At 38.8% G+C, this 57,671-nt stretch carries 48 protein-coding genes and 2 pseudogenes (2 of these 50 cut by a window edge); 14 read left to right on the plus strand and 36 right to left on the minus strand.

Annotated elements, in window-relative coordinates; all coding sequences use genetic code 11:
* Together ACJJVX_RS01240 and ACJJVX_RS01245 are read right to left on the minus strand one after the other, a co-directional pair.
* A protein-coding gene (locus ACJJVX_RS01240) for an efflux RND transporter permease subunit (RefSeq protein WP_405629670.1) crosses the window boundary here: on the minus strand, positions 1 to 2,622 show its 5' portion. It extends 537 nt beyond the left edge of the window; the window shows 2,622 of its 3,159 coding nt (coding positions 1–2,622); its start codon is at positions 2,620 to 2,622; its stop codon lies off the left edge, out of view.
* Positions 2,623 to 2,630: 8 nt separating this feature from the next.
* Positions 2,631 to 3,800 carry an efflux RND transporter periplasmic adaptor subunit gene (locus tag ACJJVX_RS01245; protein WP_054204966.1) on the minus strand — a complete coding sequence of 390 codons (1,170 nt, stop codon included), beginning with the start codon at positions 3,798 to 3,800 and terminating at the stop codon, positions 2,631 to 2,633.
* Positions 3,801 to 3,918: 118 nt separating this feature from the next.
* Here ACJJVX_RS01245 and ACJJVX_RS01250 point away from each other — a divergent pair, with 118 nt between their 5' ends.
* The gene (locus tag ACJJVX_RS01250; protein WP_054205064.1) at positions 3,919 to 4,866 is read left to right on the plus strand and encodes a LysR family transcriptional regulator; all 948 of its coding nucleotides are present in this window, start codon (positions 3,919 to 3,921) and stop codon (positions 4,864 to 4,866) included.
* Positions 4,867 to 4,878: 12 nt separating this feature from the next.
* On the opposite strand, the gene ACJJVX_RS01255 is transcribed toward ACJJVX_RS01250, so the two are convergent.
* The 3 genes from ACJJVX_RS01255 to ACJJVX_RS01265 form a co-directional block, all read right to left on the minus strand.
* Positions 4,879 to 5,919, minus strand: a complete 1,041-nt coding sequence (locus tag ACJJVX_RS01255; RefSeq protein WP_064435621.1) for a GGDEF domain-containing protein — start codon at positions 5,917 to 5,919, stop codon at positions 4,879 to 4,881.
* Positions 5,920 to 6,042: 123 nt separating this feature from the next.
* Positions 6,043 to 6,447 (minus strand): GNAT family N-acetyltransferase, encoded by a 405-nt coding sequence (locus ACJJVX_RS01260; protein WP_054204968.1) that lies wholly within the window; start codon positions 6,445 to 6,447, stop codon positions 6,043 to 6,045.
* Positions 6,448 to 6,468: 21 nt separating this feature from the next.
* Complete coding sequence (locus ACJJVX_RS01265) at positions 6,469 to 7,281, minus strand: DUF6279 family lipoprotein (RefSeq protein ID WP_405629675.1); 813 nt, start codon at positions 7,279 to 7,281, stop codon at positions 6,469 to 6,471.
* A 580-nt stretch (positions 7,282 to 7,861) separates the two neighbouring features.
* On the opposite strand from ACJJVX_RS01265, the gene ACJJVX_RS01270 reads away from it, so the two are divergent.
* On the plus strand, positions 7,862 to 8,587 hold the full coding sequence (locus tag ACJJVX_RS01270; RefSeq protein ID WP_054204970.1) for a tetratricopeptide repeat protein: 726 nt from the start codon (positions 7,862 to 7,864) through the stop codon (positions 8,585 to 8,587).
* Positions 8,588 to 9,048: 461 nt separating this feature from the next.
* On the opposite strand, the gene ACJJVX_RS01275 is transcribed toward ACJJVX_RS01270, so the two are convergent.
* From ACJJVX_RS01275 to ACJJVX_RS01305, 7 genes are all read right to left on the minus strand, one after another.
* Entirely contained in the window at positions 9,049 to 10,419 is a 1,371-nt protein-coding gene (locus tag ACJJVX_RS01275; protein WP_405629803.1) for a coniferyl aldehyde dehydrogenase, read from the minus strand.
* A 228-nt stretch (positions 10,420 to 10,647) separates the two neighbouring features.
* Entirely contained in the window at positions 10,648 to 12,123 is a 1,476-nt protein-coding gene (locus ACJJVX_RS01280) for a DASS family sodium-coupled anion symporter (protein WP_054454049.1), read from the minus strand.
* Positions 12,124 to 12,134: 11 nt separating this feature from the next.
* Positions 12,135 to 13,097, minus strand: a complete 963-nt coding sequence (locus tag ACJJVX_RS01285) for a porin (RefSeq protein WP_405629679.1) — start codon at positions 13,095 to 13,097, stop codon at positions 12,135 to 12,137.
* Between the two features lie 185 nt (positions 13,098 to 13,282).
* Positions 13,283 to 14,650, minus strand: a complete 1,368-nt coding sequence (locus ACJJVX_RS01290) for a sigma-54 dependent transcriptional regulator (protein ID WP_054204972.1) — start codon at positions 14,648 to 14,650, stop codon at positions 13,283 to 13,285.
* Positions 14,647 to 16,383: an ATP-binding protein gene (locus ACJJVX_RS01295; RefSeq protein WP_405629682.1), complete on the minus strand. Its 1,737-nt coding sequence runs from the start codon at positions 16,381 to 16,383 to the stop codon at positions 14,647 to 14,649. The genes ACJJVX_RS01290 and ACJJVX_RS01295 overlap by 4 nt, the downstream gene beginning before the upstream one ends.
* Before the next feature lie 36 nt (positions 16,384 to 16,419).
* The gene (locus tag ACJJVX_RS01300) at positions 16,420 to 18,396 is read right to left on the minus strand and encodes a TonB-dependent receptor (RefSeq protein WP_405629685.1); all 1,977 of its coding nucleotides are present in this window, start codon (positions 18,394 to 18,396) and stop codon (positions 16,420 to 16,422) included.
* Positions 18,397 to 18,514: 118 nt separating this feature from the next.
* Positions 18,515 to 18,778 (minus strand): hypothetical protein, encoded by a 264-nt coding sequence (locus ACJJVX_RS01305; protein ID WP_054204975.1) that lies wholly within the window; start codon positions 18,776 to 18,778, stop codon positions 18,515 to 18,517.
* Positions 18,779 to 19,200: 422 nt separating this feature from the next.
* Between ACJJVX_RS01305 and ACJJVX_RS01310 the strand changes: the two genes are divergently transcribed.
* Positions 19,201 to 19,818 (plus strand): hypothetical protein, encoded by a 618-nt coding sequence (locus ACJJVX_RS01310; RefSeq protein ID WP_405629687.1) that lies wholly within the window; start codon positions 19,201 to 19,203, stop codon positions 19,816 to 19,818.
* A gap of 291 nt (positions 19,819 to 20,109) precedes the next feature.
* On the opposite strand, the gene ACJJVX_RS01315 is transcribed toward ACJJVX_RS01310, so the two are convergent.
* The 3 genes and pseudogenes from ACJJVX_RS01315 to ACJJVX_RS01325 form a co-directional block, all read right to left on the minus strand.
* Complete coding sequence (locus ACJJVX_RS01315; RefSeq protein ID WP_054454042.1) at positions 20,110 to 20,616, minus strand: hypothetical protein; 507 nt, start codon at positions 20,614 to 20,616, stop codon at positions 20,110 to 20,112.
* A gap of 342 nt (positions 20,617 to 20,958) precedes the next feature.
* A pseudogene (locus ACJJVX_RS01320) lies at positions 20,959 to 21,135 on the minus strand (transposase); the annotation flags it as partial.
* A 358-nt stretch (positions 21,136 to 21,493) separates the two neighbouring features.
* Complete coding sequence (locus ACJJVX_RS01325) at positions 21,494 to 21,679, minus strand: hypothetical protein (RefSeq protein ID WP_054204980.1); 186 nt, start codon at positions 21,677 to 21,679, stop codon at positions 21,494 to 21,496.
* 115 nt (positions 21,680 to 21,794) lie between these two features.
* Between ACJJVX_RS01325 and ACJJVX_RS01330 the strand changes: the two genes are divergently transcribed.
* Positions 21,795 to 22,046 (plus strand): transposase, encoded by a 252-nt coding sequence (locus ACJJVX_RS01330; RefSeq protein WP_244507096.1) that lies wholly within the window; start codon positions 21,795 to 21,797, stop codon positions 22,044 to 22,046.
* 527 nt (positions 22,047 to 22,573) lie between these two features.
* On the opposite strand, the gene ACJJVX_RS01335 is transcribed toward ACJJVX_RS01330, so the two are convergent.
* The 8 genes from ACJJVX_RS01335 to ACJJVX_RS01370 form a co-directional block, all read right to left on the minus strand.
* Positions 22,574 to 23,194: a hypothetical protein gene (locus ACJJVX_RS01335; RefSeq protein ID WP_054204982.1), complete on the minus strand. Its 621-nt coding sequence runs from the start codon at positions 23,192 to 23,194 to the stop codon at positions 22,574 to 22,576.
* Position 23,195: 1 nt separating this feature from the next.
* Positions 23,196 to 23,369 (minus strand): hypothetical protein, encoded by a 174-nt coding sequence (locus ACJJVX_RS01340; RefSeq protein WP_157601487.1) that lies wholly within the window; start codon positions 23,367 to 23,369, stop codon positions 23,196 to 23,198.
* A 376-nt stretch (positions 23,370 to 23,745) separates the two neighbouring features.
* Positions 23,746 to 23,997 carry a hypothetical protein gene (locus ACJJVX_RS01345; protein ID WP_054454035.1) on the minus strand — a complete coding sequence of 84 codons (252 nt, stop codon included), beginning with the start codon at positions 23,995 to 23,997 and terminating at the stop codon, positions 23,746 to 23,748.
* A gap of 43 nt (positions 23,998 to 24,040) precedes the next feature.
* Positions 24,041 to 24,445 (minus strand): DUF1761 domain-containing protein, encoded by a 405-nt coding sequence (locus tag ACJJVX_RS01350; protein ID WP_054454033.1) that lies wholly within the window; start codon positions 24,443 to 24,445, stop codon positions 24,041 to 24,043.
* Between the two features lie 129 nt (positions 24,446 to 24,574).
* On the minus strand, positions 24,575 to 25,108 hold the full coding sequence (locus tag ACJJVX_RS01355) for a response regulator transcription factor (RefSeq protein WP_054454031.1): 534 nt from the start codon (positions 25,106 to 25,108) through the stop codon (positions 24,575 to 24,577).
* On the minus strand, positions 25,105 to 26,349 hold the full coding sequence (locus ACJJVX_RS01360; RefSeq protein WP_054205067.1) for a HAMP domain-containing sensor histidine kinase: 1,245 nt from the start codon (positions 26,347 to 26,349) through the stop codon (positions 25,105 to 25,107). Before ACJJVX_RS01360 ends, ACJJVX_RS01355 begins: the two co-directional genes overlap by 4 nt.
* 58 nt (positions 26,350 to 26,407) lie before the next feature.
* Positions 26,408 to 26,812 (minus strand): DUF4440 domain-containing protein, encoded by a 405-nt coding sequence (locus ACJJVX_RS01365; protein WP_054204986.1) that lies wholly within the window; start codon positions 26,810 to 26,812, stop codon positions 26,408 to 26,410.
* Between the two features lie 8 nt (positions 26,813 to 26,820).
* Complete coding sequence (locus ACJJVX_RS01370; protein ID WP_054454029.1) at positions 26,821 to 28,134, minus strand: amidohydrolase family protein; 1,314 nt, start codon at positions 28,132 to 28,134, stop codon at positions 26,821 to 26,823.
* A 153-nt stretch (positions 28,135 to 28,287) separates the two neighbouring features.
* Here ACJJVX_RS01370 and ACJJVX_RS01375 point away from each other — a divergent pair, with 153 nt between their 5' ends.
* Positions 28,288 to 29,367: a ketoacyl-ACP synthase III gene (locus tag ACJJVX_RS01375; protein ID WP_054204987.1), complete on the plus strand. Its 1,080-nt coding sequence runs from the start codon at positions 28,288 to 28,290 to the stop codon at positions 29,365 to 29,367.
* A 147-nt stretch (positions 29,368 to 29,514) separates the two neighbouring features.
* Here the strand turns inward: ACJJVX_RS01375 and ACJJVX_RS01380 are convergent, their stop codons facing one another.
* The gene (locus ACJJVX_RS01380; protein ID WP_054204988.1) at positions 29,515 to 30,876 is read right to left on the minus strand and encodes a M17 family metallopeptidase; all 1,362 of its coding nucleotides are present in this window, start codon (positions 30,874 to 30,876) and stop codon (positions 29,515 to 29,517) included.
* Positions 30,877 to 30,970: 94 nt separating this feature from the next.
* A complete protein-coding gene (locus tag ACJJVX_RS01385; protein ID WP_054204989.1) occupies positions 30,971 to 31,396 on the minus strand; it encodes a hypothetical protein in 426 nt (141 codons plus the stop codon).
* 150 nt (positions 31,397 to 31,546) lie between these two features.
* Between ACJJVX_RS01385 and ACJJVX_RS01390 the strand changes: the two genes are divergently transcribed.
* The 3 genes from ACJJVX_RS01390 to ACJJVX_RS01400 all read left to right on the plus strand — a co-directional run bounded on the left by ACJJVX_RS01390 (position 31,547) and on the right by ACJJVX_RS01400 (position 36,205).
* Positions 31,547 to 31,702: an oxidoreductase-like domain-containing protein gene (locus ACJJVX_RS01390; RefSeq protein ID WP_082355650.1), complete on the plus strand. Its 156-nt coding sequence runs from the start codon at positions 31,547 to 31,549 to the stop codon at positions 31,700 to 31,702.
* Between the two features lie 323 nt (positions 31,703 to 32,025).
* Positions 32,026 to 34,677: a TonB-dependent siderophore receptor gene (locus ACJJVX_RS01395; protein WP_054204991.1), complete on the plus strand. Its 2,652-nt coding sequence runs from the start codon at positions 32,026 to 32,028 to the stop codon at positions 34,675 to 34,677.
* Positions 34,678 to 34,762: 85 nt separating this feature from the next.
* On the plus strand, positions 34,763 to 36,205 hold the full coding sequence (locus ACJJVX_RS01400; RefSeq protein WP_405629694.1) for a tetratricopeptide repeat-containing sulfotransferase family protein: 1,443 nt from the start codon (positions 34,763 to 34,765) through the stop codon (positions 36,203 to 36,205).
* Here the strand turns inward: ACJJVX_RS01400 and ACJJVX_RS01405 are convergent.
* Positions 36,183 to 37,082, minus strand: coding sequence for an alpha/beta fold hydrolase (locus ACJJVX_RS01405; RefSeq protein WP_054454023.1), 900 nt, complete (start codon positions 37,080 to 37,082; stop codon positions 36,183 to 36,185). The two genes, ACJJVX_RS01400 and ACJJVX_RS01405, sit on opposite strands and share 23 nt — an antisense overlap.
* Before the next feature lie 268 nt (positions 37,083 to 37,350).
* Here ACJJVX_RS01405 and rlmF point away from each other — a divergent pair, with 268 nt between their 5' ends.
* Positions 37,351 to 38,298, plus strand: coding sequence for a 23S rRNA (adenine(1618)-N(6))-methyltransferase RlmF (gene rlmF, locus ACJJVX_RS01410; protein ID WP_054454021.1), 948 nt, complete (start codon positions 37,351 to 37,353; stop codon positions 38,296 to 38,298).
* Positions 38,295 to 38,384 (plus strand): annotated as a pseudogene (locus ACJJVX_RS01415) (beta-eliminating lyase-related protein); the annotation flags it as partial. The gene rlmF and the pseudogene ACJJVX_RS01415, both read left to right, overlap by 4 nt.
* Before the next feature lie 228 nt (positions 38,385 to 38,612).
* Here ACJJVX_RS01415 and ACJJVX_RS01420 read toward each other — a convergent pair.
* From ACJJVX_RS01420 to ACJJVX_RS01450, 7 genes are all read right to left on the minus strand, one after another.
* Positions 38,613 to 39,206 (minus strand): thymidine kinase, encoded by a 594-nt coding sequence (locus tag ACJJVX_RS01420; RefSeq protein ID WP_054454019.1) that lies wholly within the window; start codon positions 39,204 to 39,206, stop codon positions 38,613 to 38,615.
* A 54-nt stretch (positions 39,207 to 39,260) separates the two neighbouring features.
* Positions 39,261 to 39,743 (minus strand): methylated-DNA--[protein]-cysteine S-methyltransferase, encoded by a 483-nt coding sequence (locus ACJJVX_RS01425; protein WP_170174495.1) that lies wholly within the window; start codon positions 39,741 to 39,743, stop codon positions 39,261 to 39,263.
* On the minus strand, positions 39,740 to 41,101 hold the full coding sequence (locus ACJJVX_RS01430; protein WP_405629696.1) for a DNA-3-methyladenine glycosylase 2 family protein: 1,362 nt from the start codon (positions 41,099 to 41,101) through the stop codon (positions 39,740 to 39,742). Before ACJJVX_RS01430 ends, ACJJVX_RS01425 begins: the two co-directional genes overlap by 4 nt.
* Positions 41,102 to 41,186: 85 nt before the next feature.
* Complete coding sequence (locus tag ACJJVX_RS01435) at positions 41,187 to 41,798, minus strand: superoxide dismutase (protein ID WP_054454015.1); 612 nt, start codon at positions 41,796 to 41,798, stop codon at positions 41,187 to 41,189.
* Between the two features lie 29 nt (positions 41,799 to 41,827).
* Positions 41,828 to 42,334 (minus strand): hypothetical protein, encoded by a 507-nt coding sequence (locus ACJJVX_RS01440; protein ID WP_054454013.1) that lies wholly within the window; start codon positions 42,332 to 42,334, stop codon positions 41,828 to 41,830.
* Between the two features lie 82 nt (positions 42,335 to 42,416).
* A complete protein-coding gene (locus ACJJVX_RS01445; protein ID WP_054204999.1) occupies positions 42,417 to 42,911 on the minus strand; it encodes a GNAT family N-acetyltransferase in 495 nt (164 codons plus the stop codon).
* A 46-nt stretch (positions 42,912 to 42,957) separates the two neighbouring features.
* Complete coding sequence (locus ACJJVX_RS01450) at positions 42,958 to 47,715, minus strand: PAS domain-containing protein (protein WP_405629700.1); 4,758 nt, start codon at positions 47,713 to 47,715, stop codon at positions 42,958 to 42,960.
* A gap of 426 nt (positions 47,716 to 48,141) precedes the next feature.
* On the opposite strand from ACJJVX_RS01450, the gene ACJJVX_RS01455 reads away from it, so the two are divergent.
* From ACJJVX_RS01455 to bfr (ACJJVX_RS01465), 3 genes are all read left to right on the plus strand, one after another.
* Entirely contained in the window at positions 48,142 to 48,414 is a 273-nt protein-coding gene (locus tag ACJJVX_RS01455) for a hypothetical protein (RefSeq protein WP_054205001.1), read from the plus strand.
* Positions 48,415 to 48,598: 184 nt separating this feature from the next.
* Positions 48,599 to 49,072 carry a bacterioferritin gene (bfr, locus tag ACJJVX_RS01460; protein WP_054205002.1) on the plus strand — a complete coding sequence of 158 codons (474 nt, stop codon included), beginning with the start codon at positions 48,599 to 48,601 and terminating at the stop codon, positions 49,070 to 49,072.
* A gap of 10 nt (positions 49,073 to 49,082) precedes the next feature.
* On the plus strand, positions 49,083 to 49,547 hold the full coding sequence (gene bfr / locus ACJJVX_RS01465) for a bacterioferritin (RefSeq protein WP_054205003.1): 465 nt from the start codon (positions 49,083 to 49,085) through the stop codon (positions 49,545 to 49,547).
* A 66-nt stretch (positions 49,548 to 49,613) separates the two neighbouring features.
* Here the strand turns inward: bfr (ACJJVX_RS01465) and ACJJVX_RS01470 are convergent, their stop codons facing one another.
* Complete coding sequence (locus ACJJVX_RS01470) at positions 49,614 to 49,808, minus strand: (2Fe-2S)-binding protein (RefSeq protein WP_054205004.1); 195 nt, start codon at positions 49,806 to 49,808, stop codon at positions 49,614 to 49,616.
* A gap of 606 nt (positions 49,809 to 50,414) precedes the next feature.
* Positions 50,415 to 50,969, minus strand: coding sequence for an isochorismatase family protein (locus ACJJVX_RS01475; protein WP_405629705.1), 555 nt, complete (start codon positions 50,967 to 50,969; stop codon positions 50,415 to 50,417).
* Between the two features lie 147 nt (positions 50,970 to 51,116).
* On the opposite strand from ACJJVX_RS01475, the gene ACJJVX_RS01480 reads away from it, so the two are divergent.
* Positions 51,117 to 55,658 carry an EAL domain-containing protein gene (locus ACJJVX_RS01480; protein ID WP_405629708.1) on the plus strand — a complete coding sequence of 1,514 codons (4,542 nt, stop codon included), beginning with the start codon at positions 51,117 to 51,119 and terminating at the stop codon, positions 55,656 to 55,658.
* Between the two features lie 302 nt (positions 55,659 to 55,960).
* Here ACJJVX_RS01480 and ACJJVX_RS01485 read toward each other — a convergent pair whose 3' ends face one another.
* A protein-coding gene (locus ACJJVX_RS01485; protein ID WP_405629710.1) for an ATP-binding protein crosses the window boundary here: on the minus strand, positions 55,961 to 57,671 show its 3' portion. 707 nt of this gene lie beyond the right edge of the window; 1,711 of the gene's 2,418 nt are visible here — the last part of the coding sequence; its start codon lies beyond the right edge, outside the window; the stop codon is at positions 55,961 to 55,963.

Raw genomic sequence — 57,671 nt, forward strand, 5'->3', positions numbered from 1 at the left:
CTGAAAAGTCACTTCTGTCCACTCATACTCTATGCCACTGGGTAAATTATCAGCCAGAATGAGTTCAATAGCCTGTTGTGCTTGATCTGAGCTATAACCCGGTGCTGGACTGCCGTTAAGCTCTGCACTTGGGTAACCATTATAATGCATAACGCGATCAGGACCTGTGGTTGGCGTTACCGTTAATACTGAACCAAGCGGTACCATGTTACCTCGGTTATTTCGTACTTTAAGGTTTAATACCTGTTCTGGATCAAGGCGATAATCTATATCAGCTTGGGCATTAACTTGGTAAGTACGGCCAAACATATTAAAGTCATTAACATACATAGAGCCAAGATATACTTGTAGTGCATTAAATACTTCATCTAATGGGATGCCTTGGATCAGCGCTTGTTCACGGTCGATATCAATATCCATTTGCGGAACCTGAATCCTAAAACTTGAGTACAACCCCATTAAAGCAGGATCTTGTTGTGCCTTTCCAATTACTGTTTGCAAGCTATTAAATAAGGTTTCGAACCCTTTATTACCACGATCTTCAATTTGCAGTTTAAAACCACCTGTAGTGCCTAAACCTTGAATTGGCGGCGGCGGGAAAACAGCAACAAAGGCCTCATCAATAGCACTAAAGCGCTGATTAAGTTGCGCGGCAATAGCCATCGCAGACTGACTTGGATCAGTACGCTCACTAAACGCATCTAATGGAGTAAAGACAATGGCGCTGTTAGGACTATTGGTAAAGCCATTAACTGACAAGCCTGGAAACGCAACTGTGTCAGCAACACCGGGCACTTGCAGCGCTATTTCTTGCATTTGTCTTACTACATCTTGCGTACGATCTAAGCTTGCTGCGTCAGGTAATTGAGCAATTGCTACTAGGTACTGTTTATCCTGTGCAGGAATAAAACCACCCGGAACAGCATCAAAAAGTTTGAACGTACCGCCGAGTAGAGCAACATAAACAACCATTACCACCATACTCATTCGCATCATTTTTTTAACAAGCTTTTGATACCCTTTAGCACCGCGATCGAACACTCGATTGAACGGGGCAAACAACCAGCGGCCAAATAAACGATTAAGTAAACGTGTCAATGCATCTGGCTTTGCGTCGTGACTTTTTAACAATAACGCTGCTAATGCTGGCGACAGTGTTAGTGAGTTAAATGCAGATATAACCGTAGAAATCGTAATTGTTAGCGCAAACTGTTTATAAAATTGACCTGAAAGCCCAGAAATAAATGCCGTTGGAATAAACACTGCACACAGCACTAACGCAATCGCGATAATTGGCCCTGTCACTTCACTCATTGCTACACGGGTAGCCTCTAAAGGGGATAGACCTTGCTCAATGTTTCGCTCAACGTTTTCGACCACAACGATGGCATCATCAACAACAATACCGATTGCTAATACTAAACCAAATAACGATAAGGTATTTATCGAAACACCTAACCATTGCATCACAGCAAACGTACCAATTAAAGATACTGGCACAGCAATTAGAGGTATTATCGAAGCGCGCCATGTTTGTAAAAATAACACCACCACAATAACAACAAGTGCAATTGCCTCTAGTAACGTGGTAATTACAGCATCAATTGATCCACGTACAAATACAGTAGGATCATAAACGATGTCGTACTCAACCCCACTTGGAAAATCGTTTGATAAACGTGCCATCGTTTCACGCACCTGATCTGAAAGCTCTATCGCGTTCGAACCCGGGCGCTGAAATATCGGCATTGCTAAAGCGGGTTGATTATTGAGCTCCGCACGCAACGAGTACGTATTTTGGCCTAAATCAATACGGGCAACATCATTTAAGCGTGTAAGTTGGCCTTGTTCACCGACTTTGATAATCACCTGCTCAAACTCTTCAATGCTGTTTAAACGTCCTTTAACATTAAGTAGCACCTGAAATTGGCTGTCGTTTGAGGTTGGCTGTGCACCTAAACTACCCGCAGCAACTTGTTGATTTTGTGCGCGAAGTGCGCTTACCACATCCATTGCCGTTAATTCGCGTGCTGCAAGTGCATCAGGGTTTAACCATACGCGCATAGAGTATTGCCCAGCACCAAAAAGCTGTACATCTCCCACTCCACTTAAACGTGCAATTTGGTCTTTTATATACAAATCCGCATAATTAGATAGGTAAGCGGTGTCGTGGGTTTTTTCAGGTGAATACAAATGTACCACCATGGTTAGATCCGGGGATGACTTTTCAGCCACAACGCCTAAGCGTTGCACTTCTTGCGGTAAACGTGGCAATGCACTGTTAACGCGGTTTTGCACTTGCACTTGAGCACGATCTAAATCAGTACCGAGCTCAAACGTAACAGTTAACGTCATGCGGCCATCACTGGTCGCTTGTGAAAACATATACAGCATGTTTTCAGCGCCATTAATTTCTTGCTCTAATGGCGTGGCAACAGTTTGTGCGATTACCGTTGGATTTGCACCCGGGTAGTTAGCTGTAACAACAACCGTTGGAGGCACAACTTCAGGGTATTCACTCACTGGTAATTGAAATAACGAAATACCACCAGCAATTAAAATAATTAATGACAGCATGGCCGCAAAGATTGGCCGTTGGATAAAAAAGTGTGAAAATTTCATAAATTACCCTACTTCTTAGCCATTAAAATATGCTGCGCTGTTGGCGAGAGCGTAAACGCCACACCTTTGGTATCTAACGTTATCTGATTTGGCGCAATGGGCATACCTGGTCCCACACGTGCAGGCCCATTAACAGCTATCACATCGCCTGTTTTTAAGCCTGATGTGATAGTGCGAAAACGACCGTAGCGCTCACCAACCGTAACAAGCTTATATTCAAGAATATTATTGTCACCAACAGTCAATACAAAACGATTTTTCAAATCGGTACCTATCGCTCTATCTGGCACGATTACCTGCTCTGTGACATCGCTGGCGGCTAATTTAATACGCGCAAATGACCCCGCGCGTAGCGCTTCGTTTTCATCAAAGCGTGCACGTACACGTAATGTACCCGTTGCTGCGTTTATTTGATTATCAATAAAATCAATATACCCAATGTGAGCAAATGCACGTTGACCTACCTTTTGCATTACAACCTGTTGTTTATCATTGGCTGTTACATCATTAAAAGCGCTATTCCATGTACGCTCGTCTACATCAAAGTACGCGTACATCGTTTGATTTGACACAATTGACGTTAAAACCGTTTGCCCAGCCAGTACGTTATTACCTTTGGTAATATTTGCTAAGGAGATAACGCCATCAATCGGTGAGCGTATATCTGTAAATTCTAAATCCAGTTTGGCTGAAACTAGCTGCGCCTTTAATGCTGCTAACTGAGCTTCTCGTTGATGTAACATCGAAGTACGAGATTCAGCTTGCTCGGTAGAAATAGCTTTTCGCTGCGTTAACCTTACCGCTCTTTTCGCTTCGCTTTGCGCTTGAGATAAAGCCGCTTTTGCACTTTGTACTTGTGCTTCAAGGCTGGTAACAACTGCCGCATATGGACGAGCATCTAATTTAAACAGTAAATCGCCTTGTTTAACGTTATCGCCTTCTTTAAACGCAATGTGATCAATAACCCCTGCAACTCGTGGCATAAGAGCAACCTCTTCAGGTGCTTCAAGTCGTGTCGTGAAAGTGTGCCAATTTTGTACTGGTTTGATAATTACTTGTGCAACATCAATTGGCTGTAAGTGCTGTTGTTGACTGGTTTGTTGGCTTGGTTCTTCCGCACATCCGCTCAGAGCAAGTGATGCCCCTAAAATTGCAGTAGCTATTAAGTGTTTGTTCATGACGACGCTCCTTTTAGTATATTTATCCATGGTACGGAACAAACCTGCGGACAAAAACTATAGATTTCAAAACTCATTAATGCCAATATGGCACCAATTAAATTTAAATGAGCAAAATATGGATACTACGAGTCGTTTATTAATGTTGTTAGAAGTGGTTGAGCGTGGCTCTTTTGCTAAAGCAGCTGAAACCCGTAATATTGATCGTTCTGTGATCTCAAAACAAATTAGCCGTCTTGAGGATGACTTAGGTGTTCGTTTATTAAATCGAACCACTCGTTCATTTTCACTTACTGCAGCTGGCGCTGAAATGGTCAAAAAAGCCAGTGAGCTACGCGAACTATTAGGTGAAACCGTACGCCTTGCTGAGAACTATCACCAAGAACCGCGCGGCGTGTTAAAAATCACATCCTCAACCATTATTGGACGGCGTTATTTACAACCCGTGATCAATGATTTTCAAAAACGCTTTCCGCAGGTTGAGGTTGAGTTACGCTTAGATGATAGGCTTGTCGATATTGTCTCTGAAGGGTTTGATTTAGCATTTAGGGTGGGAGAGCCCAAAGATTCATCCTTAATTGCTCGTAAAATTGCCCGTAATCGATTACTACTTTTGGCATCACCTGAGTTTATTAGAACGTATGGATTGCCTGAAAAAATTGAAGATTTAATTGATTTACCCGCAGCCAGCTATTCAAGCACTTCATTGCGCGTTGAGGGCGTGAAGTATGTTGATGAGTTTGGTTTGCCACAAGAGCAAAAAATTAAAAGCGTATTTAGAGCGAATGATGCAGAAGTACTTTTAGATAAAACCCTTTCTGGAACAACTTATGTTCTTGCACCCGCGTTTATTATCGGCAATGAAATTAAGGAAGGACGATTAGTGCCTATGCTTACACATTTAAAACTTGCCGAATACAGTGCAATGTATGCCGTTTATCCACATCGCGATTTACCAGTTCGTACTCGGCTATTTTTTGATGCAATACGTGAGCATTTAGGAAAAGACTTGCCTCTGTGGGAACAAAATATTCCAGAGTTTGAGTTAATGTATCAAGGAAATTAAATAGTCGCGTCATTAAGAGGCTTGATTTAGTTGCTTTCCCTGTGGTGGGTCATTAAAAACAACTTGGTTACGTCCGTTATTTTTAGCTTGATAGAGCCTATCATCTGCTGCTTTTATTGTTTGCTTTAAGGTTTCATTGCCACTGTAAGCGATAACGCCAATACTTGCTGTAATTGACACTGATTGCTCTGCAATAATAAGCTTATTATTCTCTATAGTATGTCTAATATTTTCTGCAATGTTTGCCGCCTCAGACGCCGATGAGTGAGCAACAAAGATGGCAAACTCTTCACCACCAATACGAAAAACAGCACCTTCTTTAGTTAACTGAGATTTGATAATTTTAGTTACTTCAATCAGCACACTGTCACCAATTGCATGGCCAAACTCGTCGTTTACTTTCTTAAAAAAATCTAAATCCATTACCATCGTATAAAGATTTTCTTTATCACTAAGTTCAATCTCAAAATATTGATTCATTGCTAAGCGGTTCCCAGCGCCTGTAAGTGGATCTAACATTGCTAAATCTTCCAAACGCTTAGAAAAACTAGCTCGGCTTGTTTCAAATACATGCGCAATAACCCAAATAGTAACATAGCTAAATGCGAGATTTAAACCTAGATTCGATGGGGAATATGGAGCCACACTTTCTTTTGTTATTAATGCGATGGCTTGCAACAGAGCCAGTGACATTGACAAACCAAAGCCCCACAACTTTCCCAATAATAAGTAATACAGAACGGGTAAAACGAGGGTCCAAACAAAAAGTGCGTTATATACACTTGATAAGTAACTACCCAGCACAACTAATAACGACACAAAAGTGCAAATACTGACAGGCTGCCAAAGTTTAAATACATGTTTAGTTATATAAAAATAAATACCAAAACAATACACAGAAAAAACAACTTCCAAAGCGCCTAATATTAAAAAGTCATTTATTAATAGATTAAATACCGCAAATATCCCTGACAGAACACCTAGACACAGGCACATCCACTTAAGAACTCTACTACGTAAAGCAAGCGTGCTATTAAGGGCCGCAATATCCATTTATAAACTTAATTTAAGAAGAGACTGGCTATTATTTTAAACATAAATGGTTATATCTCAAGTGTAGAAGGCCAATCAATGCATTTAACCTCTACTAATAACGCTCAGACGAACTAAAAGTTACTAAAGTGCAACTTCCATTTTATAGTAGGCTACCTCCCCTTTGAAAAAGCGCTCACTGCACACATGCATATCAAACCGTTTATAAAACTCTAAAGCAGACTCTCTGGCATCACACCAAAAGTAATCAACAGTGCCACCTTTTAAAAAGGTAATGATAAATGTAAGCAATTGTGATCCTATCCCCTGATTTTGATATTGCGGATCAGTGGCAAACTTGCGTAAACGTGCTTTATTTAATGTTAAATATACGGATGCTACACACACTAATAAATCATCAACGAATACCCCAAAATGTAAACCATCGTCATCCTCTGGTATATGACAATACTCTAAAGGTTTATTTGGCCATAAAACACGGTGGCGAAGAGGGATTGTTTGCTGCCATGAAATTCTACGTATTTTCATCTGGCTGGATCCTTTAAAATATCAATCATTTATCAAATCGTCTATTTCATCAACCATTTGTGTAAACTCCTTACGTGCATGCTTAATCTGTTTATCCGACAAGGTTTGCCTTAAATCAACTAATAATGCCGCATAACGCGCTAAGTTTTGTTGATCGTGCATAATTAACTCTTCACTCATAAATGCGTGCCTGTTTTTAATAATACGGCCAAGCTCTCGCGTAAAATCATCATTATCGAGTTTATCGGAGTTAAATGCACTGCTCAAAGCATCTAACCGCGTTTGTTTATAGCGTTGCCATAATATAAATGTTGATTGAAATTCACTATTAGCCACTGTAATTAGCTGCGTTTGTTCTGCCGATAACTTTCCCAGCCAATCAGCATAAGTTGCTAATTGATCTTTTAAACGCTCTTCAGAACGCTCCTTTGCTGTTTGCTCTGCAAATTCTTGCTGCTCTTCATTCATTTTGTCGCTAATTGCAGCTATAAACTGTGCACGTTGTTTACTATCAAGTGTTTTGGCAACTTCAATTAAAGGCATGCTTATATGCTCTACTAAAATTTGCCAGTGTTGTTTAGTATTTTGAAAGTGCGCAACAAGTATTTTCTGCGATGGTGTTCCTGACAGTATCTCTTGTAATGTAATAAGATCTTTTTTGTATAACGGTAGCTGTGTTTTTCGGTGCCAATCTCGCATTTCTTTGATTAACGATTTAACCGTTTTACTTTGCTGCTTGTCTAAATCAACATAATCATCAATCCAAAATGTGGATAACCAACCAATATTGTTATAGGTAAAAGATGCTGAACACCCAGCTAAACTAAGCAGCATTAACCCAATCAATCCAAGCTTATAGTTTAAACGTATATTTTTTATAAACATTTTAGTTTTTATTAGAGTACGAATAACCCTACGGTAATCAACTTATTCGCCGGTGTAAATGGAGCAATTCAAAATAAAACAATTTAAATGTAAATAGTTATCATTTAACTGTTGACTGACACGTTAAACTAAGTAATAATCGTTCGCATCAACACAGAGTAACCCGCACATTAATACTTCGCTTAGTGTGAATGGAATGTACCGACCTCAGTGCCCTAGGGAAGAATATCCAGTAAGGATGCTGGACCCCTTTAGTACAACTTTGTTGATGAAGATAGTGACGCTTCAGCAGTATTGCTTACTCGACCCAAGTAATACAACTTTAAGATCACACTTACTTGCTACATTGCTCATATCGGTGACGGTTGATATGAACCCAAAAAGCCCCTAAGGGGCTTTTTTTATTTCTTTAAATTTTCTGTAATATCTGTATCTTATATCTATTCGTTATCATTTTTAGAACCAAGCTAGGCAATTGCTATTGTTAGGACTAAAATTAAAGAGTTATAAACTCAATGGAGATATTGCCATGTGGCAACCTAAGTTTAATGTATTGTTAATGGTCGCTGCACTTGGCATTAATGGTGTTGCCCATGCAGGACTTGAAGATGGGATACGCGCGGCCAACGAAGGGCAATTTGAAGAAGCGCTAAAAGAGTTTAACTATCTTGCTGATAAAGGCTTTGCACCTGGTATATACGAATTAGGTAAGCTCTACGAAAACGGTCACGGCGTCGTTCGTAACTACCATAAAGCGGCTGCGCTTTATCAAGAAGGAGTCAAAAAGCAACATGTAGATTCAATGTTTGCTCTTGCGGTTCTTTACCAAGAAGGTAAAGGTGTAAAACTTGATAAGCAAATGTCTGTGACTCTTTTTAAACAAGCAGCAGCAAAAAATATGCCTGCAGCTCAATTTAACCTTGGTGTAATGTATGCTAATGGCGAAGGCGTAAGCCAAGATTATAAACAAGCCATGCGATGGTATGAGAAAGCAGCTGGAAACAACTACACACTTGCGCAATTTAATATGGCGCTAATGTATTTTGAAGGCCTAGGCGTACAAAAGAACATTGAAAAATCGTATATTTGGAATACCATTGCTGAGTATAATGGTAATTTAAATGCAAGCCATAGCCGAAAACTTGATGAGCGTAAAATGCTCCCCGCTGAAGTTACCGAGGCAAAAGAGAAAGCCGATGTACTTTACGAGCGAATTCTGGCTGGACTCTATGCTGGCGAAGGACGTATGTTTTAAGTTTTAGCTAGGTGGTTTTAGCCCTTTATTACTGCATCGGGTAAGTAAGTTGCAAGAGTAGAAAACGGTATAGCCCCTAGGGCGTGTTGATCTTTCGTGATTGATTTTGCAGCAGTATGTTTGGTATTTAGGCAAGGCAGCGCCTATGTAGTGTGGTTGTTCCCCATAAATAGGCGATAACGCAGTATAAATGCCAAACATGCGCTGCCCAAAGGGTTCTTTCTAGGGGCGATTGACTCTTTGTTGCTCGGTTTTTACTTATTCTCACATGGATGTGAGCTAGTAGAATAACGCAGGAGCAGTTATCGAGCCCGCTAGGTTACAAACCTCGCGCCGCGATTAAATTGCCCCTAGGTTGAACAAATTTCAATCCACAAAGGTCAACACGCCCTAGATTAGCAAGTTTTAATAAAAGATATATTAAACGCCTAATAGCTTAGTCATGGTTATATTTACGCTCTTTATGGGCGTAAATACAACCATTTTAGCACTTTAATTAATGCCTTATTTTGAGACAATAATAGACTTAACTTTGGGTTGAAACTACCCGTTTTTAATGTGTTTCGCGCATGGCTAAATGTTAAAAACCCTTCAACACCATGATAGTTACCCATTCCTGAAGGCCCCAAACCACCAAAAGGTGCATCGTCCGCAGTAACTTGCATTAGTGTATCATTAACAGCAAAAGTGCCACTGTGTGTTGAATCCTGAACGAGCTGATTTACTTGCTGATCTTGCCCCATAACATACAATGCCAGTGGATGTGGATGCTGATTAACATAATCGAGTGCTTGAGGTAAACTTTGATAACTCATAATTGGTAATACTGGACCAAAAAGCTCTTCTTGCATCAATAACATATCATCATTAACGTGTGTCACTATATGCAGACCAAGGCGGTGTTTTTGCTCATCCGATTGATTATCATCAAGCGGCATAACAACTTGCGCACCGCGTTGTTGTGCATCATCGAGCAGGTTAGTTAATCGAGAAAAATGCTGTTCACTGATAATTGACGTTAAATTTTTGCCCTCAACACCCAGCGGAAAATGTTTTTTATATAAAGAGCATAAAGTTTGTACCAGCTGCTCCTCAAGTTTTTCAGGAACTAAAATGTAGTCTGGAGCAACACAGATCTGCCCAGCATTGGCCATTTTACCAAATAAAATAGCTTTCGCAGCTTTTAAAATATCAACATTTTCGGTAATGATAACAGGCGATTTTCCACCCAACTCTAACGTAACGGGCGTGAGGTTTTTACTCGCCGCAGTCATAACATGACGACCAACGGCTGTTGATCCAGTAAAAAATAAATGTGCGAATGGTAGCCCCGAAAATTGCTGGCTAAGAGTTGCATCCCCCTCTATAACAGCACAATGCTCTGCAAGTTCATCAGTAAAAATTTGTTTGAGTACTTGGTTTGTATGCGGGGTAAATTCACTCACTTTTAACAGCACACGATTACCCGCAGCAATCGCAGTGATCACCGGCACGATTGCAAGTTGAATCGGGTAATTCCATGGCGATATTATTCCTACAACTCCTTTGGCCTGATAGCTTACTGCAATTTTTGAAGGTGCTAAGCTCAGCCCAGCTTTACGAGGGGAGTCTTTCGCCCACTTTGGTAAATGCGAGATAGTGTGCGAGATGGTTTTAACAGTAGGTAAAATATCCCCCAACACGGTATCAAACTCAGTTCGATAACCAAAATCTTTTGACGTAGCCGCTATCAATTCATTTTCGCAGGTAATTAACACTCGTTTTAACTGCTTAAGTAACACGATTCTTTTGGCAATTGGTAAATAAGGGGTAGCGTTAAAACGTTGCTGCATATCATTAAGTTGGGCTGATAGTACAACATCAATACAAGGAATTTGGGTATTAGCAGACAAAAGCGTACTCTGAGTATGTGATAAAAGTATAACCAATATATACCTATACCCAAGCAACCTCAAGATACGTGTTTCGCACTAGAATTATATGGCTTAATGTTTTACCACGTAAAAAGAGTGCTATTAAAATTTTAACAGCACTCTTGAGTTGGGTAACTCGTTTAGTTATTAAAAGTTAAAGACGGAGGCCGCAATAGTCATCGTCACTAAAGTGATCAAGATAATAGCAATAAGGTTTAGTACAAAACCGGCTTTAATCATATCCCCTATTTGTATTTGCCCTGAGCCAAACACTATCGCGTTTGGCGGTGTTGCAACCGGCATCATAAATGCGCAACTGCACGCAATTGCTGCAGGGATCACCCATACTAAAGGTGTGCCTGTAACTGATTCAGCAACAGGACCAAGTAAAGGTAAGAATCCAGCGGCTGTTGCTGTATTACTAGTGATCTCAGTTAAAAAGGTAATTAATGTCGCAATTGCTAAGACGCTCAATACAAGTGGGATTGCACTTGCGCCTTCAATCATGTGTGCTATGTATTCGGCTAAACCTGATGACTTTATTTGCGCCGCAAGGGTTAATCCACCCCCGAACAATAATAACACTCCCCATGGAACGCCTGCGGCACTTGGCCAATCTAAAATGCGCTCGTTACTGCCTTTATTTGCAGGTAATACAAACAACAATAAAGCAGCTGCAATTGCGATGCCTGTGTCAGATATTTTTAAGCCAGAAAAATCCGCAATTAACGGTCTAAATATCCAGCATATCGCCGCAAAAGCAAATACACATAACACGCCTTTTTCAGCTCGTTGCATAAGACCTAAATCTTTCAACTGCGCACTAAAGAGTGACTTAGTATCAACTTTTATCTTTTTCTCATCAGTTTTATCTACTTTATATGCAAATTTAGTTAACCATACCCAACAAATGATCAGCATAGTTAACGATAAAGGCACGCCCACTATCATCCATTGTGCAAAGCCAATTTCAATTTGGTAACTATCAGATAAATAAGCGGCCATTAATGCGTTCGGTGGTGTACCTATTAGTGTTGCAATCCCGCCGATACTTGCGCCGTAAGCAATTGCTAAAAGCAGTGCTTTGCCAAAGCCATTATTATTTGGGTTCGATTTTTGAACTAAGTGTGTAATGGAAAGTGCAATTGGTAACATCATCACTGCTGTTGCGGTATTAGACATCCACATTGATAAAAAAGCAGTTACTAACATCATAGCCAAGATCTGTAAACTGGGTTTTGAGCCAGCATACAACATTGTACGCAGAGCAATGCGCTTATGTAGACCCCAACGTTCCATCGCAATTGAGATTAAAAATCCCCCTAAGAATAAAAATATCAATGGGTGCGCATAAGGTGCTGCCACAGTTTTTATTGCGGCAATGTCCGCAAGCGGTGAAAAAACCAGCGGCAATAACGCTGTAGCAGGAATTGGCACAACCTCACTCACCCACCACGATGCCATCCAAAATGCTAATCCTGCTGTACGAAAAGCCGCTGTGCTCATGCCTGATGGCGGATCCATTAAACAGGTAAATAACATAACCGCAGGGCCTAATAAAAGCATCACCATTTGTAGCATCGGGCTTTTTTCAGATTTACTCTCAATAATTTGTGTACTCATAAATGACCCCTTTAAAATTTATACTTTAAGCCAAGGGCTAAGCTATTGTCTGTTTGCTGCTGTAAATCCAGATCGGTATACAATAAATAAGCTGTGGTCTGTTTATCAAATAAATAGTCAACCCCAGCGGTCCACTGTGTGCCCTTTGTACTATGACGAATGGTTGAGTCATCACTGGCAAATTGCACTTTGGGTTGCCATTTATCTAATTTATAACTCGCACTTAAAACGTAACCATTGCCCGATTTAGTACCATCAACAGATTCACTTCGCTGATAAATAGCACCAAGTTGCAAATCGCTTTGTTTCCACGCAGCCACTAGCCGGCTCGCATTTATGTTATTTAATGAGTCAACATGACTGATTGCTACATAATAGTTTTTATTTTTTAAACCTCGATCACCGTAAATCAATGTCGCTGCAAAGCCAGCTTCGTTGTTTGAACTGTCATCTTGTGGTGCATAAGTCAGTGATAATTGCGCACCTGCAAATGATTTTGAGCTGTAAGTGATTGTATCGCCTAATCGATCTTGGCCTGGTAATAACTGTGCAATATCAGCTTGTGTTTCATTAAAGTTATCAACTTTACCTTCAGAGTACTTAAACCGAGTGTCATTACGTCCAATGACTATCTCACCAAAGTCCCCTGCAAGGCCTAAGTAAGTATTACGAGCTGTAAATGGATCACTTGTATCGTCATGCTCAAAACCTTTAACTTGTACTTCATACTTAAATATAACTTTAAGAGAATCTGTTACGCCATGTTCACCTTTGACACCAATACGCGAAAACGGGGCATCAATATGTGTCCCTTCCTTTGCATAACGCATTGTACCTTTGTCTGTGTTAGCAATTTGCACTTCAGCTTTGCCATAAATAGAGTACTGCGCAGCATTTACAGGTTGTCCACAGCAAGCTAAAACAAGCCCTGTGGCTGCAAATACAGGGATTGATTTTTTATCTATTATTATCATTATGTGCCCTTATTGTTAGGATCATTTGTTGTTCCTAACAATAAAGGCAAGTTTACTGCCAATCAGTCTAAATTTTAAATAAATAAACATAATCAAAAACTTAAAGTAAAAAGCGAATTTTAAAATCAATTATTAGTGTGGAAAACCGCACACTCCAAAAACATATTTGTCACTGTTTCCACACATTAATCAGTAAACATATCTCGATTAAGTGCATATTTGTTCATTTTATCGTATAAGGTTTTACGCGCAATTTGCAAAGTCTGCATGGTCTCTTTTATGCTTCCTTGATGACGTTCAAGGGCTTCTTCTATTAATGATTGCTCATAAAAACTGACTTTCTCAGCTAAACTCAAATCTTGAGATAATTGCTCTGGGTTATTATTATTTGTATTTGCAAAGGCAAGCTCTACCCCAAGTAGCACAGCACGTTCAGCTTGGTTTCTCAGCTCTCGTACATTTCCAGGCCATGGGTAATTCATTAGCTTTTGCTGCATATCGCTACTTAGCGGCGCAGGTGGCTTATGAAAGCGCGTAGCGGCAATAGAGCTAAAATGTTTAAATAACAAGGGAATATCGGCTTTTCTATCACGCAGTGCTGGGATGCTCACTTTAACTAAATTAAGGCGGTAGTATAAATCAGCGCGAAACTCCCCTTTATCTACCAGTGACAATAAATCAACCTTCGTCGCTGCCACAATACGTACATCTAAATCAATAGCGCTATTACTGCCAACAGGTGTTACTTTTCGCTCTTCGAGCACGCGTAGTAATTTTATTTGCAGTGACGTTGGCGTACTTTCAATTTCATCTAAAAAAACAGTACCACCTTGTGCAAACTCGAATTTTCCTTGGCGGCTTTGCGTTGCGCCAGTGTAAGCACCACTGGCCGCGCCAAATAATTCGCTTTCAATAAGTTGCTCTGGTACTGCACCGCAATTTATAGCAACAAAATTACAGCGAGAACGGTTGCTTTGATCGTGTAAATATCGCGCTACTAACTCTTTCCCCGTACCCGTTTCGCCTTCAATCATCACATCCGCTGGCGTATCAATAACGGTATTGAGTAAATGCATCATTTGCTGCATCTGCACGGTTTCACCCAAAATACGTACACCCGGAGCAGATGTTTTTTCTACTGCTAATTTTAATGCACGGTTTTCCATTACCAGCGCACGTTTATCACTTGCTCTTGCGATACAGTCTAACAATTGCTCTGTCAGTGGTTTTTCAAATAAATCGTAAGCCCCCAACTGCATTGCTTTAACAGCTACAGACACATCAGCAAATCCTGTTAGGAATATAACGGGCAGTTCGCTATCGAATGCCTTAACTTGCTCTAAAAAAGCCAAGCCATCCATTTTTGGCATATTAATATCACTGAGCACAATGCCATTAAAACGACGGCTTAATTTTGATAATGCACTCACAGGTTCACTAAAACATTGTACCTGATACCCTTCGAGTGTTAGCAGTTGATTTAATGAGTCACGGATCATCGCTTCATCATCTATTACAATGATTTGCTTGCAGTCAATAGCTAAAGTATTCATTGCTCTCCTTGGGTACTTGTTAATGTAATTATAAATTGGGCACCGCCGGTAGGACGATTGTGCGCACTTAAACAGCCATTAAATGAATTAATGATCTGCTTAGAAATAGATAAACCTAAACCCAAGCCGTTTGTCGATTTAGTGCTATAAAACGGTTCAAAAATAGTGCCTAACGCATGTAACTCTATGCCCGGACCCGTATCTAAAATTGATAACTTAACGCGATCGTCAAATTGTTCAACCTCAAAGCTTAACTCACGCTTTAGACTTTGTAGCATTGCTTGGCTTGCATTAGTGATAACATTAACTAATACTTGCTCAAATTTAATTTCATCAACCCATACTTTAATATCATCAGTTATAACGATTTCTTGAACCGTTACATCATCGTGTTTTAACTGTGCGGAAGCAATAACCATCGCATTTCGGAGTAATTGATTTAAGCTTTGTGCTCGTAACTGGGTTTGGGCTGGCTTACTAAAATGCTTTAATTGGCCTACTATTTTATGCACGCGATCTATCAAAGATTGTACGATGACAATATTCTTTGCCGCTTGCTCTATATCCCCCTTGGCAATTAAACGTTTAGCACTAACAAGGTATGTGCTCATAGCACTCAATGGTTGATTAATTTCATGGTTAATACCCGCGCTAAGCTGGCCAATAGTGGCAAGCTTAGCCGCTTGCAGTAACGCTGTTTGAGCATTTTCTAAAGCATGTGTACGCTCTATCACTTCTTGCTCAAGACTGTGCCGCGAATAAAGTAACTTTTTATAACCGGCAAACCTCGCCATTAGACTATAAAAAATAAGCAAGGTACTGATGTAAATAACCGCCAGCCAAAATAACCGCGGGAGTTGATCAAGATTGACCGATGAAACATCCACTAACACCGTCATATCTGCTTTGATCCGATCGATTGAGGCACTTGCTGGTACAAACTGACGACGTGTTTGGCGCTGCCCAATAGACAATAATGTGATGCCTTGGCTTGTTGTTTGCGCTAAATCAATGACTGTGGGAGTGTGAGCCAAATAACGTCTACTTGTCTGTAACTGTTGCAGCTGTATATTAGATAAAGAATCAAAGGTATTAAGTCGCCATGATTGTTTATCCGACATAGCGATAATTTTATCATCCAGTGTTAAATAAAAATGACTCGCATGCGATGTATTGAGTAATTGACGATCAGTCTCAAATTTAGAGACGTTTACCTTAAGTGTTACAACACCAATAACTTGCTGATTAAGGTAAATAGGCTCTGAAAAATATATACCCCGCTCATTTGAACGTAAGCCCAAAGCAAAATAGGCAATTTTATCACCCGCTAACGCTCGATAAAAGTAAGGCCTGAACGCAAAATTATTACCTATATACGTATAATCAAGTTGCCAATTACTTGATGCGATCACATCTCCTTCACGATTGAGTACATACACATCAGATGCGCCACTGGCTTGTTGTATATCTGCTAAATAGTTATTAACCTGTTGTGCGGATTGATTTTCATTACTAATAAACGTGGTTAATAATTGATTGTCTGTGGCTAGATAAGGAATTGTTGCAAACCGAGACAGCTCAGTATCAAGGTAGTGACTGAGTTGCCCAACTTGCACTTCGGCTTGGCGCTTTGCATTGCCTAAATCATATTGACGCCCAAATAAAAAACTTAGTAATAACACTATAATGAGCACAACAATAGCAAGCGTAATCTTTCTGGAAAAGTACAACATGAGCAACCATAATGCGCAGCTTAGCGCCTCAAAAACTTAAAATTTGACTTGATAGTGTAACGAGTATTCACTGCCGACACCAGCAACTGCACCATTACTCACTCGCGGATCATATACATAGTAGTGTTTATCTAAGAGATTATGCGCTTTTAAGCTGATTTGAGTTTTTGCACTAAGCTGCCAACTTACAGCCCCACCAATGAGAAAATACGCTGATTGATCAAAGATATGATCTGTAGTGTGTGCCTGAACTTGGTCACGCCAAACACTATTTAAACTTAACATCCATTGATCATATTGGTAATTCGCAATCACACTTGCAAAGCGTTTAAATGTTGGCCTCATTGGTACATCAAAATAATGGGTATAAGTAGCTTCAACAGAAAAATTACTGTTTATCTGCACACGGCTATCAAGTTCTATGCCTCGGTTAATGTCATCTAATTGGTTTTCAAAAGTAAACATGTTGTCGTGAATTGTATGCGGCACTATATTAATAAAATCATGTAACTGGTTATAAAACAGTACTGAGTTTAAATGCCAATCCCGATGTTTATAACGCCATACTAACTCTGTCGTTTTAACATACTCAGACTGTAAGTTTGGATTACCCATAGTAACGTCATCATTCGAATATAGCTCATTAGTCACAGGAGTACGAAATGACTCGCCGTATTGCAACTTTAAAGTATGCGCTAATGCTGGTTGATAAATAACTGATATACGCGGTGATAATTTACTGTCTAAATCTTTAACATCATCATACCTAGTACCTACAAACAAGGTTAGTTGTTCTGAATAAGGAATTTTAAGCTGCCCATAAACGCTTTTTGTCTCAAAGCTGGATTTGAGATCAGTAAAAGGAGCAAAGTCATTGACTGTTATTATTCCACCTTGATAGAACGGATCTTCGACAATAATTTCACCACGGCTTGAATCAAAATAATTTGTACGCACATCAGCTTTAAGCTGCTCTGCATGGCTATATTCAACACCTGAATTCAATGACCAGCCGTTATAAAATGTATGGCTTGCGTCTATATTTATTTTCAAATCAGTTGTGTGCCAATCAGGGCCAATAAAAAAATCATGATTAGCATTAAGTAACGCGTTGGCTGATGCTATTAACCCTGCACTTTGAATTTCGTGATGAGTATACGACACCTTTGAAGATACAGAGCTCGAATCAGAATCTAGCCAGTCATACCCTAAAGATAGAAAGTGATTTTCGCTACGGTGTTGATTATCGTTAGAATAGCCACCTAAATTAAGAAACTTATTTAATTCAGTAAAATTATAACGTCCACTTAGTGACAACTTATCGATGTTTATACCTACCTCAAGATAGGCAGACTCAAGAGGGTCTTTAACACCTTGCTCATAACGCTCGCCTTCTTTATGGTAGTAAGCCATATTTGCATAAACATGGGTATTGGCATTAAATTGATGATTAAGCGACGAAGTAGCACCTACTTGCCCCACATTACCTATAGCGATAGACATTTCATTGTGATGCGTTTTAGTAACAATATTCATCACACCCAAAAATGCATTACTGCCATATAATGCAGATCCAGGTCCTCGGATAAATTCAACTTTATCAATGATTTCAACAGGAATATAGGGCATATAAACTGAAGCTTTACCAAACGATGACTCATTCAAGCGCTCGCCATTGATCATTACCAATATATTACCACTATCTAAATATACACCACGGGCATGATCTTTAGGCACAGCTCCAACCCAATCTCCACGAGTCGATTGCATACCCGGTACAAAATTCATCAGCTCAAAAGCATTATGTATGCCTAATAAAGCGATTTTTTGACGATTAAAAACGGTAATAGTTGATGGGGCTGAGGTAAGTGTTTCGGAAGTTTTTGAGGCAATATCGACTTGAACTTCAAGTAGATCTTCAAAGCTAAGTGCAAATAAATCGTCTGACTCAGTTGCTGATAATGGAATTGTGTAAATACACAAAAAAATACATGCTGATTGCTTTAAAGTCATTACGCCGCTTTACACCTATATTTCATAATAAATTAACTACACTGTAAAAATGTAGTATTTACAATATTAATACAAATGCGCGACGGCGCGATAATTATTTCTATAAATTTTCGTAGATTTAAGCTGTTGCAGTATTACGTTTCGCTTTTAAATATTTATATAAACCGATTAATGATGCTGCAATCCAAAATATTTCTATCACAAAACTTGCTAAATTAAAGTTATAACAAAGACTTATCAATAATAATATAGCCCCCGTTAAATTCATCATATTGTACAACAAGCCTGTTGGCACCGCTTTACCTAGTTGCAACATAAAAAATGCACCAACTACTAAAAAAGTCCCAGTCATACCTACAATATCAAATAAAAGTGCAATCACGTGCGTGTTCCCTTATCCATTCAAATTACCCACACTACTGGCCCAATCCATGGGGAGGGTTGTTTTCAATCATTGAAACAGCAAACCGAGTAAGTCTAGCAGGGTTAAAATATTGGCACAGGATAAATGTCCTGCTTTAGCCCATGCATAGATACAAAGACAAATCACAACATATGCCTAAAGCAATAATTAAAAAGTAAATAAGAAATTGCGACCTTGGTGGTCACCTGTTATCACATTATTTCGCGAAAAAGTTATGAAAATCATAAGGCCGTACACAATTAGGATTATTGATGCCTTACCCTAAAATACACGCTACCTAAGAAATATAACGTATGAAGTCACAATTCTAATTCATCTATTAACAATTATTTTTTAACTTTCCTATAATTACACTTACTTTATGGTTTATGTGAGCATCCATGAAAAAGCAACAAACCTTAGAAATGGAACGTGTTGAACAACATTTTATCCGTTATCTACCAGACATCTCATACTTATATCTCGATAAAAATGGCCGAGCTTATATAGGTATGGGTTTTCATATCAGCTCAAAATCTGACTATATTAGGCTTCCCCTTAAAGACAAACGCACTAAAAAAGCAGTAAGCAATATCGATAAGGCCACCGAGTTTGCACGTATAATTCGTTTACCAAAGGGCTATGCCGTGAATTTTTACGAGCCCTTCGGCGAATGTTATTTATCTCATAATGAATCAATCATCTTGTTGAAAAATAAAATCAAGCAACTTATCATTGAATTTAAAGAACAACATGCTGAATTAAATTTTGCACAACTGCCTGCAAAAGTGCAATTGGCAGTGCTCGATGTGGCGTACGATTTAACCGAACAACCAATAAAACACGCTTACCCTGATTTTTATCAAGCTATTTGCATTAAAAATTGGCCTGTTGCCGCACAAACGTGCACGCGTTCAGGAATCTGTAAAGTCCGTAATAATGCCGTACAGGCACTTTTTAAAAACCTAGAGACGCCAGATAAAAGCGTCTTTGAGACCTTTAAAAGCTGGTTTTTATAAAGTGGATGGTTTTATATTCTCAATTGCAAATATTTATTATATAAAGGATTTCGATTAAAAACTATTTTCATAAAGCAAAATATTAAGCATCAATAACACTTAATTAAACCGCCCAAATTAATATGATTTTTTTATTCAAGCCATGGAGCATATTCACACCAATCGACGTCATAACTAGATGCGAAGTCATATTTAAAGTGAGTTTAAAAATAACAACACTTTGTTTTTTAATAAAAAAATCAAGAAAAACAGCTATCTGCTTAACCGGGAATTTATAATGGGTGACCCCTGTTATTTCTTAGGTGGTGGAATTGGAAATAAAGGCAGCTCACGCTGGTATTTATAATCTCCATTAGTTGAGGCCTTTAACTGGTCCACCTTATGAATACAACCTAAGTATTCAATCCTCCAACGAGTGTTTGGTGGTTTATCTTTTATGCAACCACTATCAAAGATGCCTTTAACTGTATAATATACTCCATCTATATCATTGAGTGTTATTTCTTTGGGTAAATTGAAGAGAAGAATAGTTTCTTCTGCTCGGCCTGAGCGAGCTGCATCTTCACCATACTTTAAAAAAACTGGATTTTCTCTATGACTACGTAAAAGTAAACCCGTTATTTTTATTTTTTTTTTGTCATACATTTCAGGGAAAACAACTAATTTCATAAAAGGCACATGCGGTACATCCTCTTGTATTTCCGATTCATTGACCAAACTGTTAGTTTCTCCTGGTTTGGAGAAAAGGAGTAACCCTATAAAGATCGTCAAATTTAGTTTATTCGTTACCAATTGCATGAACCACCTCCTTCAATTATTGTTATGTTGATGCATAAAGTACTTTGATTATGTTTTTCTGGGCTGTTAAATGCTTCCCCATTCATTTTCCATAATGTTCTTCCTTCACTATTAACTTAAAACTTAAGTTGACACCCATCTTAATTATTTATTGAAAAAAAACAACAAACACACCGCTTGACATCATTAGTAAGTAAACATTTTCGACATAATCACGATTTAAACACAGTTCCAAAACTTAAGTTCTGAATTTGGCTAAATTCAAAAATTTAGGCTCCTACATTACAGGCACATACGCTTTTCTCTTGAAGAGCAATTTTAAGATTTAAAAGTGTGTGAACACTACGCTAGTAACTTTTCGCAGTTGCTGATGTTCGTTCGCCGTTTTCTGTTTAAATTTTTGCAATAACGTGTGTGCGATGACACTCTACCTACTGCGCCATGACATACGCGCGAAAATTGCGTGGTCAGTTTTAACCAGTTTTCTGGGGAGATATTTACTCTTTCTAGTAAAGGTAAAAAAATATCTTAAGATGACACCCATCCTAAAGTTTGATACTTGAATTCAAGAAGAGATAAGTTTTTAGCCCAAAAGAGTAAACTTAGTAGCGCAGTTTTATTTGCTCAATTAAAGTGGCTGTCTAGTTTATTCAATATTAAGAACTAAGGTATGTTTGATCATTAACAGAGTTCAACTTCAAGTTTCTTAAGATCCAACCTATGAGTAACTTTTCGCAGTTGCTGATGTTCGCTCGCCGTTTCCTGTTTAAATTTTCGCAGTAACGTGTGTGTGATGACACTCTACCTACTGCGCCATGAAATACGCGGTAAAGTGTGGTGAGTTTTAACCAGTTTTCAGGGAAGGTATTGATGTGCATCAGGCCATCCATACTCGGCCGCTAGTGCAATGTTCAGGCACTTCGTTAGCATTAATACGCACAAGTAACCCTGAGCTAATACTGGTAATATTCGTGATTTTTCCACTAACATGACCTTTGCCAACAGCAGCGATTGCATTTATAGAAAATAAAACACTAATAAATGTAAACACTCTTAATAACATTTTATTCAATATCCTTATTAAAAATAACTATCATGATAAAAAGGCAAAAAGAAAGAGCTGCTCCCATTGACTTTATTTCTTGGTGTCTAAAGTCAAGATTTGACCCCATTTTTTCATTTTCAGCAATGGAAAGAAGAAAGGCGCTACAAATCAAAAGAATGGTAATCGTTACTTAGCGTGGGCGTTTACTGAGGCCGCTAACTTTGCTATTCGGTATAACCCAACAATTAAAAAGTATTATCAACGCAAGTTAGCTAAAACAAACCAAGTTATCGCGATTAAAACAGTTGCGCATAAACTGGCAAGAGCGTGTTACCACGTGCTGAAAAACAATGTCCCATTTGATGAACACAAGGCTTTTTATTAGCGACTATGAAATGAATTAGGTTAACGTGTTGAGTTAATAGTGGGGTTGGTAAAACCATCAGATCTGATTGAGCCTGCACGTTAACCGCTCATATTTAAATGTTGGGTATGCCCACTGTCTGAGCCACACAGGGTTGGTTATGTAAAAACATAAACCACAGATTTGTTATAGCGCAGGGCATAAGCACTGCCAAAAACTGGACAGACATTGGCACTAAACGATGACTGAGGCGAAAGCCAAGGGCCTTAATTAACCATCAACGATGCTTAATTGAATAGCCTAAATTCATATGGGTGACTGGTGCATATTCACACCAATCGACGTCATTACTGGATGCATAGTCATATTTAAAGTGAGTTTAAAAAGTAACAACACTTGGTTTTTTGAATAAAAAGATCAAGAAAACACAGCTGCCTGCTTGACCGGAACTTTCTAATGGGTGACCCTATTTTCTTCCTCTCACTCTTTACCTAGCTCTTGATGTACGAAGTCAAGATTTGATCCCTTTGGTTTTTATTTTTTTAATATCAATATGTTAATAAATCTTCCCACTTTTTTTTATTTCCAATTTCAATTTTCTTAATAAAAACATCCATTCTTTCATCTTCACTGTTTTTTAATATAGATAAAAAATCAATAAAGCTAATAGTTATTGGATTGTGCTTATTAAGCTTCGGCAAAATTTCTTTTGCTTCATCATATATATTGAAATCTTTATTAACAAAATAACACAGCAGGTAAAAGTTCGCTTTTTGAAATGAGCCTAACTCATTGAGTCTACTCTTTAGAAAATGGTAAAAATTGCCAATTTCAACTAATTCGTTAACAGCTTTTGTAAGTGAATTAATCCTGTTCTCTAAAACCTCTTGAACATAACTATCTGTTGCCCCCTGTAATTTTTTGTTAATATGAGAATCCTCATTTTCGTCTCTAAATTTAAAAACAATCGGATCAATAAAGGGAAAACTAATCATTGGAGATGCCCAGTAAGATGTAGAAACCTTGCATCTAAAAACATTTATTGTGATTCCTAACTTCAACTCTCCACTTGATTTATTAAAAACAAATATATGCTCCCCTCCATTTTTTATATAATGTGAAAAATTTTTATTACTTTTATAAATTTCCCTAATAATTTTGCTATTCATACTAATTTCCAGTTAAAGGCACAATCAAGACTAATTCAGTGCTTGTAGGTAAATTTATATTATACTTAGTTTGTTGATACGGATAAATAATTGGTAAGCCAGTTTTTAATTCAAATGCAAGGTATGGCTCATCTATAGGGCCGTAAGTAGCATCAGGCCGACTTGAACTTGTCATTCCCCAATCAGTTTTAACACCTAGTAAGGAACTAAGATGACACCCATCCAAATTATTTATTGGCAGCAAAACAACAAATGTATCGCATGAAATCAGCTGGGAATAAATATTTTTAGGGAGGGCACCATTGAGCCAACACTTGTGAGTGTGCTTCGTGATACGCAGCATCAACCCAAGTCACCGTGTTTATTTGCCCAAATTAATGTGTAATCACTTATTTGGCTAAATGTGATTATTGGCACTGAATATCTGTTGGAGTTAGGTGCTTATTAACGGCTATTGAATGCGGAAAGCTTAGTGAATAATGGCTAGAGTTCACTATGAAAATCAATTAGTACTCTCCCATTAACTGAAACAGACAAGCAAGTACTTACTGTTATTTAAATGTGACTTTGCCACCAATCATTTTATACGCGGGCGCGCCGCGGACCATGGTTTCTCTTGCGAAGGATTTGTCACACTGGGGGCACACACAGGGTTTGGTGGTGTGATCTTGGATTATACGTTCAATAAAGCATTTAATTAATGCTCCCTTCCCTCCTTTGCGATATTTAAAGAGGGGTGTTTTGCAATTAGCACAATAAATATCGACTGTTTTTGTTGGGCCTTTTTTATTCGGTTTAGCCATTTAGGAATTACTTTACATAAAATAGTGCGTGTACTTTAACAGTTTAAGGCCACATCCCCAACACTAAGCCCATTAAAGTAAATTGCAAAACATGATAGCCGCTGTTTACTAAAAATAACTTAAGTGGTCGCTGTTCGAAAATATAGCTCATCCCGAACGAACTACTCACCCAACAAATGCCTATTGCAAAACCAGCGCCAACGGCCACTCCAAGTGTGGGGTGCGGTCCAATAAATAACGATAAACTAAACGCCATAAATAAAGATAAAACAAAACTGCCGCCAAAAATCCATTTTGGATCAGAGTCTTTCAAATCTAACTCTGTTAACCCGCAACCTTCCATCCAAGTTCGTTGAAAGAGTAAAGGTGAATACCAAATGCCACCAAGCATAAAGGCTGATAATGCCGCTAGTAGGATTGCTAAAATATTTAATTGAGAAAAATCCATAAATACAACTCATGTTAACTGCACAAAAAGTGATTATTATTTCACTGTAGTTAATAATAGCCGAAGCAGCAACCAGTAGCGGCGCTTATAAAGAAGAAATATTCAGGGTTTTCTCATTTGACAGCATTTTTATTTTTGAACGGGCTTTTTTTGTAACTTACGTTGTAGTGTACGCCTATGCATATTAAGTTGGCGCGCAGTGGCTGATACATTCCCCTGATTACTGTGTAAAACTTGCTGAATATGCTCCCATTGTAAGCGTTCTGTAGACATAACCGTCGTTGCAGGATCCACTGGTAGGTCAGAAATAGCATCGCTTACACCTTTTAGCGCTTTAACTAAAGTCAGCATATCGACCGGCTTAGTTAGGTAGTCGTTAGCCCCTAAACGCATTGCTTCAACGGCGGTTGCTATACTTGCAAACCCTGTCAGTAACACCAAGTGAGAATTCGGTAATATATTACGCAACGGTGAAATCAACGTTAAACCATTGTCGTCTGCTAATTTCATATCTAATAATATATGAGTGGGTAAAAACGTTTTTGCAACGAGTAACGCATTGTGACTATCGTGCGCTTTTTCGCAATTAAATCCTTGTTTGGTGAGGCCGCGCGCGAGCGTATTTGCTAAATTAATATCATCTTCTATGATAAGTAACTTCATAAAACGGCCTCTTGTTTTGCCGTTATTGCTAATTGAACTTTCGCTACACCGCCGCCTTGAGGGTGGTTAAATAACGTTAATGATCCTTGCAGGCGTTCAAGCGTCACATTTGACAGTAGCACTGCCATTCCCATACCTGTTTCGCTGGGCATAAGTTGGCCTCCTAGCTCGCTTAATTGATCTGCTGTAAAGCCCTTACCAAAATCTCGAATTGATAAATTAATCGCAACAGGTTGTTTTTGCGGAAATAGCTGCCAACTTAATGTGATTGTTTGTTTTGCTGTTTGCTGATTTGCTGTTACCGCATTTTGAAGCAGATTTAAAATGGCAGGTAACAACATTGCATCGCTGATAACCGTGTATTGTGGTGTTTCATTTTCCCATATTAGTTGTTGACTAGGGTATTGTAACAACATCGTATCTTGTATTTGCTCAGCTAAGCTAGATAAGGGCATTGAAACTGTTTTGCCTTGAGATCTTAGCTGCTCTGATAGCCGTCTAAAATTGCTCAACTGATTAGTGCATTGCTGTAAGGGTTGCTGCATATCGGCAACAATTGGGTTATCGGGTTGCTCATCAATTAATTCTTCAAACAGTAATTGTAAGTTTGTTATTGGACTTGCTAATTGATGAGTTATTTGCGCAGCTGCGCCATCGAGAGTTACAAGCTGCTCTGCTCTTAATTGTTTTTCGCGGGTGCTGGCAATAATGCGTTCTCTTGAATGTAGTGCACGGTTCATTGCCCCGACTACCAGTGCTATAACACTGGCGCTTATGACAAAGTTAACCCACATCCCGATAAAGTGACTGGTCATATCCATATGATGCATAGTGTGTTGTGGCATTTTAAATAATAAAATACTGTATGCGGCAATTGCTAGCATGGCTATATATGCAAGTCCTTTAGCGCTTACGCTCACTGCTGCAATCATAATAGGTAATAATAATAACGACACAAACGCATTTGTTGCCCCGCCACTAAAGGAGAGTAAGACAGCTAAAAAAAGTACATCAGCCGTAAGCTGCATCAACATCCCAAGCTCTTTAGCTTTACCAACATTACGATAAGCAATAACACTTAAAATCTGAAATACGGCTTCTAGCGAAATAACCACCAGCAAAGGCAGTAATGCTATTTGATGACCTAATAAAAAGTATACGGCAATAACCGCGATGAGCTGAATTACAATTGCGCCACTGCGTAACATCAGCAAACGACTAATAGCAGGATCTGTGCGCATTAAAAATGCCATATTTTTTGCCTAAGGAGTTTTTGAGCAAATAAAAGAGTAGTGGTGTTTAATCGTCATCCATCGAAATACTAAAAACAGCACAGGGAGTGCCTTGATGAAAAACCATTTTCCAATGTCCATCGGTTAAGCGCCACAACGACATACGTAATGAGTAATTAAATTCAGCTCGCGCTGAGCGCCGATAAGCAGCTTGATAGCTTAGCTGTACGATTTCATCACTAAGCATACGCCCTTTAAAGTGTTGATTATAAAATTGCGGAACAACCTCTGTCGGCAATCGTGTTAACACTTGGTACTTATTAAAAACAGTCCCATTGGCAGCAATTTCGATAAAATCATCGTCTAATAACGCGTCCAAAGCTTGCTCTGATTGGCGGACTTCTGGATCAAGTAATTGTCGTTCTGCATCAATTAAATGATTAAACAATGATGCCTTTATTTTGCTGCCCATGATGTACCTTACAATTGGTTTTTATATACGTTGCCTGCTTTCATCACAAACTGCACATTTTTTAATGTCGTTATGTCATCAAGAGGTGAGCCATTTACGCTGATGATATCTGCTTGTTTACCAACACTCAACTGCCCTAGCCTGTCTTGTTGGCCAAGTAACTTTGCTGCATCAACCGTTGCTGACATAATAGCCTGTTTTTCACTCATTCCATATTTAACTAACAGCACAAACTCATCCGCATTAAGCCCATGACGAGAAACGCCTGAATCAGTTCCAAATGCAATGTTAACCTTGTTTTTAAGTGCCAGCTTAAATGAGGCTTCCATTTTAGGGGCGACCTCGCGTACTTTGTCAGCAATGGCTGTTGGCATGTTTGGATTACTAAGCACCTCTTTACTCACCGTTGCACCAGCTAATAATGTTGGCACTAAATACGCGTTGGTTTTATTAAATAGTTCCATGCTCTCTTTTGTTAAATAAGAGCCATGCTCAATTGAATCAACACCTGCTTTTAGCGCCGCATTAATACCTTGCGTTCCATGGGCATGAGCTGTGACCTTGCGCCCTAAATGGTGTGCAGTATCGACTATTGCAGCCAGTTCATCATCACTTAATTGTTGATTAACACCCGCGGCAGTATTACTCAACACACCACCTGTTGCTGTGATTTTGATCACGTCAGCGCCATTTTTTATGACATTTCGTACAGCTCGGCGGCAATCATCGGCACCATTGCACACGCCTAAACTGCTCGTCATTACATCACTTACTTCTTTACGGTAACCATGTAAGTCGCCATGTCCGCCGGTTGCTGTTATTGCATTTCCCGCAGCAAAAATTCGTGGCCCTGTAATATCACCTCGTTCTACTGCGCGCTTAAGCGGAAAAATAACTTTATAATTCCCTCCTAAATCACGTACCGATGTAAACCCAGCATCTAAACTGCGTTTTAAATATTTTATCGAACGCAGCGCGTTATCAGCTTCATATTCAGTTAGCCATTGATGCGGGTTAACTGTCGCATCACGCTCAAAAGTTACATGAACATGCATATCAATAAGCCCTGGCAGCACAAACTGATTTTTTAAATCAAAAACATGCGCATCAGGTAATTTAAGTTCGACAACACTTGGAAAGCCTTTAACAATGTCTGTGATAATGTTGTCTTTAATTATTATGGTGCGCTGTTTTTCAAGTGTTTGCTTCGCCCCTAATAACACGGAACCCGCATATATAACGGTGGTATCTGTTGCAATACTTTGCGGTGAAAGTAGCGTTAAGCTCAAAGTTGCGAGTGTAGTTAATAGTTTTTGTTTCATGTTTGCCTCTTTTTTCAACTACCATTACCGTAATTAACGTGTAATTACCATTATTTACGATGTAACAGACCTATGACCTAGTCTTGTAGCTGGGTTTTTGGTATAAAACACACCATAGATGAAAGATTTCTGACCATTTAAAGAGAACACATAATGACTTACGCACATATAACTGGTTGGGGTAAATGCATTCCACCGGCTCGTATCACTAATGATGATATTAGCCAAATTGTTGATACTAATGATGAATGGATCACCTCGCGCACTGGGATAAAAGCCCGCAGAGTAAGCCATGTTACTACTGCTGAACTGGCAACAGTTGCAGCTAAACATGCGCTTGCCTGTGCTGGCGTTGATGCTAAAGATATTGACCTAGTCATACTCGCAACCTGCACCCCCTCTACAATGGTGGCTAATACGGCATCGCTTGTGCAAAAAAATATTGGTGCCGTAGGTGCAGCAGCTATGGATACAAATGCTGCATGCTCAGGTTTTTTATATGCACTACAAGCAGCAACAGCACAAATACAAGCAGGCATGATTAAAAAAGCAGTGGTTATTGCCGCTGAGCGGATGACTTGGTATATAAACTGGGAACGTCGTGACAGTGCAGTATTATTTGGTGACGGCGCAGGAGCGGTTGTTCTTGAGGCTGCAGAGTCACCCGCTGGACTACTTGCTACTAAAGCGGGTTGTGATAGTGAAGATCGTGATATTTTACACATTAGAAACTGTGGCAGCGACTTAAATAAATACCAGCCTATTGGCCCGTCAGACTTACTCTTTGAAGGCCGTGAGATTTTCAAACGTGCAGTTAAAGGGATGAGCGAAGCGTGCGATGATGTGTTAACACAAGCAGATTTAAGCCTTGATGAAATTGATGTACTTGTTCCGCATCAGGCTAATTTACGTATTATTCAGGCTATTCAACAGCGCTTAAAAGTTGCTGACGAAAAAGTAATGGTAAACATTGGTGAATACGGTAATACATCAGCGGCAACCATTGCAATCGCATTATGTGAAGCTGTAGAGCAAGGTTTAATAAAACCACATGCCAATATAATGTCTGCTGCATTTGGAGCAGGTTTAACGTGGGCTGCAAGTTATATTAAATGGGGTAAGCGTGTAGAACCGATTGCCATCAGTGATGCCGTATTACCGCCATGTGATAAAACAGGGTTAGAGCTAATTGCACCCGCTGTAGCAGCATGCGAAGGTACCGATCGCAAATAACCACGCTGTCGGTAACTATATCAATAAAAAGTAGCGATAAAAAGTATCGCTAAATAGTTACCTAAACAGCATTAATGAGCTTTACGATAAATGCCTAAGCACCATCGTAAAGCTCATTAATTACTTTAATTACTTTAATTACTTTAATTACTTAAAACGGTTTTGTAAGTAGTTAAATACCGCACGAATACCTAAAGCTTCACCGCCAACTGGGCGCCCCGGTAATGAGCGAATATTCCACGCCATAACATCAAAATGTACCCATGGCGTTTTCGGCTCTACAAATTCTTTTAAATATAAAGCTGCGGTTATTGCACCACCAAATGGAACACTGGCACAGTTAGCCATATCAGCTACGTCACTTTTTAACAAACTTTTATACTGCTCAAATAAGGGTAATTGCCATACAGGATCACTCACATGCATACCTGCATCAATTATACCGTTAGCAACATCACGCTCAGTTGAGAAAAAACCCGGTAACTCGGTCCCTAAAGCAACACGGCAAGCACCCGTTAGCGTAGCAAAATCAACAATCAACTCTGGATCATCATTTTGGGCTTCAGTAAGTGCATCACATAATACTAAGCGCCCTTCGGCATCTGTATTATCAATTTCGACCATTATTCCTTTACGCGTTTTAATCACATCTCCTGGGCGAAATGCATTACGTGACACTGCGTTTTCAACAGCGGGCACTAACACACGTAATCGCACCGGTAAATTGGCAGCCATAATAAGCTGAGCTAATCCTATAACATGCGCTGCGCCGCCCATGTCTTTTTTCATGTTGCGCATACCTGAGCTTGGTTTTAAATCAAGCCCACCCGAGTCAAAACATACACCTTTACCTACTAACGTGATCAAAGGAGCATCTTTTTTACCCCAGTGTAGGTCAAGTAATCGTGGCTTATTCTCGCTTGCACGTCCAACCATATGAATTGTTGGGTAGTTTTGCTCTAGTAACTCATCGCCAACCCACTCGCTAAACTCACCTTCGTAGGTTTGTGCCAAATCCGCCATTACTTGCGATAAATGCTGCGGCATCATGTCAGCGGCGGGTGTATTTACTAAATCACGAACCAAATAAATAGCATTAGCTTGTTGCTTTAAGCGTTCAAATAGCACTTCATCTGCAATTGCTAATTGTGCTTTTACTGCGCTTTTTTCTTTATATTCGCTAAACTCATAGCCGCCTAACATAAAACCAAGTGCAATCTGTTCTAGTTGTTGCTCACATTCTTGTATTTGGTAAGTGCCAGCAGGTAGCTTATTTGCAAGATCTCCAGCTAACCAGAAATCATCAATACTATGTACTAAACAATAAACATGGCTTAATGCGCCACTTTGTGGATTAACAACTAAAGCGAGGCCTTGTTTCTCAAAATCACAACTGTTTAACCAATTTTGTAAAAAAATCGGCTGTTGTTCTTGCCATTCAGCTAAGCCATTTTTAACAATGAAAGATAAGGGTATACCAGAGGAACTATGACGAATTAATGCGCTCATTAAATGACTCATTTAAAATAATATAATGAACAAGCATACCAATATCTAATCCTAAAAGGTATAGCTTGATAACTATCCATTTAACTCGCTGGCATTATTTTTTTACATTTGTCTCATGCTTTTTAGCCTCAGCATCTTCTAAGGCAATCTGTTTATCTATCTCTTTAATCGGTTTATTAATATTAAAAGAACTCGGTAAAACATCAACACCCACCCATTGTCCTAATTTAACAACCAAAGGAATAGTAATAGGCGCAAAGGGTAAAACAGCAAACACACCAAGCCCTAACCCTTTAAGAATATCAACAAATTGTGCATTTGCTTTTTGTAAATCCTCTTTACTTACATCTCCTTGGGTATAACGCCGGTAAATTGTAAGCATCTCTTTAGTTTCTTGCTTCTCTTGTGCCAAAGCAAGTTTTAAAGCCACCATAGCGCGCCTAAAACGCAACTGTTGGCGCTTTTTACTAATTTTTGCCACCCGCACAGGAGCTCGGTGAATAACTTTATATATTCGCATAAACTCTATTCTCACATAGCCTAAGCACTTAACAAAGCACAATTTAATAAGTCGTATATATATTTGAAAAAAGAAGTGTTTGCTATTAAAAATGGGCTCATACGCTATAATAGTTTCTTTTTAAATCTCCAATATCAACTAGTGAATATAATGCAACAAACTAAAGCAGCGCCCAAGCCACAAAGTGAACAACCAAAGCCACAAAAGCCAGCACCTGATGAATGTTGTGGTGGGGGGAGTTGCTGTCCATGTGTATGGGATGAATACAGGGATAAATTAAAACAGTGGCAACAGAATTTTAGCTAGCAAGACTAAAATCTCCTACTAAATCAATTCAATATGATGCCATAAAAACAACATATATAATTTATTTTTTAACATTTGACCTCATAAACAGCTTGATTTTCAACCACTTCATCTTTCCTTTTCAAAAAAAAGCATTTATTTTCAGTTAGGTAAGTTTACTTTCAATTTTCCTCTATACGAAACCAAAAAAAATTACATTATATTAACGATTTGCAAAATTCATTAACCGTATGTATAACTTATTAGCGTCGAAATTTCATCATTATGGATTTTTGCGAAATAAATATAACTAAACAATCTAATTCTAACCGGGGAAAGTCAGAATGAAATTTAAAAGTAATGCGCTGCAGCACGCAGTAAAGTTCGCACTAGCGACAACAACAGCAGGCTTATTTATGTCTGGTTCTGTGATGGCTGCCGAAGCTGATCAGAGTGAGAAAACCAAAGTTAACAAAAATGTAGAAAAAATCGCCGTGGTAGGAACTCGTTCTGCACCGCGCTCAATTGGTGATTCACCAGTACCTATCGACATTATCGGTGGCGAAGAACTTGGCAAATCAGGTAATACCGATATGCTCGAGCTGCTAAAAGGTGCCATCCCTTCTTTAAACGTTCATTCAATGCCTATCAGTGATGCTGCATCACTTGTTCGTCCTGCTAATTTACGTGGCCTGCCTTCTGATAGCACATTAATTTTACTTAACGGCAAACGTCGTCACCGTGCATCGGTTATTGCTTTTTTAGGCGGCGGTATTAATGATGGCGCACAAGGTGCTGATATTTCAGTTATCCCTAGCATTGCACTAAAACAAGTTGAAGTACTGCGTGACGGTGCTGCGGCTCAATATGGTTCTGACGCGATTGCAGGTGTAATGAACTTTGTACTCAAAGACGCCTCTGAAGGTGGTAGCCTAGAAGTTCGCAAAGGCCAGTATTACGAAGGTGACGGCGATACAACACAAGTCTCTGGTAACATTGGCTTACCATTTACTGATAACGGTTTTGCAAACTTAAGCTTTCAATATAAAACATCGGATGCGACTAGCCGCTCAGTGCAGCGTCCAGACGCTGCAGCACTTGCGGCCGCTGGGGTTCAAGGTATTGCGCCTTTAACTCAAGTTTGGGGAGCTCCTGAAGTTAACGATGATATTTCAATATTTGGTAATGTAGGCTTAGAGCTTACAAATGACTCTGAATTCTATATGTTTGGTAACTACTCAGAACGTGATGTTCGAGGTGGCTTTTATTATCGTAACCCTACTACCCGACCTGGCGTTTATGGCGGTACTATTCGCGATGTCAATGGTACTAATATGCGCCGCCCTGGCGATGATAATCCTGAAGGCCAAAAAGCGTGGGATGCTGCAACGCCAACGGTTTTAGTTGGCTCACTTGATGGTTATGATCAACAGTTAGCCTGTCCACTTGTTGAACTTCAAGCAAATGGTGCACCCGATCAAGCAGCAATCGACTCTCTTACTGCAGCAAACTGTTTTGCATTTAATGAAACTATTCCTGGTGGGTTTACGCCTAACTTTGGCGGTAACATTACTGATACATCGTTAACTATCGGTACTAAAGGCGAATTTACCGGTGGTTATCTTGAAGGTGCATTTTATGACTTAAGTGGTACCGTTGGCTTTAATGAATCTCGCTACTTCATTTACGATACATTAAACGCATCCTTAGGCTTAGATAGCCCAAGAGATTTTAGCCCGGGTAAATACACGCAACTTGAGAAAAACTTTAACTTTGACCTTTCTAAAGGTTTTGATTTTGGTTTAGCGTATGACCTGAATGTAGCTGGCGGTTTAGAGTGGCATGAAGAAACCTTTACTGTTACCTCTGGCGATGTAGCATCATTTACAGCAGGCCCTTATACTGATCAAGGCTTTGGTATTGGCTCAAACGGCTTTCCGGGCTTTAAACCTTCGGATGCTGGCGAATACACTCGTCGTAACTACGCCGCTTATGTTGACTTAGAAGCCCCCTTTACTGAAGATTTTTTAATGGGCTTAGCACTTCGTTATGAAGATTATGACTCTTTTGGCTCAACAACTAACTATAAGCTAACTGCTCAATACCATGTAACTGAAGACCTTAATATACGAGGGTCAATTAGCTCAGGTTTTCGCGCTCCGACTGTTGGCCAAGCAAATGTCAGTAATGTACAAACAAATTTAAGCAGCGGCGTATTGGTTGATTCAGCTTTATTACCACCAACAAACCCTATTGCAATACTTAAAGGCGGAACCGAGTTACAACCAGAAGAGTCAAATAGTTATACATTTGGTGCTGTTTACACTATGGGTGATTTGTTCTTTACAGTAGATTATTACAACATCAAAGTGGATGATCGTATTAGCCAGTCTGAAAAAATAGAACTTAGTCAAGCAGATAAAGATGTATTAGATGCAGCAGGTGTTCCTAATGTGCAAAGCCTTGCCCAAGTAAGCTTCTTCACTAATGACTTTGACACTACAACACAAGGTATTGATTTAGTAGCAAACTACTCTGCAGATTTACTTAATGGTAGTTCAACCTTTAGCTTAGCCTACAACTGGAATGAGACGGAAGTAACACGCTCTAGTGATATTACAGGCGCATTTAAAGTAAGCCGACTAGAAAACGACTTGCCAAATCATCGTGCAACGCTAAGCTGGGCACAACAGTGGGAAAGTTTCTCAGCGTTTACCCGCCTAAATTACTTTGGTGAATACCAAGGTGTTCATGTTGATTACGATGCAACGGCAAAAACAGCGGATGCTGCTGTAACACTTGACGCCGAAGTAACCTACTTTGTAAATGATTCAATTAGTTTGTCAGTCGGTGCACAAAACTTATTAGATCAAGATGCTGAAGAGCTGGATTTTACTGCCGCTCCTAACAATAACTGGGGTGGTAAGTACTACGAAACATCGCCATTTGGTATTAATGGTGGTTTTTACTACGTTAAAGCAACTTATACTTTTTAAACAAAGTTAAAAGACGCAGGCGAAATGCTCAAGACATTTCGCCTTTTTCGTTTTATAGTAACTAAAAAACAAATAGCTATAATGTATGCTGCTAAAAAAAGCCAACCAATTACTTGCCGACAACCGTTTAAAAGAAGCTGAATTTCACTTTAAAACCTTACTCGATACGGATCCCCAAAACGGTGAAGCTTTGTTTGGCCTTGGCCGTATTGCACTTAGGTTAGAACGTTTTGATGCCGCAGTATATTTACTACAAAGATCCTGTGAACGATTGCCAAACATGCTTGAGCCATTGCATGCCTTAGCGGACGCATTTAACGGCGTAAACTCCCCCAATGATGCACTTAAAGTACTTGAATACGCAAAAGCATTGGCAAGTCATAACCCTGAGCCACACTATTATCTTGCCCAGCATTACTTAACCCATGGGGAGCTTGATAAAGCACACACCACTTTTGCGCAAGCCCTCAGCCTTGGGCTCTACCCAGTTACAGCGTATATTTTACTTGAATTAGTGCAATTAGGACGATTTGATAAGCAACATAATTATACCAGTAATTTGCATCATCTTTTAACGCAAACAAATAACCTACACTTAAAAATGATCTGCTATTACGCATTAGCAAAAAGCTACGATCAACTAGATGATATTGAACAGGCAACCAATTACTATACCCTTGCAAATAAGCTACAACGCCAGCTAAGTGATTTTAATACAGATGAATTAACCGCATTTTATCAGCAAATTATTGCGCATAATCCAGTTCCCTTGTTTACGAATATAGAACAAGGATTTAAAGGCACTATTACACCGGTGTTTATAATTGGTATGCCGAGATCCGGCTCAACCTTACTTGAGCAAATTTTAGCAAGTCATAGTGAGTTTGCCAGTATTGGCGAAGATACCAGTATCAGTAATCATGTCGTGGCATTTATTGAGCAACAAACGAAGCTTCCCTACCCAGAATGTTTAACAGCCTTAACGCCCACATTAATTGAACAAGGCCGTGCTATTTATACAAATAGGCTCAAACAAGCGAAGCCAATCCGCGCTTTTATGATCAATAAGCTACCAGCTAATTATCAATCATTAGGACTCATTAAGCGCTTATTCCCCAATGCCAAATTTATTGATTTAAAACGTGATTTTAACGCCACAGCTTGGTCTGTATTTAGTAACTACTTTGCAGAAAATGAGCCTTATTTTTGCTCAGTACCTGAGTTTAAAACTTACTATGATCTTTACCAAACACTTATGGCACATTGGCACAATGCTCTACCCAAGTCGATTTTTACACTTGAGTACGAGCAATTAGTTAGCAACCCGAAAGAACAGCTCAGTCAATTGTTTGGATTTTTAGGCTGTAATTTTGAGCCCCAATGTCTGGATTTTTATAAATCTAAAAAACCAGTTTCCACACTAAGTAAACACGCAATACGCCAGCCCTTAAATAACAAGGCCGTTGAACGTTGGAAACGTTTTGAAGCCCCGTTGCGTCAATTGCTTAATACGCAGCAAACCAATTAACTAAATCGGTAAATTGATCCGCTTTTGCGTTAGGATGAGTCAGCATATTAATGTGATCATAATCAAATTGATGGCCGTGCTTACGCCCATAAATACGTAAGTCTTGCACGCCTTTACCTGACTCATCAATGAACTTTTGAATGTCAATAGGTTGAGCAAGCGCCTTATCTTTAACACCTGCAATATGCAGTGTCGGTGGCAAGTGCATCTCACTCACAGCCGCGCCGTAATCAAAGCCATCATCAGAGTCAATCCACGGTTTTTTCTTTGCCCATTGCATACTTTGATAATGCGATTTTTTAGTCTCATCATCACTGCCCCATTTAAGTTTTTTAGCCGGTAAGTAGCCATGCTTGTTAGCTAAAATTGGCGCTAAAAAATACCAAATAACATTCCCTTGAAAGTACTTTTTAGGGTGATGATTATACAATGAGCGTTTAGTACCAAAATACGCACACGCTTTAACATCCGCAATATAGTGCGGAAATCGAGCAAATACGCTGTTCATCAATACGCCTCCCCACGAATGAGCAACCCAATATGCAGGTGGCTTGCCTTCTAGTTCAGCTATTTTATCTATGAAAGCGGGTATATCCTCGGTAATCGCCTCTGTTTGACCATAATGCGCATGCTTTGAAATACCCGGTTTACTTTCGCCTCGACCACGTAAGTCAGCCACATAACAAACATAACCTTGTTCAGCTAAAAATGGAGCCAATCCTTTATTACTATGTGTATAAAAAATCTTGCCATTTTCAACTGCACCATGCACAAATAACACTGCAGGGCCTTGGCTATTTGGGTTATATATACGTCGTAAATGCAACGTTTGTTGGTCGGCTAATTTAATAAAAACCGACTCTTGTTTAATTGTCATCAAATTACCTATTATTATTTTTAAAGCCCAACTCATCCTACCAGTAAATACACGCTAATATAAGCATGTATACCAAATGACCTCAAGATGCGAACGTCATTGGAATTAAAAGCAATTTAGACAAGGCATTGATTGTAAAGTAAGGCCTTGATATTAAGTCCCCGATGAAATGATGAATTTTGTATACTGGGGCGGCTTAGGGATATTTACACCTTAAAATAAATATCTGTTAAACTAATCACCCTGTTTACTCTGCTAGCTATCAATCATGAAATCAGTGCCTAAAAAAGCCAAACTACACCCACGAAACCGCCATAACCAAGGTTACGACTTTGATCACCTTATAACGGTTGAACCTGCATTAAATGTCTTTGTTTCACTCACTCAGTATGGCGAAAAGAGTATTGATTTTAGTGATAATAAAGCAGTCAAAACCCTTAACCAAGCGCTACTAAAAGCATATTACAAGGTCGACTTTTGGGACTTCCCTGAGCATAACTTATGCCCACCAGTCCCTGGACGCGCTGATTATATCCATTACTTAGCTGATTTATTAGCCGCCGACAACCAAGGCGCGATCCCACAAGGTCGGCAAGTAAAAGCCCTTGATATTGGTACCGGCGCGAATATTATCTACCCATTACTTGCAAGCCACGAGTATAACTGGAGCATGACAGGCAGCGATATTGATCCTGCGGCTGTAAAATTAGCAAAACAAATAGTGCAGTTTAATAATCGTAAAATCACTGTGAAAGTTCAAAAACAGCCTGAGCATATTTTTCAGGGCATTATCAATGCCAAAGATTTATTTCATTTAACACTATGTAACCCACCATTTCATGCCAGCGAACAAGAAGCGAAACAAGGCAGTGATCGTAAATGGCGTAATTTGGGCAAAACCCCGACAACTAATTTAAATTTTGGTGGCCAAAATAACGAACTATGGTGTGAAGGCGGTGAAGCACAATTTATTACGACCATGATCACAGAAAGTGCTTTATTTGCAGAGCAGTGCCTATGGTTTACATCATTGGTGTCTAAAAAAGAAACTTTGGTAACACTGCAAAATGAACTCGCTAAGCACCCAGTTGCAGATGTTAAAATAATTGAAATGGCTCAAGGTCAAAAAGTAAGTCGATTTATTGCTTGGAGCTATTTTGACGAAGCAACTCGCAAAGAAATTTGCCAAGAATTTACACCCATGGAGACACCATGATCGATTTTCGTTCTGATACAGTCACAAGACCTTGCGATGCAATGCGTAACGTGATGTTCAGTGCACCTCTGGGGGATGATGTATACCCAAACCTGAGGGATCCCCACGAATATTTATTTATGTAATCCCTCAATATTGACTGTTAAATTTGAGAGTTCGGACAATACATCAATGTTGCTGATCACATCGATATTAATACCATTGCTCTGGTGTTAAAAGAGCGGGGAATTTTAATAAGCCCGAGTAAAACCTTACGTTTAGTTACGCATTTGGATATTACTCGAGCCAACATTGATACATTTATTGAGGTGATATCAAGCGCTCAAGCGCTCCATATTTAACGCTGCTTTATAATGCTTGCGGCACACTGATACATATCGGTCGTTGCCGCCTATTTCTACCTGGTTGCCATCGGCAATTGCATTGCCATCTTCGTCTGTTCTCAATACATGATTAGCTTTACGGCCGCAATGGCACACCGTTTTCAATTCAATCAGTTTATCAGCCCATGCGAGTAAATATTGAGAGCCGCTAAATAACTCGCCTCTAAAATCATTACGCAGCCCATAACACAACACAGGAATGCCCAAGTAATCCACTACATCGGTCAGTTGCATGACTTGTTCTTTTGATAGGAATTGGCATTCATCGACAAGTATACAATGGCGCTTTTTTTCGCTGTTTAATGACTTTATTAAGTCAAATACATCTTTATTTGCATCAAAAATATGCGCTTTAGCCTCAAGCCCTATACGTGATGACACCTTACCCACACCCGCGCGATTATCTATGGCAGCCGTTAATATTACGGGCTCCATACCTCGCTCGCGGTAATTAAATGCTGATTGTAATAATGTGGTGGATTTACCTGCATTCATCGCAGAATAATAAAAATACAGCTGAGCCATAAAAATGCCTACCAATAAAAAGTGCGCTAATGCTACATCAAATAACCCATAACATCACCCCTGACTTGGGTAACCTTCGTGTTTAAGTAACCATTGTTTACGCTCAAGCCCACCAGCGTAGCCAGTTAACTTTCCACTGGCACCAATAATTCGATGACACGGCACTATTATGCTAATAGGGTTTTTACCATTTGCAGCACCCACAGCTCGTACCGCCTTTGGGTTACCAATAGCGCGAGCTATATCGCTGTAACTTTGTACTTGCCCAAATGGCACATTTAACAATGCCTGCCATACACTTTTTTGAAAATCAGTGCCTTTGGTATCTAAGTTAATAGTGAAAGTGCGCCGCGTATCATTAAAGTATTCATCAAGCTGACTTATGCACTGATGTATATGAATATTATTTACATCTTTCAATATCTGTTCTGGGTATTCTTTTGTGGGGTAAAAGCCAACATAACTCACTCCTTGCTCAGTCGCTTGAATTATAATGTCATCGAGTGGGCTGGCGATCTTAATTTGTACAATACTCATAATAATTGCTGCCATAGTTGAAATGTTAAATATGAACGAAATGGTGCACACAGTTCATCATTAAAGGGCTTTGCTGCTGCTTGCGCTTTTTTTACTCCCAAGTCACCCGCGAGTAAAATATCAGGCTGGCTTTGCCCCCTAAGTTTTGCGTAATTGACCGTCCAGGGGCCTATACCTTTTAACCCTAACCATTCATCCAACTGTTCGCAATCAGGATTATCAGCACAAAATTGGGCTAGCGCACGTAATGCGTTTTTACGAGCCTGCGGCATTTTAAAAAAATCTAACTCACTGTTTGCAACCTCTTGCGGGTGAGGAAAATAAATACGGTCTTGCTCTTTTTCACCTAATGCTTGAACTAATTGCGCCACTAAGTTGTGTGCAGCCGTTACACTCACCTGCTGACCTAGCACAGCCCGAATGCCCGCCTCAAACGTTGACCAAATACCCGGTAATCGTAACCCTGTTGTTAATTTAATTGCGCCGTGAGTATGTGTCTCAAGGTGATCTTCAATTAATGTAGTATCCGCATCTAAATCAAGTATACGGCGTATCTGAGTTAAAATGGGGTGTAAATAACGCGGTTCATCAATATCTATTGATACTAAAAAATGATGTTTTTGTTCAATAAACTCAGCCGTAAATTGCCCTTTACAACCATGCGTATTAAAACTTCGTCCATAACTATTATCACTTAACCATTCCATAGGTGATATAAGCCTGCGCGCTAAAAACTGATGTAATGCAGCCCAATTATAGGGTGGCCTAAAAGGCAATTTGATCGTCAATGTGGGGTTACTTGGTTTATTAGTTGCGCGCATTTTACTGGGGCAAATATGCAGCTGCTGTAAAAAGGCATCATTAAAACGGCGGATACTGCTAAAGCCCGATGCAAACGCAATTTGCGATACGGGTAAATGTGTTTCTTGCAGTAATTTTTTAGCAAAATGGCATTGATTAAATAGTCGATACTGGGTGACTGAAATACCAAAATACTGCATAAATAAGCGACGTAAATAGCGGCTGCTAACACCTAACCGCGCAGCGAGTTGTTCACAGTTTTGTGGCTGGATTAAGTTTTGATCAATTAAGTATTTTGCACGTAATGCGCTGGTTTTGGTTCCTTGCCATGCGCCACTACCTGGGGCACTGTCAGGGCGACATCGTATGCAAGGCCTAAACCCTGCTTGTGCAGCACTATGCGCATATTGATAGTACTGAACATTGTGTTCTTTGGCCGTGGGGGCGGGACAAATTGGTCTGCAATAAATACCGGTACTTTTTACCGCAATAAAAAATACGCCGTCAAAGCGATGATCGCGACTTTGACGGGCACGTTGCCAATGGCTATTATCCATGGAGCTCTCATAACTAACTTTATCTATCAATTAGATTACGTGAAAAACCATACATTACTAGCCATTTTCGGCACTCAATAAAATGTTATGAAATAGCGTCTAGATAACGTCGTTCCACTTCATTCCAATTAATCACATTATAAAAAGCGGCGATGTATTCTGGGCGGCGATTTTGGTATTTCAAGTAGTATGCATGTTCCCATACGTCTAAACCAAGAATAGGTGTATTACCATGCATTAAAGGGCTGTCTTGGTTTAAGCTGCTTTCCACGATTAACGTTTTATCTGCAGTCACACTTAACCATGCCCAACCACTGCCAAAACGACTGACTGCCGCAGCGGTAAATGCCTCTTTAAAGCTGTCAAAGCCTGCAAGCTGCTCAGTGATAGCATCAAATAAAGTACCTGTGGGCTCTCCCCCACCATTTGGACTCATAACAGTCCAAAATAACGAGTGGTTTGCGTGACCGCCACCATGCTCTTGCACAACCTTATTTAATGGGCTTGCTATTGTATCAATATTACGTAATAGCTCATGCACATCCGTATTAGCATACTCAGTATTTTCTAATGCAGCATTGGCTTTATTAATATAAGTTTGATGGTGTAATGTGTGGTGAATCTCCATAGTTTTTGCATCTAAGTGCGGCTCTAATGCATCATATTCGTAAGGTAACGCGGGTAATATAAACGCCATAATTGCTCCTTTGGGCTTGCGTAACGTGATCAATGTACTGTGGCAGTATGATCCGGGGTATAACTTAAAGTGTGGTTAATTTTTTCAATTAGTTGCGGGCAGTGGCTGTGGCTTTTTGCAAATTGCACAAGCTCTGTATACGTTTTGTGATGATGATGAGCAACCACGGTGCGTATGGTATTACAAGGGTGCTCAATTAAATGGCTCAGTGTTATATGAACATCACATAACCACTGGCAAGCTTGATCTGATTGGCTCATCGCTCGATAAGTGTCAGCTAAATTATGTGCCGCCACAACCAGCGCAGGGCAACAATGCTCTATGGCTGCAATGACTGACTGGCACGTTTGTGCTTGACTAAACTGACTTAATAAGTGAGATGCTAAAGTATGTGCGGTGGTGTATTTATCGCGCGCTTCCAACAAGGCACCACGTTCAAACGCATAATTACCCGCCATTATATTAGATTGCCAAGGGCTGAGTGCTTGATCTACCTGTGGAAGTTCGGCTTTATTACTAAGCTGGGGATGTGCCATAAAAATCACCTGCGCAAAATTAAATGATGTGCATAATCTACACATCATAACAACTTAATACAAATGATTTTTATTTATATTGCTATTTATTTTCTGCGAAATCTATTAATGCTTGACCAGTTAAACGATAAATTATCCACTCATTTTGAGGCTCAGCGCCCATGCTATTATAAAAATCAATAGCTGGCTTATTCCAATCAAGAACCACCCATTCAAAACGGCCACACTCTTTTGCTATGGCTTGGCGTGCAAGATGTTGCATAATGAGTTTACCCGCTCCTTTACCGCGGCTATCGGGGCTCACATACAAATCTTCTAAATAAAGGCCATTTTTGCCAAGCCACGTGGAATAATTATAAAAGTAAACAGCAAAGCCAATCGGTTCATCGCCATCTAAACAAATAACGCTATGGGCTGTTGCGCCATCACTGAATAATGTTTTTAAAATAGCTTGTTCATCTGTTTTAACTGCATCAGGCTCTTTCTCATAAATTGCCAGTTCGGTAATAAAATGCAAAATAGTCGCAGCGTCGCTTGGTAACGCATCGCGTAATATTATCGATGTAGAATTAGTCATGTACTGAGGTCACCTTTGTATGTGAGTATCTGTTGGAATAAAAAGCTCAATGATATTGTTCAAGCTTTTCTTTGAGGGTTTGTAACTGAATCGGCTTGGTAAGATAATCATCCATACCCGACGCTAAGCACAACTCTTTATCTTCATCCATTGCATTAGCAGTTAATGCAATAATAGTGATTTCTTGATGCTTTGTACCTGCATTTCCTTGGCGTATTGAACGTGTTGCATCAAAGCCATCCATAATCGGCATTTGACAATCCATAAGCACCAAATCAAAAAAGTGTGCGGGCTTTTGTGCCAAAATATCAACCGCTTCTTGGCCATTTTCAGCCAACGTTACCTGATAATTTAATTTACTCAACATAAGTTGAGACACTTTTTGATTGATCAAATTATCTTCAACTAACAATAAATGATGTGTTGGATCCTGTTTAGTGTTGCGCAATGAAGAAATATAACCCGAGGTTATCATTGGTAAATCAAGTGCTTTATCTTTATCAGTGATCACTGCCATTGCAGAAATTAAATCGGCCGTGGTGATTGGCTTTGGAAAATACGCTTGGAAACCAGCATCACTATAGCGCTGCGCGCCTTCTAATCCTGCAATACTCGTCATCATAACTAAAGGCATGGCTTTAAAATGCTCGTTTGCTTTTAACAATCGGCACAATTGGATCCCATCCATTTTAGGCATTTGCATATCCAGTACTGCGATATCATACAAGAGATCTTTATTATCAATACACGTTTGGCACATAGCCAAAGCCTGTTCAGCATCGCAAGCTAAGGCAACCGATGCCCCCCAGTGGGCCAATTGTTGACTAATTACCAACCGGTTTGTTTCATTATCATCCACAACCAGAACACGTAATTTATGCATATCGATTGTTGGAATACTGCGTTCTTGTTCGGTGCCTAACTCTAGCATAACTGTCGCCGTAAATTCACAGCCATTGCCAACTTCACTGTACAAGGTAACAGCCCCGCCCATCAACTCACATAACTGTTTGCATATGGCTAAACCTAAACCTGAGCCGCCGTATTCACGCGTAGTCGAGGCATCCACTTGTGAAAATGGGCTAAACAAACTTTGCTGCTTGGCAAGCGGTATACCAATACCCGAGTCTTTGACCTTGATGCTCAATTGGTACTGTTGATCAATGTTTTGCACAGCTGCAGTGATAACAACTTCCCCTTGAGAAGTGAATTTTACTGCATTGCTAAGTAAGTTTGTCAACACTTGGCGTATTCGCCCAGGGTCACCTTTGAACTGAGATGGCACTAAAGCGACTAAATCGAGAATAATCTCTATTTGTTTTTCTTGCGCCTTTAGCGCCTGCGATTCAGCTACCTCACCAATCAAGTCTCTGGCATTGAAATTAATTGATTCTAAATCAATTTTACCTGCTTCGACTTTTGAAAAATCTAAAATATCATTGATCACGGACAAAAGTGAATGCGCACTATTTTTAGCAATCCCCACTTTAGTTTCAACAGGTTTGGTTAATGGTTCAAGTTCTATTAGCTCTAACATACCCAGTACACCATTCATTGGCGTACGTATTTCATGACTCATAGTTGCTAAAAACTGACTTTTAGCAAGTGCAGCATCATTTGCTTTGGCAAGTGCAACTTTTAATTCTTCCGCTGTTTTCTTACGACTTTGCGACATCAAAACACTGCCAACCAATGTAGCTAAAGAACGCAAATAAGTTTCTTCATTTTGGCTCCAATTATGCTGTTCTCCAACACTCTCAGCACACAAGACACCTAAAATCCCTTCACCTGTTGAGATCACTGCATCCAACATCGATTTGATATTCAACGGCCTTGAATAATCTTTTACAAAATCTAATGATGCGTGGTGAGTGTCCACGTTATCTATTGCGACTAAGCCATTTTCAAATATCGCTTTAAAATAATCAGGGTACGCTGTGATATCTAAACACAAAGTATCTTGCGCAAAACCAGAGCCATCTACATATAAACTCACGCAATGCATTTTATTGGTGCCGCGCTCTAATATCCATACAGATGCACGCTGCACGTTAAGTACATCACACATAGATTGTGCGACTAAATCTTTAACCGCGCTAAAATCACCCGCTAATACGTCAGGAGAAACCGTTATACTTGCTAAATTAGTATTATATTGGTTGGTTTTTTCACTTTCTAACTCTAATCGTTTGTAGGTATCTATATTTTGAAAAGAACCATAAACACGAACACAGCGTTCATCTTTTAATTCAACTTGCCCTATCGATTTAACCCAACGTTCTTTACCTGTTTGTGTAATGATGATCAGTTCAACATCCCAACTATTGCCACGAATAACCGCATTTTCGAACAGTTCACTAATTTTGTCTCGGTGTTCGCCTTCCTTATAAAAGTCTAGTGCCTGGGTTATGACTGGCTCAAAATCATCACTTACTTCGTGAATAGCTTTGACTTCTTCAGACCAATAAATCGTATTCGCTTCTAAGTCGACTTCCCATGCACCAATTTGCCCTTGCTTACTCATTGTTTCGAGTAAACTTTGCTGACGATATAATTGCAATTGAGTATTGTAGCGCTCAGTTATATCTAAAATAAAACCGTCTAGATAAAGTACATTCCCTTGTGAATCATATACTCCTTGACCTTTTTCATGTACCCAATGAACATTACCATCTAGTGCAATCAGCCTATATTCCACAGACCAAGGCAGTTTGAGTGCAACCTGTTCATTTATTACTGTTTCAATGTGTTGAACATCGTCAGGGTGCACTATTTGTGCAAAACTTAATTGGTAGTTATCTACAATATCAAAAGGCTCATAGCCGGTAATCGCTTTAGTCTGGTCGCTCATATATAGCATTGTCCATTGCTTATCATGTTTACATCGATAAACAATGCCTGGAATATTGCCCACCAAAGACGCAAATCTATCGCGACTTTGCTGAAGTTGATATTCAGTTTCCTTGTGTGCCGTAATATCTAAGTGAGTGCCAATCATACGTTTTGGTGTGCCGTCGCTATTCCATTCAACAACACGGCCTGTATCTAAAATCCAAACCCATTGACCATTTTTGTGCTTCATACGTGATTCGGCAACATAGTTGTCAGATTGACCACAAAAGTGCTCAGTTAGTTTTTTCTCTGATACGATAGCATCATCTGGGTGAACATTATCTAGCCAAGTATTAATCGTCGTTGGTTCAAGCTCTTTTAAATCATAACCAATTATTTCAGCCCAACGATTGTTAAAGTAAACCTTACTTGTATCAATGTACCAATCCCATACACCCACTGCGGTACTATCTAGTACCAACTCTAGTTGTGTTTTATGCTGCTCTAACTCCATTTCTTGAAGTTTTAAGCTTGTGATATCAGTACGAATAGCGATATAACTTTGCGGTTTGCCTTGTTCATTTAAAAATGGCGCTATTGTTGTATCTAACCAATATAACGCGCCACTTTTATTACGGTTACAGATCTGCGCATGCCAAACATTACCCTTTTCCAACGTGTTGTACATATTTTCAAAGAAACTTCTTGAGTGAGTTCCTGAATTCAATATTCGATGATTTTGGCCCAGTAATTCAGCTTCTTCATAGCCACTTATTTCGCAAAACTTTTTATTAACAAAAGAAATAGTCCCTTTTATATCTGTCACGGCCACAATCGCATGCTCATCTAATGCACTTTTTTGTTCCGCTAATTCTTTTAAGGCAAGCTGTAATGCAGCACTTTGCTCTTGTAATCGTGTTTGATGCTGCGCCTTTACCGTTATCAGTTGCTCTAAATCAATGGATAATTGGTTTAATTCACTAGAGTCATTGAGGATCGGAATATTTTCTCTAAGTCCCTGCGTCACTTGCGTTGTTGCATTCGCCAGTACTATTAATGGGTTTGATAGGCGTCGACCAAACCACCATGAAAGCATCAAAATAACCAGTAATGCAAAACCATTTAACCATACTGCAAGCTTTTTATATTCAGTAGCACCTTCAAGCATCACTGCAGCGGGTTTTTCTACCACGAGTTGCCAACCTGTGGCGTTTAAAAAGTCTAAATCACTTAAAATGGCGTAATATTTTGCACCATCCGTTTTGGTATAACTAAACACCTTGTCTAATGGTTGCTCATCAGTCAAATTTTCAGTAAAGCTCAGCCCGCCATCAGTATCAGTGTTTTGAACCAATTCACCATTTTTAATAATATAAAATGTAAGCTTTTCGTTTATATCATGTATATGCGCTAAGTTTTTAAGTAGGCCTTGGAAATTAACGTCAACAAGAACAATCGATTTTAAACGTTGATCCCCTTCACCCATTGGCAAAGCAATAAAGTGATTATGGGCTTTTTCACCTAACACAGACACAAACACACTCGGTTTACCTTGTTCAATTTGAGCCAACATAGGAATGAGTTGATCTTGATGCAAATGAGAAAATAAACCATCTGTGACAGGGATTGGGGTATTAATAGGGTTTGCGAGTATATGAATTTGATTTACAAAATCATAGCGCCCTACAAATTCGTTAACTAATAATTGTTTATGAAGTGGGCTGTGACGTAATTGTTCGTTTAATAAATATAAATCTTTTATATGATCTGCAAACCAAATATCTGCAAATTGTTTACCAATACTACTTAGCTCTCTGAGCTCTATGCGGGCACTTTTATCCAGAGAATTAGTAACGTGTATAAAGCTGAACCACGAAAGCAAACATAAAGGTGCTAAAGAGATTATAATAAAAGTAACAATCAACTTACTTCGGATTGACTGCACTTTACTATCTAACACACTTTTTTTCATTGCTTTCCCTATCCCAACCTTCGGTTTTAACTCAACTTTTATTGTTAATATATTAAGGCATTAAATACTACAAGACGCAAGCTTATACGTCTCATGAATAGGCTTAATATACAAAAACTCATTAATTATTTTTACTTTAGCTGGGCGATACAGGCAAAATACTTACAAGCTATGATTGCTATAAAGAGCAAGCTAACAACGCAGGGGTATGTAACTTTAAGTATAAATTTAACATCGGTGGCTTGGGTATACGAACACTATGGTCGTTAATGGCATTAACGCCTGTATTTTTTACTATCAACGATCTTTACTTTTTGGCACAAAAGGTACACTAAGCACTTTTGATGGACTAAATACCCCGCAAACTTTATTTTTCCGATAATCGCTTTTACACTTATTAATCAACAAGTGTAAAAGGACTGCACGATGAAGTTTGTATTGTCTATTTTAATAATAAACCACCTCTGCTTTTTGGGCTTTGAATACGCAATAACTTCAATGCTAAATGATCAAATAAGCTCATCAAGCGCATCGAGCTACGCTAAACTTTATGTCATTTTAGTTTTTCCTGTTCAATTATTACTAGAACTTACATTTTTTATCGCCATGCTCTATCAAGCCTTCATTGTTTTTAAGTGGCGAGCAAATGGCACATTATGGATTGGGTTTATAGCGACTTTTTTAATGGTCATCTTTTAGCGTGTCACTGTTAGCCTCACTTAAAAGAGAAATGCAAATACAAAACTGTTCATAAACCAACCATTAACGCAAATTTAAACGAGAATCAAACTCAATATTAACCATATGATTTAAAAGGAAAATACTTGCATTTATGTCGATATAGACTAAACTTGTCACAATTATGATTTAAAGGTACGCCATTATGAAAGGTAATCAAAAAGTTATCGACAGCTTCAATAGGTTGTTAGCAAATGAACTTGCTGCAATCGATCAGTATTTTATCCACTCTCGTATGTATGATGATTGGGGCCTAGATAAACTTTATGTACGCCTGAATCACGAAATGGAAGAAGAGAAAGACCACGCTGATTGGCTAATCAAACGTATTTTGTTCCTAGAGGGTGTACCAAATATGACTAAACGTCGTGATCTTATTATTGGTCATGATGTAAAATCTATGATGCAAAATGATCTAACACTTGAACTCGAAGTAGTTGCCTGTGTTAAAGATGTTATTGCAACATGTGAAGAAGAAAAAGATTACCAATCACGTGAAATACTTGAAAAGCTATTGTTTGATACTGAAGAAGATCACGTTTACTGGCTTGAACAACAACTTGGTTTGATTGATAAAATTGGTAGCCAAAACTATCACCAATCACAAATGGGCGAATAGGAGCTAAAATATGAAAGGTGATAAAGACGTTCTTATTGCATTAAATAAGATACTAGCCAATGAGCTTGTGGCAATAAATCAGTATTTTTTACATGCACGTATGTTTAAAGATTTTGGTTTTAGTGTGCTGGATAAAGCAGACTACAAAACTTCAATTCAAAAAATGAAAAATGCAGACCGTTTAATTGAGCGTATCTTATTTTTAGAAGGCTTACCGAATCTACAGGATTTAGGTCGTTTACGTATTGGTGAAAATAGCGAAGAAATGATTGCAGCCAATATGAGTTTTGAACTTGATTCACTTGTTGATTTAAAAGAAGCGATTAAACTTGCTGAAAGTAAAAAAGATTATATTAGCCGCGAAGCGCTAGATAATATTTTAACTGAACAAGAAGAGCAAATTGACTGGTTAGAAACACAACAGCTGCTGATTAAGAGCGCAGGCATTGAAAACTACTTACAGTCGCAGATGTAACATTATCTGACACTAAAAAAAGCAGCCTTGGCTGCTTTTTTTATATGTACTTTAATCGAAACAATATTAAGCAACTTGGTCGGTGATATCAGCTATTTGAATCAATTTGCGATTGAGAATTTTTTTTGTACAACCACAGCATTTTCCACATTGGCTGCCAACGTTCAGCTCTTTACTTAGCTCTCGCATCGTAGTCGCGCCTTCGTCAATTGCTTGTTCAATTTTTTTATCTGTCACACCATGACATAAACAGATATACATGAATACAAACCACTCTCAATAACATTTAGTAAATACATATTAATCTAAACGAAAATAGTTATCAATATTTATTTGTACAATTTTTTTACTATTTATTGCTTCTTTTGCAAGGTGTTGATTTTTAAAAGCAGACGATATTTAGTCTCAATTAATGATAGGAAATTTATAATGTTCTACTAATTCTGATGTGACTGCTACAAGGGCGCTAACAACATGCTAATAGCTAACTTCTTCACTTTAACGACAAGAGCGAGCCTACTAAAAATATCAATAACGATTAAGTTGTGATTTATAATTACCGCAAATAGCGATTGTAATGAGTAACAGCGATCTTCAAAGACTATTAGAGGATAAGACTTATAAAGTTCAACACAAAAAATTATGGATCTACGCAAATATTTATACGCAAAGGCCCTATCTACAGTGACTAGTGTGCATTAACGCTAACTCTTCTGTTATTTTGATTACACGTTAACTAATACAGTAACAGCCTTTGCATCTGAAATAACTAATTCACTATTAAAACCTGCGAGTAAGTTTGATATCACTAACTCAACAAAGCCATCAGATGCCGAGCATGCGAGCCATTCTGAGAGTTTTTTCGAATTATTTCACTATTTTAAGGATCTTTTTAAAAAGTGGCGTTGCTGCAACTTCTGTCCACTGAAAAATAACACTCTCAGCACAACTGATCACAGCCCCTGCTTGGCGCAATTGTTCTACAGCCAAATCGCGATGTAAATCATTTCGCGAGCTCACACCGTCTAATAGTATAAAAATATCAAAACCATGCGCGATTAAATCCAAACACGTTTGCAATACGCATACATGAGCCTCCATACCTACTACAATAATTTGTGGGCGATTATATTTTTTCATTAAAGGAATGAAATTAGGCTCCAAACACGCACTAAAATGACTTTTATCAAAATAGTTACCATTGGGTGCGAGTGCTTTTAATTGTTGTTCGGTATCACCTAGACCTTGTTTATATTGTTGTGTAAACACGATAGGAATCGAATGCAATTGTGCTGCCTGTATTAATTGGATGGTAACGTCTACCACAGTTTGATAATGCAACATTGCGGGGCGCAGTTTTTCTTGAATATCCACTACTAAGAGAACACTTTGAGACGCTTGTACATTGTAGAAATGACGCATAATACACTCCTTATTTTATTGGGGCCAAACTTAATAATAACCCTTTTATCATTTATCGCTAATTCTTTAATTAAACTATAAATTCTTATGCTATATTTAGCATTCTACTAACATAATTTTAGCTTCATTATTGGGATAGCCTTATAAGTGCGTTTGCATATTGTTGTTTTCATTTTATTCGCCTTACTCTGCATTTTATACAGCACTACTTCACATGCTCAAAATTATGCGTTACAACTGCAACGTCTCTCCCCTGATGAGGGTTTATCTCAAGGTTACGTCACCAACACATTACAAGATCATCTTGGCTTTGTTTGGATTGGTACAAAACAAGGACTCAACCGTTTCGATGGATATCAGGTAAAAACATTCACGGGTGAGCAAGGGTTAGACCAAGCATCGATTTTATTCCTATTTGCCACCGAAAGTGATGAGATTTTTGTCTCAACAGAATATTCAGGGGCTTTTCTTATTAACCCGGTAACACTCGTCACCAGAAAGGTTTATTCAGGAAAACTAAGTGAAGAAGATAAACGTTACTCTCCTATTAATGCGGTTAAACAAAGAGGGACTCTTTTTTATTACGCTATCAATGACCACGTTTATACGTTTGATAGTAAACACAGCACCTTCACACATACATTTTCAATAAATAAACCTGAACACCTTGTTCGTGCATTAACTATTCATAATAACTTTATTTACATAGCAACTAGCAATGGCTTGTATTCTAAATCTTTGATTGATGATCACATCACCAAAATCCCACTGCTGAGCAAAGACAAACTAAATGAAGATAATAATAATATAAAGTTCTTACATGTAGACCCTCAATTAGGTTTGATGGTTGGTACTGTTGAAGGCTTTTATAGCATTTCACTCGATAAAAATAGCCAGTTCGACTTTGCAAATATAAAAACGCTAATACCGCATCACAATATTTGGGATTATATAAATACACCCTTTGGTGAGTTTGTTGTCACTCAAGATGGCTTATATCAATATGACCGTCACACTAATCAAAGCTTATTTATACTGCGGTTCGATCAAAGTAAATTTAACATGACCGATAATACTATTTTAGATGTCATGGTAGATAAAACAGGATTAATGTGGCTTGCATCTCGCTCACAAGGTGTTTTTACGTGGTCAACGTTTGCTCGTCGTTTTAATAACATCGAAATTACAAGTCAAGATAAATTACATAGTAATGTCGTATTATCTGTTTTTCAAGATGACACTAATGCACTTTGGCTAGGTACTAATAACGGTTTAACACGCATTAATGAAAAAGCGGGTATTACCAAAACTTACCTAGCAACAGCAGATACAAAAGCATTTTATGGACAATATAGCGTATATGGTATTGCTCCTGCCGAGCTAAACGAACCAAACAGATTTTTATGGCTATTGCTTTATAATGGCCTAGCTTTGTTTGATAAACAAACAGAACAACTGCTTCCAACTCCAATGCAAGGGATCACCCAGAATATTTTGACCGAAGGACCAACATATGGTTACTACCAAATTCAAACAGATACATTTGCATTTTTTAGCGAAAAAGATTTTTATATTTACGATGGTAAAACAGGTAACACACGCCCCATTAGGGGCCTCAAGGAGCAACTTGATCCTATTAACGTGCATAGATTTTTAAAACCTCTTAATACCTATCCTGATGATCATCTCATAAGCGTCTCTGGTGCACTTTATCGTTATAATGAAAAGCGTGAAAGGTTAACTTTACTCTACGAAGTTAAAAATTATAATCCGCTTTCCTATATTACGATTGATGATTGGGTACTGGACTATAACAATATCCTTTGGCTTGCTTCTTCTCAAGAAGGCTTAATAGGCTTAGATGCTAATACCTATGAAGAAAAATACAGAGTCAATCTCGCCAGCGGTCTAAAAACAAAATCGATCTTCGCTTTACAGATAGATCCTTTTGGTTTTTTATGGGTAAGTAGTCAAAATGGCTTGTACCGGCTCAACTTAAGTTCAATGCAAATTGATACTTACACTGTTAGTGATGGTTTAACCGTTAATGAATTCAATGTTGATTCACATACTCAGTTAAGTGATGGGAGACTGGCATTTGGCACAACGTTAGGGTTGTTAACTTTAGCCCCGCAAGATTTTTTATCTGTACCAAGTGACCAACAAAATATTACAACTGAAATTACTGATATATCGTTATTTTCTCGTCCACTCGACTACCACCCATTAAAATATAGTGAACAACCGCTACAATTAAACTCCGAAGATATGGGTTTAGAAGTCAGTTTTTCGAATTTTAATTTTCAGCATATAGACAAAACACACTATAAAGTGTCTTTACAAGGCCCAAGCCCTTTTAGTTATGAAAAAATAAAAAATAATAATGTTTTTTTTACTAAACTCCCTCCTGGCGATTATCAATTATCCATTTCCGCATACCATATACATGGTTCTGGAATGGGTAAAACCCGAACTCTGGATTTTAGTATTGCATACGCACCGTGGCGCTCTCCTCTTGCAATCAGCCTTTATTTTATTATTGGACTCTTTATATTATTTATTATTTTTTGGCAATATAGATCACGGCAACAAACGATAAAACTAGCTCACGATAAAATACTCGACTCGCAACAGCAAACTGAGCTTGCGTTATCTAGCAGTAAAAGTGGCGTGTGGGAAGTAAACTTTTTAACGCGCAGCGCCACTCAGCACCGAGTAAAGCACGAGCTAGGGTATGAAACCCTACCCCATACACACAGTTTTGAACAATTTACTGCGTTAATTCACCCTGATGACAAGCGCCAGTTAAGCTTGGATTGGGCTGCATTCCTAGAACAAAAAAACCAGCAACAATGGCAAGCGACATACCGTTTAAAGCACGCATTAGGCCACTGGCTGTGGTATCAAGATATTGGGGAAGTCATTGAAACCGATGAAAATAAAAAACCAATTCGTGTATCGGGTATATATACAAATATCACAGAAAGTCGTGCAACAGCGCAGCAAGCAGCGGTTTTAGGTGAAGCATTTAGTCAAATAAATGATTGGTTGTTAATCTTAGATCATCAATTACTCCCCTTTTCTGTTAATAACAGTTTTGCAGATGCTTTTTCTGTTGATTCAAGCCCCGCAACTTTAAATTTAAAAGGGTTTTTAGCTGCGTTAGGCAAACAACAATACGCCGATTACATTAAGATACTAAATTCACTAAAACCCCGACAAAACTGGCGTGGTGATGCATACATAAAAACCAGAACAAACCCATCGCACCCAATTCACATTAGTATTACTGCTGTTGCTAAAGACAGTGACTTCGTCAGTTATTATGTCGTGGTTATATCTGATCTAACTGAGCAAAAAAGAGCAGAAAACGAACTTAGGTACTTAGCTAATTACGATCCATTAACTAAGCTCCCTAACCGCACACTGATGTATCAAAAAATCAATCGGGCAATAAAAGATGCCGATAAGCGTCAAACTTTATCAGCATTGTTATTTATAGATTTAGACAAATTTAAACCTGTAAATGACTCATTTGGTCACGCGGTAGGCGATCAGCTACTATGCGATATTACGCAAAGAGTCAATGCGATGTTAGATAGCGATGGAGTTTTAGGCCGTCAAAGTGGTGATGAATTTTTGCTCTTAGTAAATAACCTCAACTCACCTCAGGCACTTAGCGCACAAGTCAAAGCACTTACTATCGAACTCGCTAAAAGGGTTGTTATTGATGATTTTGCCATTAACATATCAGCAAGTATCGGTGTTGCTCTTTATCCCTTTGATGCAAAAACCGCAGATCAATTGATCCGACATGCTGACATCGCAATGATGCATGCTAAACAATCTGGGCGTAATGGGTTTAAGTTTTTTACTGAGCAAATGAATGACCAAATTACACAAAAACTCTTGTTAGAAAATGCATTAAAGGATGCATTTAAAGATGATCTACTTTTCAATAACTATCAGCCAATTGTGAATGTAAAAAGTAAAAAAATCAAAGGTGTGGAGCTACTGATGCGCTGGCAACATGAAGGCCAGTTTATCTCCCCAGCTAAATTTATCCCTATTGCAGAAGAAACAGGCCTAATTGATGTACTGACCGAACAAGCACTTTCCCGTGCACTTAAAGAGTTAGCGCCTTTGTTACGTGCTAACCCACGTTTTTATTTATCTCTGAATTTATCGCCAGTACATATACTAAAATCCAACTTAACAGAGCGCTTATTGTTCATTCTCACTCAACACCATATAAAGCCTGTACAACTGCGTTTAGAAATTACTGAAAACACGCTACTTGATGATAAAAATAAAGCAGCAAAGCAGCTACAAACACTCAGAAATGCAGGATTTAAATTATTACTCGATGATTTTGGTACTGGTTATTCGTCTTTGACCTACTTAAATCAATTTCCAATCGACGTGATAAAAATCGATCAAAGTTTTGTTCGTAAAATCGGTCAAGACAGTGGTAATGAATCAATATTAAAGACCATTCATACACTTGCTGAAAACCTTAACCTTTATTGTATTGCTGAAGGCGTTGAGACAATCGAACAAATACGCTTTTTAAACCGCATTGGTTGTTATGATTTACAAGGGTATTATTTTGCACGGCCAATTACCGCTGATAAGTTATTAAGTGATGACTACATTAATAACGTGATTGATAAACTACAAAGCATTTAAAAAAGAAGCGAATGCTTCTGAAATAAAATAGCCTCAAACTTAAGGTTTACAACTAGAGCGTGTTGACCTTTGTGGATTGAAATTCGTTCAATCTAGGGGCGATTTTATCGCGGCGCGAGGTTTGTAGCCTAGCGGGCTCGATAACTGCTCCTGCGTTATCGCCTATTTATGGGGAACAACCACACACCATAGGCGCTGTCTTGCCTAAATACCAAATAGACTGCTGCAAAATCAATCACGAAAGGTCAACACGCCCTAGTATTAATAACGTCTAATCGCGGTTAGTAAATTACCGAAAATGATCATGATTTTAGCTTTCCGACCCATTTATTTAAACACTTATAAAGCAATATTCTATCAACTGGCTTAGCAATAAAATCATTCATGCCTACCTGTAAACACCGTTTTTGATCATCTTCAAACGCATTTGCTGTAATCGCAATAATAATTACATCAGCATACTTTTCAGGGTGAGTTCGTATCGCACGCGTACACTGAAAACCGTCCATATTAGGCATCTGACAGTCCATTAAAATAATGTCAGCTTTCATGGTCTCTAAACACACAAGTGCTTTTTCGCCATCGCTCGCTATATGTAATGAGCACCCAGTGTCTCCAACCATTTTTGAAATAACCATCTGATTAATTGGATTATCTTCAACAAGCAGTACATTAAAATCAGATAAATCAGGCACAGGTTGCTCATTATTAACCGGCTCAGATAATTGCGCGACTTTCACCGGCACAGCGATTGTAAAGCAACTTCCCTCACCTTCTTTGCTTTTTAGTTTTAAATTGCCGCCCATTAATTCTACGATTCGCTTACAAATAGCCAGCCCCAGCCCAGTGCCACCATATTGCCGTGTGGTTGATATATCGGCCTGCGTAAACTCTTTAAATAGCTGACTTTGTTGTTTTTCCGAAATACCAATTCCCGTATCACTAATTGACAACGATAACGTTCCGTCAAAATATGAAACTGACATTTCAATTTTACCGCTTTTAGTAAATTTACCTGCATTATTAAGCACGTTGTTCACAATTTGACTTAACCTAAGAGGATCGAGCTCCATAACTTGAGGTACATTGGCAGAAATCTCTAATGTAAAAGCAACGCCTTTTTGCAGTCCTGTATTGGTAAATACTAATGTCAGTTGATTTAACAATTGATGTAAATCGACTGATCTTGTATCGAGTTTCAGTGCGCCAGCTTCAATTTTAGAAAAATCTAAAATATCATTTAGGATCAGTAAAAGATTGTTTGCGCTTTGTTGAATCATTTGAAGGTGCTCACTACCTTCTTGGTTTATTGCTTTATTTTTAAGTAATATATCTGTTAGGCCAATAATACCATTAAGTGGAGTGCGTATTTCATGGCTCATATTTGCTAAAAATTGCGATTTAGCCTGACTTGCTTTATTCGCCAGCGCAACCGCTTTAATCAACTCATCTGTTTTTTCGTTTACTTGAAATTCCAAGCTCACATTAAAGTTTTTTAAACGCTGATTTAGTGCTTCATTTTCATTATTTACTTGCTCTAAATCTCTAAAATTTGACGTCAAATTAAATGCAAGTGTTGCAAATTGACACTGCAAACTAAACACTTCAAGCCATGAATTATAAGAATTATCGATGGCTGTTGCCGTTGCCGTGGGCTCAAACTCATCTATTTGGGCTGATAACTGCTTTATTGGCCTCACTAGCCAACGGCTCAATTGAGTTATAAAAATGCTGATCAAAGCAATCACAACTAATGCTAAAAATAAAGACTGTCCCCATGCGCTTGCTGCAACTAAATTTGCATATTTTCGCTTCAATAATGTTGCAACATACCAGCCTTGCTGCTCCGATAGATAAGATTGCACATAATACTGCTCTCCATCAAGTTCTGTTACCATCACACCACGTTCGTCACCACGTAAAGCATCTAGTTGTATTGAGCTTAATTGATTCAATACCGGATAGTGATCGCCTAATGTGCTAAATACAACTTGTTTACTCGCATCTAAAACA

Source organism: Pseudoalteromonas sp. Ld20 (assembly GCF_045064175.1).
Taxonomy (GTDB): domain Bacteria; phylum Pseudomonadota; class Gammaproteobacteria; order Enterobacterales; family Alteromonadaceae; genus Pseudoalteromonas; species Pseudoalteromonas neustonica.

Coding starts and splice junctions, on each gene's coding strand:
- ACJJVX_RS01245 (WP_054204966.1), bottom strand. CDS start 3,800: ATGAACAAACACTTAATAGCTACTGCAATTTTAGGGGCATCACTTGCT.
- ACJJVX_RS01250 (WP_054205064.1), top strand. CDS start 3,919: ATGGATACTACGAGTCGTTTATTAATGTTGTTAGAAGTGGTTGAGCGT.
- ACJJVX_RS01255 (WP_064435621.1), bottom strand. CDS start 5,919: ATGGATATTGCGGCCCTTAATAGCACGCTTGCTTTACGTAGTAGAGTT.
- ACJJVX_RS01260 (WP_054204968.1), bottom strand. CDS start 6,447: ATGAAAATACGTAGAATTTCATGGCAGCAAACAATCCCTCTTCGCCAC.
- ACJJVX_RS01265 (WP_405629675.1), bottom strand. CDS start 7,281: ATGCTGCTTAGTTTAGCTGGGTGTTCAGCATCTTTTACCTATAACAAT.
- ACJJVX_RS01270 (WP_054204970.1), top strand. CDS start 7,862: ATGTGGCAACCTAAGTTTAATGTATTGTTAATGGTCGCTGCACTTGGC.
- ACJJVX_RS01275 (WP_405629803.1), bottom strand. CDS start 10,419: ATGCAGCAACGTTTTAACGCTACCCCTTATTTACCAATTGCCAAAAGA.
- ACJJVX_RS01280 (WP_054454049.1), bottom strand. CDS start 12,123: ATGAGTACACAAATTATTGAGAGTAAATCTGAAAAAAGCCCGATGCTA.
- ACJJVX_RS01285 (WP_405629679.1), bottom strand. CDS start 13,097: ATGATAATAATAGATAAAAAATCAATCCCTGTATTTGCAGCCACAGGG.
- ACJJVX_RS01290 (WP_054204972.1), bottom strand. CDS start 14,650: ATGAATACTTTAGCTATTGACTGCAAGCAAATCATTGTAATAGATGAT.
- ACJJVX_RS01295 (WP_405629682.1), bottom strand. CDS start 16,383: ATGTTGTACTTTTCCAGAAAGATTACGCTTGCTATTGTTGTGCTCATT.
- ACJJVX_RS01300 (WP_405629685.1), bottom strand. CDS start 18,396: ATGACTTTAAAGCAATCAGCATGTATTTTTTTGTGTATTTACACAATT.
- ACJJVX_RS01310 (WP_405629687.1), top strand. CDS start 19,201: ATGAAAAAGCAACAAACCTTAGAAATGGAACGTGTTGAACAACATTTT.
- ACJJVX_RS01315 (WP_054454042.1), bottom strand. CDS start 20,616: ATGCAATTGGTAACGAATAAACTAAATTTGACGATCTTTATAGGGTTA.
- ACJJVX_RS01325 (WP_054204980.1), bottom strand. CDS start 21,679: ATGTTATTAAGAGTGTTTACATTTATTAGTGTTTTATTTTCTATAAAT.
- ACJJVX_RS01335 (WP_054204982.1), bottom strand. CDS start 23,194: ATGAATAGCAAAATTATTAGGGAAATTTATAAAAGTAATAAAAATTTT.
- ACJJVX_RS01340 (WP_157601487.1), bottom strand. CDS start 23,369: ATGACAAGTTCAAGTCGGCCTGATGCTACTTACGGCCCTATAGATGAG.
- ACJJVX_RS01345 (WP_054454035.1), bottom strand. CDS start 23,997: ATGGCTAAACCGAATAAAAAAGGCCCAACAAAAACAGTCGATATTTAT.
- ACJJVX_RS01350 (WP_054454033.1), bottom strand. CDS start 24,445: ATGGATTTTTCTCAATTAAATATTTTAGCAATCCTACTAGCGGCATTA.
- ACJJVX_RS01355 (WP_054454031.1), bottom strand. CDS start 25,108: ATGAAGTTACTTATCATAGAAGATGATATTAATTTAGCAAATACGCTC.
- ACJJVX_RS01360 (WP_054205067.1), bottom strand. CDS start 26,349: ATGCGCACAGATCCTGCTATTAGTCGTTTGCTGATGTTACGCAGTGGC.
- ACJJVX_RS01365 (WP_054204986.1), bottom strand. CDS start 26,812: ATGGGCAGCAAAATAAAGGCATCATTGTTTAATCATTTAATTGATGCA.
- ACJJVX_RS01370 (WP_054454029.1), bottom strand. CDS start 28,134: ATGAAACAAAAACTATTAACTACACTCGCAACTTTGAGCTTAACGCTA.
- ACJJVX_RS01375 (WP_054204987.1), top strand. CDS start 28,288: ATGACTTACGCACATATAACTGGTTGGGGTAAATGCATTCCACCGGCT.
- ACJJVX_RS01380 (WP_054204988.1), bottom strand. CDS start 30,876: ATGAGCGCATTAATTCGTCATAGTTCCTCTGGTATACCCTTATCTTTC.
- ACJJVX_RS01385 (WP_054204989.1), bottom strand. CDS start 31,396: ATGCGAATATATAAAGTTATTCACCGAGCTCCTGTGCGGGTGGCAAAA.
- ACJJVX_RS01390 (WP_082355650.1), top strand. CDS start 31,547: ATGCAACAAACTAAAGCAGCGCCCAAGCCACAAAGTGAACAACCAAAG.
- ACJJVX_RS01395 (WP_054204991.1), top strand. CDS start 32,026: ATGAAATTTAAAAGTAATGCGCTGCAGCACGCAGTAAAGTTCGCACTA.
- ACJJVX_RS01400 (WP_405629694.1), top strand. CDS start 34,763: ATGCTGCTAAAAAAAGCCAACCAATTACTTGCCGACAACCGTTTAAAA.
- ACJJVX_RS01405 (WP_054454023.1), bottom strand. CDS start 37,082: ATGACAATTAAACAAGAGTCGGTTTTTATTAAATTAGCCGACCAACAA.
- rlmF (WP_054454021.1), top strand. CDS start 37,351: ATGAAATCAGTGCCTAAAAAAGCCAAACTACACCCACGAAACCGCCAT.
- ACJJVX_RS01420 (WP_054454019.1), bottom strand. CDS start 39,206: ATGGCTCAGCTGTATTTTTATTATTCTGCGATGAATGCAGGTAAATCC.
- ACJJVX_RS01425 (WP_170174495.1), bottom strand. CDS start 39,743: ATGAGTATTGTACAAATTAAGATCGCCAGCCCACTCGATGACATTATA.
- ACJJVX_RS01430 (WP_405629696.1), bottom strand. CDS start 41,101: ATGGATAATAGCCATTGGCAACGTGCCCGTCAAAGTCGCGATCATCGC.
- ACJJVX_RS01435 (WP_054454015.1), bottom strand. CDS start 41,798: ATGGCGTTTATATTACCCGCGTTACCTTACGAATATGATGCATTAGAG.
- ACJJVX_RS01440 (WP_054454013.1), bottom strand. CDS start 42,334: ATGGCACATCCCCAGCTTAGTAATAAAGCCGAACTTCCACAGGTAGAT.
- ACJJVX_RS01445 (WP_054204999.1), bottom strand. CDS start 42,911: ATGACTAATTCTACATCGATAATATTACGCGATGCGTTACCAAGCGAC.
- ACJJVX_RS01450 (WP_405629700.1), bottom strand. CDS start 47,715: ATGAAAAAAAGTGTGTTAGATAGTAAAGTGCAGTCAATCCGAAGTAAG.
- ACJJVX_RS01455 (WP_054205001.1), top strand. CDS start 48,142: ATGAAGTTTGTATTGTCTATTTTAATAATAAACCACCTCTGCTTTTTG.
- bfr (WP_054205002.1), top strand. CDS start 48,599: ATGAAAGGTAATCAAAAAGTTATCGACAGCTTCAATAGGTTGTTAGCA.
- bfr (WP_054205003.1), top strand. CDS start 49,083: ATGAAAGGTGATAAAGACGTTCTTATTGCATTAAATAAGATACTAGCC.
- ACJJVX_RS01470 (WP_054205004.1), bottom strand. CDS start 49,808: ATGTATATCTGTTTATGTCATGGTGTGACAGATAAAAAAATTGAACAA.
- ACJJVX_RS01475 (WP_405629705.1), bottom strand. CDS start 50,969: ATGCGTCATTTCTACAATGTACAAGCGTCTCAAAGTGTTCTCTTAGTA.